This is a genomic window from Psychrobacillus sp. FSL W7-1457, assembly GCF_038593405.1.
Classification (GTDB): Bacteria; Bacillota; Bacilli; order Bacillales_A; family Planococcaceae; genus Psychrobacillus.
The window spans coordinates 1,614,802-1,670,570 of record NZ_CP151993.1; the positions used below are offsets into that span (position 1 = coordinate 1,614,802).

68 protein-coding genes (2 of these 68 only partly in view) are annotated in these 55,769 nt (G+C 36.9%); 55 read left to right on the forward strand and 13 right to left on the reverse strand.

Translation table 11 applies throughout. The features are described from left to right. The 9 genes from NSQ95_RS07615 to dnaN all read left to right on the forward strand — a co-directional run. Positions 1-395, forward strand: partial view of an alpha/beta hydrolase gene (locus tag NSQ95_RS07615; protein ID WP_342560632.1) — the final stretch only. The gene continues 526 nt to the left of window position 1, outside the view; the window shows 395 of its 921 coding nt (coding positions 527-921); the start codon falls outside the window, past its left edge; the stop codon is at positions 393-395. Further along, positions 388-1,308 carry a tRNA (adenosine(37)-N6)-dimethylallyltransferase MiaA gene (gene miaA / locus NSQ95_RS07620; protein WP_342560633.1) on the forward strand — a complete coding sequence of 307 codons (921 nt, stop codon included), beginning with the start codon at positions 388-390 and terminating at the stop codon, positions 1,306-1,308. The genes NSQ95_RS07615 and miaA overlap by 8 nt, the downstream gene beginning before the upstream one ends. A 59-nt stretch (positions 1,309-1,367) precedes the next feature. After that, a complete protein-coding gene (hfq, locus tag NSQ95_RS07625) occupies positions 1,368-1,589 on the forward strand; it encodes an RNA chaperone Hfq (RefSeq protein ID WP_144541813.1) in 222 nt (73 codons plus the stop codon). Between the two features lie 76 nt (positions 1,590-1,665). After that, positions 1,666-1,965 carry a rhodanese-like domain-containing protein gene (locus NSQ95_RS07630; RefSeq protein WP_342560634.1) on the forward strand — a complete coding sequence of 100 codons (300 nt, stop codon included), beginning with the start codon at positions 1,666-1,668 and terminating at the stop codon, positions 1,963-1,965. Positions 1,966-2,095: 130 nt separating this feature from the next. Continuing rightward, positions 2,096-3,346 (forward strand): methionine gamma-lyase family protein, encoded by a 1,251-nt coding sequence (locus NSQ95_RS07635; protein ID WP_298472226.1) that lies wholly within the window; start codon positions 2,096-2,098, stop codon positions 3,344-3,346. Positions 3,347-3,482: 136 nt separating this feature from the next. After that, entirely contained in the window at positions 3,483-3,866 is a 384-nt protein-coding gene (locus NSQ95_RS07640) for a MerR family transcriptional regulator (RefSeq protein ID WP_169361155.1), read from the forward strand. A 43-nt stretch (positions 3,867-3,909) separates the two neighbouring features. Beyond that, positions 3,910-5,244 (forward strand): type I glutamate--ammonia ligase, encoded by a 1,335-nt coding sequence (glnA, locus tag NSQ95_RS07645; protein ID WP_342560635.1) that lies wholly within the window; start codon positions 3,910-3,912, stop codon positions 5,242-5,244. Between the two features lie 130 nt (positions 5,245-5,374). Next, on the forward strand, positions 5,375-5,617 hold the full coding sequence (locus NSQ95_RS07650) for a hypothetical protein (protein WP_342560636.1): 243 nt from the start codon (positions 5,375-5,377) through the stop codon (positions 5,615-5,617). 213 nt (positions 5,618-5,830) lie between these two features. Beyond that, positions 5,831-6,961, forward strand: a complete 1,131-nt coding sequence (dnaN, locus tag NSQ95_RS07655; protein ID WP_342560637.1) for a DNA polymerase III subunit beta — start codon at positions 5,831-5,833, stop codon at positions 6,959-6,961. 132 nt (positions 6,962-7,093) lie between these two features. Here dnaN and NSQ95_RS07660 read toward each other — a convergent pair whose 3' ends face one another. Then, on the reverse strand, positions 7,094-8,008 hold the full coding sequence (locus NSQ95_RS07660) for an iron-hydroxamate ABC transporter substrate-binding protein (RefSeq protein WP_342560638.1): 915 nt from the start codon (positions 8,006-8,008) through the stop codon (positions 7,094-7,096). A 349-nt stretch (positions 8,009-8,357) separates the two neighbouring features. On the opposite strand from NSQ95_RS07660, the gene NSQ95_RS07665 reads away from it, so the two are divergent. Next, positions 8,358-8,585 (forward strand): lactate dehydrogenase, encoded by a 228-nt coding sequence (locus NSQ95_RS07665; protein ID WP_169361148.1) that lies wholly within the window; start codon positions 8,358-8,360, stop codon positions 8,583-8,585. 70 nt (positions 8,586-8,655) lie between these two features. Here the strand turns inward: NSQ95_RS07665 and NSQ95_RS07670 are convergent, their stop codons facing one another. Continuing rightward, positions 8,656-9,072 carry a hypothetical protein gene (locus tag NSQ95_RS07670; protein WP_342560639.1) on the reverse strand — a complete coding sequence of 139 codons (417 nt, stop codon included), beginning with the start codon at positions 9,070-9,072 and terminating at the stop codon, positions 8,656-8,658. 188 nt (positions 9,073-9,260) lie between these two features. Here NSQ95_RS07670 and NSQ95_RS07675 point away from each other — a divergent pair, with 188 nt between their 5' ends. The 5 genes from NSQ95_RS07675 (at position 9,261) to NSQ95_RS07695 (ending at position 11,837) form a co-directional block, all read left to right on the forward strand. Next, positions 9,261-9,716, forward strand: coding sequence for a DUF2262 domain-containing protein (locus NSQ95_RS07675; protein ID WP_342560640.1), 456 nt, complete (start codon positions 9,261-9,263; stop codon positions 9,714-9,716). A gap of 23 nt (positions 9,717-9,739) precedes the next feature. Continuing rightward, a complete protein-coding gene (locus tag NSQ95_RS07680; RefSeq protein ID WP_342560641.1) occupies positions 9,740-9,886 on the forward strand; it encodes a hypothetical protein in 147 nt (48 codons plus the stop codon). 90 nt (positions 9,887-9,976) lie between these two features. Beyond that, positions 9,977-10,510: an HAD family hydrolase gene (locus NSQ95_RS07685; protein WP_342560642.1), complete on the forward strand. Its 534-nt coding sequence runs from the start codon at positions 9,977-9,979 to the stop codon at positions 10,508-10,510. 30 nt (positions 10,511-10,540) lie between these two features. Beyond that, positions 10,541-10,825: a hypothetical protein gene (locus tag NSQ95_RS07690; RefSeq protein ID WP_342560643.1), complete on the forward strand. Its 285-nt coding sequence runs from the start codon at positions 10,541-10,543 to the stop codon at positions 10,823-10,825. A 19-nt stretch (positions 10,826-10,844) separates the two neighbouring features. After that, positions 10,845-11,837: a nucleotidyltransferase family protein gene (locus NSQ95_RS07695; protein WP_342560644.1), complete on the forward strand. Its 993-nt coding sequence runs from the start codon at positions 10,845-10,847 to the stop codon at positions 11,835-11,837. 38 nt (positions 11,838-11,875) lie between these two features. Here NSQ95_RS07695 and NSQ95_RS07700 read toward each other — a convergent pair whose 3' ends face one another. The 3 genes from NSQ95_RS07700 to NSQ95_RS07710 are packed head-to-tail and all read right to left on the reverse strand — an operon-like array spanning position 11,876 to position 13,100. Continuing rightward, a complete protein-coding gene (locus NSQ95_RS07700) occupies positions 11,876-12,265 on the reverse strand; it encodes a hypothetical protein (protein WP_342560645.1) in 390 nt (129 codons plus the stop codon). Positions 12,266-12,299: 34 nt separating this feature from the next. Further along, positions 12,300-12,746, reverse strand: coding sequence for an ImmA/IrrE family metallo-endopeptidase (locus NSQ95_RS07705; RefSeq protein WP_342560646.1), 447 nt, complete (start codon positions 12,744-12,746; stop codon positions 12,300-12,302). Between the two features lie 27 nt (positions 12,747-12,773). Continuing rightward, a complete protein-coding gene (locus tag NSQ95_RS07710) occupies positions 12,774-13,100 on the reverse strand; it encodes a helix-turn-helix transcriptional regulator (RefSeq protein WP_169360789.1) in 327 nt (108 codons plus the stop codon). A gap of 219 nt (positions 13,101-13,319) precedes the next feature. Here NSQ95_RS07710 and NSQ95_RS07715 point away from each other — a divergent pair, with 219 nt between their 5' ends. The 6 genes from NSQ95_RS07715 to NSQ95_RS07740 all read left to right on the forward strand — a co-directional run bounded on the left by NSQ95_RS07715 (position 13,320) and on the right by NSQ95_RS07740 (position 15,988). Then, positions 13,320-13,514 (forward strand): hypothetical protein, encoded by a 195-nt coding sequence (locus NSQ95_RS07715; protein WP_342560647.1) that lies wholly within the window; start codon positions 13,320-13,322, stop codon positions 13,512-13,514. A gap of 96 nt (positions 13,515-13,610) precedes the next feature. After that, positions 13,611-13,775: a DUF3954 domain-containing protein gene (locus tag NSQ95_RS07720; protein WP_342560648.1), complete on the forward strand. Its 165-nt coding sequence runs from the start codon at positions 13,611-13,613 to the stop codon at positions 13,773-13,775. A 130-nt stretch (positions 13,776-13,905) separates the two neighbouring features. Then, positions 13,906-14,382, forward strand: a complete 477-nt coding sequence (locus tag NSQ95_RS07725) for an ArpU family phage packaging/lysis transcriptional regulator (protein WP_342560649.1) — start codon at positions 13,906-13,908, stop codon at positions 14,380-14,382. A gap of 242 nt (positions 14,383-14,624) precedes the next feature. Next, positions 14,625-14,918, forward strand: coding sequence for a hypothetical protein (locus tag NSQ95_RS07730; protein WP_342560650.1), 294 nt, complete (start codon positions 14,625-14,627; stop codon positions 14,916-14,918). Next, positions 14,915-15,184: a phage holin gene (locus NSQ95_RS07735; protein ID WP_342560651.1), complete on the forward strand. Its 270-nt coding sequence runs from the start codon at positions 14,915-14,917 to the stop codon at positions 15,182-15,184. Before NSQ95_RS07730 ends, NSQ95_RS07735 begins: the two co-directional genes overlap by 4 nt. 114 nt (positions 15,185-15,298) lie before the next feature. Further along, entirely contained in the window at positions 15,299-15,988 is a 690-nt protein-coding gene (locus NSQ95_RS07740) for an N-acetylmuramoyl-L-alanine amidase (RefSeq protein WP_342560652.1), read from the forward strand. A 57-nt stretch (positions 15,989-16,045) separates the two neighbouring features. Here NSQ95_RS07740 and NSQ95_RS07745 read toward each other — a convergent pair whose 3' ends face one another. After that, positions 16,046-16,729, reverse strand: coding sequence for a hypothetical protein (locus tag NSQ95_RS07745; RefSeq protein ID WP_342560653.1), 684 nt, complete (start codon positions 16,727-16,729; stop codon positions 16,046-16,048). A gap of 321 nt (positions 16,730-17,050) precedes the next feature. On the opposite strand from NSQ95_RS07745, the gene NSQ95_RS07750 reads away from it, so the two are divergent. Continuing rightward, positions 17,051-17,296, forward strand: coding sequence for a hypothetical protein (locus NSQ95_RS07750; protein WP_342560654.1), 246 nt, complete (start codon positions 17,051-17,053; stop codon positions 17,294-17,296). A 127-nt stretch (positions 17,297-17,423) separates the two neighbouring features. Here NSQ95_RS07750 and NSQ95_RS07755 read toward each other — a convergent pair whose 3' ends face one another. The 3 genes from NSQ95_RS07755 to NSQ95_RS07765 all read right to left on the reverse strand — a co-directional run bounded on the left by NSQ95_RS07755 (position 17,424) and on the right by NSQ95_RS07765 (position 19,679). Continuing rightward, positions 17,424-18,029 (reverse strand): hypothetical protein, encoded by a 606-nt coding sequence (locus NSQ95_RS07755; protein ID WP_342560655.1) that lies wholly within the window; start codon positions 18,027-18,029, stop codon positions 17,424-17,426. Between the two features lie 407 nt (positions 18,030-18,436). Then, the gene (locus NSQ95_RS07760) at positions 18,437-19,015 is read right to left on the reverse strand and encodes a hypothetical protein (RefSeq protein WP_342560656.1); all 579 of its coding nucleotides are present in this window, start codon (positions 19,013-19,015) and stop codon (positions 18,437-18,439) included. 214 nt (positions 19,016-19,229) lie between these two features. Beyond that, positions 19,230-19,679 (reverse strand): DinB family protein, encoded by a 450-nt coding sequence (locus NSQ95_RS07765; protein WP_342560657.1) that lies wholly within the window; start codon positions 19,677-19,679, stop codon positions 19,230-19,232. 255 nt (positions 19,680-19,934) lie between these two features. Here NSQ95_RS07765 and NSQ95_RS07770 point away from each other — a divergent pair, with 255 nt between their 5' ends. After that, the gene (locus NSQ95_RS07770; protein ID WP_342560658.1) at positions 19,935-20,315 is read left to right on the forward strand and encodes a hypothetical protein; all 381 of its coding nucleotides are present in this window, start codon (positions 19,935-19,937) and stop codon (positions 20,313-20,315) included. Between the two features lie 145 nt (positions 20,316-20,460). Here NSQ95_RS07770 and lexA read toward each other — a convergent pair whose 3' ends face one another. Beyond that, a complete protein-coding gene (lexA, locus tag NSQ95_RS07775; RefSeq protein WP_169360801.1) occupies positions 20,461-21,081 on the reverse strand; it encodes a transcriptional repressor LexA in 621 nt (206 codons plus the stop codon). A gap of 174 nt (positions 21,082-21,255) precedes the next feature. On the opposite strand from lexA, the gene NSQ95_RS07780 reads away from it, so the two are divergent. The 5 genes from NSQ95_RS07780 (at position 21,256) to NSQ95_RS07800 (ending at position 24,968) form a co-directional block, all read left to right on the forward strand. Next, on the forward strand, positions 21,256-21,567 hold the full coding sequence (locus NSQ95_RS07780) for a LysM peptidoglycan-binding domain-containing protein (protein WP_342560659.1): 312 nt from the start codon (positions 21,256-21,258) through the stop codon (positions 21,565-21,567). Next, positions 21,564-22,211, forward strand: a complete 648-nt coding sequence (locus NSQ95_RS07785) for a recombinase family protein (protein WP_298472271.1) — start codon at positions 21,564-21,566, stop codon at positions 22,209-22,211. Before NSQ95_RS07780 ends, NSQ95_RS07785 begins: the two co-directional genes overlap by 4 nt. Positions 22,212-22,276: 65 nt before the next feature. Next, a complete protein-coding gene (locus NSQ95_RS07790; RefSeq protein WP_342560660.1) occupies positions 22,277-22,510 on the forward strand; it encodes a DUF896 domain-containing protein in 234 nt (77 codons plus the stop codon). A gap of 86 nt (positions 22,511-22,596) precedes the next feature. Continuing rightward, on the forward strand, positions 22,597-24,597 hold the full coding sequence (tkt, locus tag NSQ95_RS07795; protein WP_342560661.1) for a transketolase: 2,001 nt from the start codon (positions 22,597-22,599) through the stop codon (positions 24,595-24,597). 149 nt (positions 24,598-24,746) lie between these two features. Continuing rightward, the gene (locus NSQ95_RS07800) at positions 24,747-24,968 is read left to right on the forward strand and encodes a YneF family protein (RefSeq protein WP_144537029.1); all 222 of its coding nucleotides are present in this window, start codon (positions 24,747-24,749) and stop codon (positions 24,966-24,968) included. 403 nt (positions 24,969-25,371) lie between these two features. On the opposite strand, the gene NSQ95_RS07805 is transcribed toward NSQ95_RS07800, so the two are convergent. Continuing rightward, the gene (locus NSQ95_RS07805; protein ID WP_342560662.1) at positions 25,372-26,319 is read right to left on the reverse strand and encodes an alpha/beta hydrolase; all 948 of its coding nucleotides are present in this window, start codon (positions 26,317-26,319) and stop codon (positions 25,372-25,374) included. An 11-nt stretch (positions 26,320-26,330) separates the two neighbouring features. Then, the gene (locus tag NSQ95_RS07810; protein WP_342560663.1) at positions 26,331-27,227 is read right to left on the reverse strand and encodes a hydroxymethylglutaryl-CoA lyase; all 897 of its coding nucleotides are present in this window, start codon (positions 27,225-27,227) and stop codon (positions 26,331-26,333) included. Between the two features lie 92 nt (positions 27,228-27,319). Between NSQ95_RS07810 and NSQ95_RS07815 the strand changes: the two genes are divergently transcribed. The 15 genes from NSQ95_RS07815 (at position 27,320) to NSQ95_RS07885 (ending at position 43,848) form a co-directional block, all read left to right on the forward strand. Continuing rightward, positions 27,320-28,522, forward strand: coding sequence for an acetyl-CoA C-acetyltransferase (locus tag NSQ95_RS07815; RefSeq protein WP_342560664.1), 1,203 nt, complete (start codon positions 27,320-27,322; stop codon positions 28,520-28,522). A gap of 15 nt (positions 28,523-28,537) precedes the next feature. Beyond that, positions 28,538-28,801 carry a YqkE family protein gene (locus NSQ95_RS07820; protein WP_342560665.1) on the forward strand — a complete coding sequence of 88 codons (264 nt, stop codon included), beginning with the start codon at positions 28,538-28,540 and terminating at the stop codon, positions 28,799-28,801. A gap of 271 nt (positions 28,802-29,072) precedes the next feature. After that, positions 29,073-29,279, forward strand: coding sequence for a helix-turn-helix transcriptional regulator (locus NSQ95_RS07825; protein WP_093496836.1), 207 nt, complete (start codon positions 29,073-29,075; stop codon positions 29,277-29,279). Then, positions 29,276-29,758 (forward strand): hypothetical protein, encoded by a 483-nt coding sequence (locus NSQ95_RS07830; protein ID WP_340883747.1) that lies wholly within the window; start codon positions 29,276-29,278, stop codon positions 29,756-29,758. Before NSQ95_RS07825 ends, NSQ95_RS07830 begins: the two co-directional genes overlap by 4 nt. A gap of 462 nt (positions 29,759-30,220) precedes the next feature. After that, positions 30,221-31,891: a hypothetical protein gene (locus tag NSQ95_RS07835; protein WP_340883746.1), complete on the forward strand. Its 1,671-nt coding sequence runs from the start codon at positions 30,221-30,223 to the stop codon at positions 31,889-31,891. A gap of 17 nt (positions 31,892-31,908) precedes the next feature. Further along, positions 31,909-33,144 (forward strand): DegT/DnrJ/EryC1/StrS family aminotransferase, encoded by a 1,236-nt coding sequence (locus NSQ95_RS07840; protein ID WP_298472289.1) that lies wholly within the window; start codon positions 31,909-31,911, stop codon positions 33,142-33,144. A 12-nt stretch (positions 33,145-33,156) separates the two neighbouring features. Further along, positions 33,157-34,956 carry a hypothetical protein gene (locus tag NSQ95_RS07845; RefSeq protein ID WP_342560666.1) on the forward strand — a complete coding sequence of 600 codons (1,800 nt, stop codon included), beginning with the start codon at positions 33,157-33,159 and terminating at the stop codon, positions 34,954-34,956. Between the two features lie 12 nt (positions 34,957-34,968). Next, positions 34,969-36,030 carry a dienelactone hydrolase family protein gene (locus NSQ95_RS07850; protein ID WP_340883743.1) on the forward strand — a complete coding sequence of 354 codons (1,062 nt, stop codon included), beginning with the start codon at positions 34,969-34,971 and terminating at the stop codon, positions 36,028-36,030. A gap of 76 nt (positions 36,031-36,106) precedes the next feature. Then, complete coding sequence (locus NSQ95_RS07855; RefSeq protein ID WP_340883742.1) at positions 36,107-37,513, forward strand: extracellular solute-binding protein; 1,407 nt, start codon at positions 36,107-36,109, stop codon at positions 37,511-37,513. 216 nt (positions 37,514-37,729) lie between these two features. After that, positions 37,730-38,371: a YesL family protein gene (locus NSQ95_RS07860; protein WP_340883741.1), complete on the forward strand. Its 642-nt coding sequence runs from the start codon at positions 37,730-37,732 to the stop codon at positions 38,369-38,371. A gap of 205 nt (positions 38,372-38,576) precedes the next feature. Then, the gene (locus tag NSQ95_RS07865) at positions 38,577-39,473 is read left to right on the forward strand and encodes an ABC transporter permease subunit (RefSeq protein ID WP_169360831.1); all 897 of its coding nucleotides are present in this window, start codon (positions 38,577-38,579) and stop codon (positions 39,471-39,473) included. Between the two features lie 64 nt (positions 39,474-39,537). Beyond that, positions 39,538-40,410, forward strand: a complete 873-nt coding sequence (locus tag NSQ95_RS07870) for a carbohydrate ABC transporter permease (RefSeq protein ID WP_298472299.1) — start codon at positions 39,538-39,540, stop codon at positions 40,408-40,410. Positions 40,411-40,475: 65 nt separating this feature from the next. Then, a complete protein-coding gene (locus NSQ95_RS07875; RefSeq protein WP_298472301.1) occupies positions 40,476-42,101 on the forward strand; it encodes an extracellular solute-binding protein in 1,626 nt (541 codons plus the stop codon). A gap of 584 nt (positions 42,102-42,685) precedes the next feature. Further along, a complete protein-coding gene (locus tag NSQ95_RS07880; protein ID WP_340883740.1) occupies positions 42,686-43,243 on the forward strand; it encodes a hypothetical protein in 558 nt (185 codons plus the stop codon). Between the two features lie 53 nt (positions 43,244-43,296). Further along, entirely contained in the window at positions 43,297-43,848 is a 552-nt protein-coding gene (locus NSQ95_RS07885; RefSeq protein WP_298472305.1) for an AAA family ATPase, read from the forward strand. Between the two features lie 157 nt (positions 43,849-44,005). On the opposite strand, the gene NSQ95_RS07890 is transcribed toward NSQ95_RS07885, so the two are convergent. Further along, on the reverse strand, positions 44,006-44,902 hold the full coding sequence (locus NSQ95_RS07890; RefSeq protein ID WP_340883737.1) for an aldo/keto reductase: 897 nt from the start codon (positions 44,900-44,902) through the stop codon (positions 44,006-44,008). A 68-nt stretch (positions 44,903-44,970) separates the two neighbouring features. On the opposite strand from NSQ95_RS07890, the gene NSQ95_RS07895 reads away from it, so the two are divergent. The 12 genes from NSQ95_RS07895 to lysA all read left to right on the forward strand — a co-directional run. After that, positions 44,971-45,513, forward strand: coding sequence for an NUDIX hydrolase (locus tag NSQ95_RS07895; RefSeq protein ID WP_340883735.1), 543 nt, complete (start codon positions 44,971-44,973; stop codon positions 45,511-45,513). 55 nt (positions 45,514-45,568) lie between these two features. Beyond that, positions 45,569-46,036: a hypothetical protein gene (locus NSQ95_RS07900; protein WP_169360825.1), complete on the forward strand. Its 468-nt coding sequence runs from the start codon at positions 45,569-45,571 to the stop codon at positions 46,034-46,036. An 85-nt stretch (positions 46,037-46,121) separates the two neighbouring features. Continuing rightward, entirely contained in the window at positions 46,122-46,562 is a 441-nt protein-coding gene (locus NSQ95_RS07905) for a Fur family transcriptional regulator (protein ID WP_169360826.1), read from the forward strand. Between the two features lie 68 nt (positions 46,563-46,630). Next, positions 46,631-47,530, forward strand: coding sequence for a site-specific tyrosine recombinase XerD (gene xerD, locus NSQ95_RS07910; RefSeq protein ID WP_342560667.1), 900 nt, complete (start codon positions 46,631-46,633; stop codon positions 47,528-47,530). A 72-nt stretch (positions 47,531-47,602) separates the two neighbouring features. After that, positions 47,603-48,781, forward strand: coding sequence for a phosphopentomutase (gene deoB, locus NSQ95_RS07915; RefSeq protein WP_342560668.1), 1,179 nt, complete (start codon positions 47,603-47,605; stop codon positions 48,779-48,781). Between the two features lie 15 nt (positions 48,782-48,796). Next, positions 48,797-50,101 carry a pyrimidine-nucleoside phosphorylase gene (locus NSQ95_RS07920; protein WP_342560669.1) on the forward strand — a complete coding sequence of 435 codons (1,305 nt, stop codon included), beginning with the start codon at positions 48,797-48,799 and terminating at the stop codon, positions 50,099-50,101. A gap of 426 nt (positions 50,102-50,527) precedes the next feature. Further along, the gene (locus NSQ95_RS07925; RefSeq protein ID WP_342560797.1) at positions 50,528-50,905 is read left to right on the forward strand and encodes a VOC family protein; all 378 of its coding nucleotides are present in this window, start codon (positions 50,528-50,530) and stop codon (positions 50,903-50,905) included. 732 nt (positions 50,906-51,637) lie between these two features. Continuing rightward, positions 51,638-51,994, forward strand: a complete 357-nt coding sequence (locus NSQ95_RS07930; RefSeq protein ID WP_169361316.1) for an anti-sigma factor antagonist — start codon at positions 51,638-51,640, stop codon at positions 51,992-51,994. After that, positions 51,984-52,430, forward strand: a complete 447-nt coding sequence (spoIIAB, locus tag NSQ95_RS07935) for an anti-sigma F factor (RefSeq protein WP_169361315.1) — start codon at positions 51,984-51,986, stop codon at positions 52,428-52,430. The genes NSQ95_RS07930 and spoIIAB overlap by 11 nt, the downstream gene beginning before the upstream one ends. Further along, the gene (locus NSQ95_RS07940) at positions 52,430-53,215 is read left to right on the forward strand and encodes a SigF/SigG family RNA polymerase sporulation sigma factor (RefSeq protein ID WP_169361314.1); all 786 of its coding nucleotides are present in this window, start codon (positions 52,430-52,432) and stop codon (positions 53,213-53,215) included. The genes spoIIAB and NSQ95_RS07940 overlap by 1 nt, the downstream gene beginning before the upstream one ends. Before the next feature lie 2 nt (positions 53,216-53,217). Beyond that, positions 53,218-54,663, forward strand: coding sequence for a spore germination protein (locus NSQ95_RS07945; RefSeq protein WP_251556024.1), 1,446 nt, complete (start codon positions 53,218-53,220; stop codon positions 54,661-54,663). Between the two features lie 66 nt (positions 54,664-54,729). Further along, positions 54,730-55,769: the 5' portion of a diaminopimelate decarboxylase gene (gene lysA, locus NSQ95_RS07950; protein WP_342560670.1), read on the forward strand. Its footprint extends 283 nt past the window's final position; 1,040 of the gene's 1,323 nt are visible here — the first part of the coding sequence; the start codon lies at positions 54,730-54,732; its stop codon lies beyond the right edge, outside the window.

Here is a 55,769-nt window from a genome sequence, read left to right on the forward strand (position 1 = left end):
GATTCAACAAGAAAGTGGCTCATCCGGAAACTCCTTTCGATTGGTTAACTAGAGACGGGGAGGAAGTAAGGAAGTATATAGAGGATCCACTATGTGGTTTTATCCCATCTAACCAGCTATATGTCGATATGTTTGGTGGCATGAGAGCTATTCATAAAGAATCAGAGATTATGAAAGTTCGTAAGGATCTACCAGTACTAATAATAAGTGGAGCAAAGGATCCGGTGGGAAAAGACGGCAAGGATGTATTTAAAGTAGCGGAAGGTATGAAAAAAGTAGGTATGAAAAATATAACCGTGCAATTGATAGAAGATGCAAGGCATGAACTTTTAAAGGAATTAGGGAAAGAGCAAACAATGGAATTTTTATATAAGTGGATGATGAAGGATGAATAGTAATCCAGCAGTTATCGCGATTGTAGGACCAACTGCAGTTGGTAAGACAGCATTAAGTATAGAGCTGGCAAAGTTTTGTGACGGGGAGATCATTAATGGGGATTCTATGCAGGTCTACCGAGAACTTAACATTGGAACAGCGAAAATAGCAAAAGAAGAAATGGAAAATGTTCCACACCATCTGTTGGATATCAAAGATCCGACAGAGGGCTTCTCTGTGGCGGAGTATCAAAGGCTCGTACGAGAAAAGATAAAGGATATTGCCTCTAGAGGAAAAGTACCCATTATTGTTGGGGGGACTGGACTTTATGTTCAGTCGGTTTTATACGATTTCCGCTTTTCAGAGCAGCCAAAGCAAGACAGCTCAAGGGTGAAGGAGCTGGAAGGTATGTCCTCTGAGGTCTTGTATTCGATGCTGCAGGATGTAGATCCAGTGGCTGCGAAGGACATTCACCCGAACAACGTGCAAAGAGTCATTCGGGCAATCGAGAGGCATGAGCTAACTGGAAAGCAAAGAGACGAGATTGAGCAAAACCAAGGCAAGGAAAAGGTTTTTCCGCATTATATCATTGGTCTAACAATCGATCGTGAGATATTATATCAGCGCATAAATAAGCGGGTAGATCTGATGATAGAACAAGGGCTGTTACAGGAAGTAAAAGGTCTTTATGATAAAGGCATAAGAGATGTTCAATCCATTCAAGCAATAGGGTATAAGGAAATCTATGCCTATTTGGATGGGAATTCGACTCTTGAGGATGCCGTGGAAACGCTTAAACAAAATTCTAGAAGGTATGCTAAGCGACAGTTAACCTATTTCCGTAACAAAATGGATATTCAATGGTTCGATCCATTTAATGACCGTGAAAGTATTTTAGAAGAAATTAGTAGGTTCTTGCAGGAAAATCAATAATTTAAGCGAATAGTTAAAGTGATACGTTTTTAAGTGAATTTGCAAACGGGGGTATTGGGATGAAACCAATGAATATTCAAGACAACTATTTAAATCAGTTAAGAAAGAACGAAATCTTTGTAACAGTTTTTCTATTAAATGGCTTTCAACTAAAGGGGACAGTGAAATCATATGATAATTTCACTGTATTGTTCGAGTCTGATGGGAAGCAACAGCTCATTTATAAACATGCGATTTCTACATTTGCTCCATCTAAGCCTGTAAAGCTATCAGAAGAGTAAAATCTAATTCATTGACAGTTCCACTTGCTCCAATTATTATTTGATAGAATCTTTAAATGAAGTGGAGAGGTTATTTATGAAAACTATTACGACAGATGAACTTCTAAAAAAAATAGATGCGGGCGAGCAAGTCAACATTATTGATGTGCGCGAACAAGAGGAAGTAGATGCAGGTATTATTCCTGGAGCTAAGCATATTGCTTTAGGTCAGGTGGAAACTAGCTTGGATCAAATCGACCCGTCCGTTCCTCATTACATAATTTGCAAAGCTGGTGGCCGCAGCGCAATGGCTTGCGAAGTCCTTGAAGAGAATGGCTATGATGTAACGAACGTAACAGGTGGAATGATGGCCTGGGACGGGGAAGTGCAATACTAAATATTTAATGCAATAAGGGGCTAATTTCATTTATTGAAATTAGTCTTTTCTCTTTTATCAAAAACGAGTTTATAAGTATAATTCATCAAACAAAATACAAAGTACAATGAATAGAATTAGGAGATGCATCATGGAATTTACAACTACCTTATCAGAAAAAGTATTGGCTCTGGCAACTTCGGCAGAAGCCAAGATTGCAGATTATCACAAAGAAGTAGAACGTATCGCGTTTCACAATCAACAAAAAGTCCTTCATGCCTTCAAAACACATCATGTGAGTGATCATCATTTTAATCCTTCGACTGGCTATGGCTACGACGATGAAGGTCGGGATACGTTAGAACGAGTATATGCAACAACCTTCGGAGCAGAGGCAGCTCTAGTAAGACCGCAAATCATTAGCGGGACTCATGCAATCTCAATCAGTTTATTTGGTGTTCTTAGACCAAATGATGAGCTGTTATACATAACCGGCAAACCGTATGATACTTTACAGTCGATTGTCAGTGGCGGAGAAGAGGATACGGGCTCTTTAGCTGATTTTGGTATCAGTTATCAGCACGTTGACTTGCTAGAGGAAGGAGCGGTGGATTGGGAAGCAGTTAAAAATGCAATACATGACAAAACCAAGGTGGTCGCCATCCAACGTTCAAAGGGCTATGCTGTTCGTCCTTCTTTCACAGTGTCGCAAATCAAGGAAATGGTAGAAAAAATTAGATCGATTAAGCAGGACGTCATTATTTTTGTAGATAATTGCTATGGAGAATTCGTGGAATCCTTAGAGCCAACTAATGTCGGAGTAGATTTAATGGCAGGTTCTCTGATTAAAAATCCTGGTGGTGGGATTGCTAAAACTGGTGGGTACATTGCAGGAAAAAAAGATTTTGTTACAAAATGCGCTTACAGAATGACTTCTCCGGGTATAGGTTCAGAGGCGGGTGCTTCACTGAACACATTATTAGATATGTATCAGGGATTCTTCCTAGCTCCCCATGTTGTCTCACAGGCAGTTAAAGGCGCAATCTTTACTTCCGCAGTATTGGAGGAAGTAGGTATGTCAACGGAGCCACATTACACTCAAAAACGTACGGATTTAATACAATCCGTCTCCTTTCAGACACCTGAGCAAATGATTCAATTCTGCAAGGCAATCCAAATGCATTCACCCATTAATGCCCAATTTGCCCCAGAGCCGGCCTATATGCCTGGCTACGAGGACGATGTTATTATGGCTGCGGGTACATTTGTGCAAGGCTCAAGCATGGAGCTGACTGCAGATGGTCCGATCAGACCTCCATTTACGGCGTTTATACAAGGTGGGTTAACATACGAACATGTCAAATATGCGATTTTAGGAGCAGTTCAGTCCTTGAATAAATAACAAAAAAATACCACTTTCTAAATATAGAGAGTGGTTTAATTTTTTGAAAATTTTATGTAAGTTTTGCTGACATGGTGTTGACATGTTAGCTAACATCACATATACTATGTTTATAACCTACATAGGAGGTGCAGCGATGGAAAAGGAATGGAGACGTTCCATGCCACTGCTATCGATGAATATTGTCATGCAGCTAACTGGTTTAACCGCTAGACAAATTCGCTATTATGAAGAGCAAGAATTAGTTCAGCCTGCACGGACGGAAGGTAAGCAACGCATGTTCTCACTGGATGATATCGATGTCTTGTTAGAGATTAAAGACCTTCTGAAATCGGGTGTGAACATAGCCGGTATTAAACAAATTTTTGAAATGAAGAAAAATCCTGCAACCTCTAAGGATGTTCGACAAGTAATTTCTGATCAAGAGTTACGCGCCATTGTAAAGGAAGAGATGCGACTGGCACAAAGTCAGCAACGTGCTTCTTTAAGACAAGGGGACTTATCCCGCTTTTTTCGTTAAGTAAGCTTCAACAAAAATATCAAATATTTAGGAGAGTGGAAAAATGAGTAAGTATACTAAAGAAGACATCAAAAAGTTCGTTCAAGAGAATGAGGTGAATTTTATTCGTCTTCAATTTACAGACATACTAGGTACGATTAAAAACGTGGAAATTCCAGTGAGTCAGCTCGATAAAGCTCTTGACAATAAAATGATGTTTGACGGATCTTCTATCGAAGGATTTGTTCGTATAGAAGAATCAGATATGTACTTAGTTCCAGATTTAGACACTTGGGTAGTATTCCCTTGGATTACAGGTAAAGGGAAAGTAGCTCGTCTTATCTGTGATGTTAATAAAGCAGACGGAACTCCATTTGCAGGAGACCCGCGCAGTAACTTAAAACGTATTTTAAAAGAAATGAAAGAGTTAGGATTCACTAGCTTTAACTTAGGGCCAGAGCCAGAATTCTTTCTATTTAAATTAGATGCTCAAGGTGAGCCAACACTTGACTTAAATGACCATGGCGGATATTTCGATTTAGCTCCAATGGACCTTGGAGAAAACTGTCGCCGTGATATCGTTCTTGAATTAGAAGAAATGGGCTTTGAAATTGAAGCGTCTCATCATGAGGTTGCTCCTGGACAGCATGAAATCGACTTCAAATATGCAGACGCAGTAACTGCTTGTGATAACATCCAAACGTTCAAGCTTGTAGTTAAAACAATTGCTCGTAAGCATGGCCTACATGCGACATTCATGCCAAAACCATTATTCGGTGTGAACGGCTCCGGAATGCACTTTAACGTTTCATTGTTCAAAGGGAAAGAAAATGCCTTTTTCGATGAGTCTGCAGATATGCAAATGAGTGAAACAGCAATGCAATTTATGGCTGGTGTATTGAAGCATGTTCAAAGCTTCACTGCTATCACTAACCCAACTGTTAACTCATACAAACGTCTTGTGCCAGGCTACGAAGCACCTTGTTATGTAGCATGGTCAGGTCAAAACCGTAGCCCTTTAATTCGAATTCCTTCTTCTAGAGGCTTAAGTACACGAATCGAGGTTCGCTCGGTAGATCCAGCGGCAAACCCATACCTAGCTATGGCAGTTATTCTTCAAGCTGGATTAGATGGTATTAAAAACAAATTAACACCACCACCAGCTGTAGATCGTAACATTTATGTTATGACAGAAGAAGAACGTATTGAAAATGGTATTCATAACCTACCACCATCATTACACGCTGCTGTTCAAGAGTTAGGCAAAAATGAAATCGTTCGTGGAGCACTAGGTGAACACATCTATGCTAACTTCGTAGAAGCAAAAGAAATCGAATGGGATATGTTCCGTACAACTGTACATCCATGGGAACGTGAGCAATATTTGAAGATGTATTAATAGTAAAGCGTTGGGGCTCTTGGGCTCCAACGCTTTTCTTATTATCGTACGAGAAGCTTATTTGTCGGAAGCAAAAATAAAGAGTTTTTTTCTCTAATGCTGTATATTGATTACGAAGGAGTGATGATTCATGATCAATGAAGAAATAAATAAACTTTCGGATATTTTGTTACAAAGTCTGTATGATTATCATTTTGCTAATGATGGCGGGAGCTATGTATTACCTAAAGCTATGGTAAATACGGATCTCAATAGCAAACAAGCGATTGAATACTTAATCAAAATGGAATATGCAGTGGATAGCGGGCAGGGTTCAGATAACCTGGTTTTAGCAATAACTGATAAAGGCATGGAGTATCTTAAAAACAAATAAGTATTCAGCAGAATATCCACATTGTTAAACTCAAACTGAGTATTAAGGTGAAAAAATATTTTTTTAAAACATCGTCCAATAGTTGATTGGAACGGTGTTTTTTTATGTATAGTGGGTAGATATCTAACTCATTTTATAAGAATAAATAGAGGGGAATTGGTAAATGAAGTCGAATTAGTAATACTTAAAGCTTAAATGAGGTGAGCCGTATTTATGGAATTTATAATAGATAGTGCATGTTTTAACAAGGCAATTTCAGAAGTGAATAGAGCAGTATCTTTAAAAACACCGTTCCCTATTCTCTCAGGAATTAAGATAACTGTTGATCACAATCACTTAACTCTTGTTGGAAGCAATTCTGATATTATAATCGAAAAGGTTATTCCAGTATGGAAAGAGGAAGTCGAATTAGTGGAAGTTTGTCAAGCAGGGGAAATTGTAGTTTCAGCTCAACTTCTAAGTGAAATTGTAAAGAAGTTACCTGGAAAAATACATATAAAAGTAAATGAAGAAAAGCAGGTTACCATTCAGTCGCATGACATAATTACGACTCTTTACGGATTCAACAAAGATGAATATCCTAGTCTTCCACAAATAGATGAGACTAATTGCATAAAAATTCCGAGTGGTGAGCTGGTAGAGATTATTAAACAAACGGTGTATGCAGCCTCGAAGAATGAATCTAGACCTGTCTTAACAGGAGTTAATATGTCTTTCCATCAAAATCGACTCACGTGTATTGCAACAAATTCACAGCGTTTGGCTTTAAGGGAGCTTACCATAGATTCGGTTATGAATGGTTCTTTCAATGTTCCAGCCACAAGTTTAAGTGAGCTATCCAATCTAATTAACAAGGAATCTACCGTAATAAACATATTTGTGACAGAAAGGTACATAGTATTTAAGTCAAATACCATCTCCCTCTTTTCTAAACTAATTGATGGAAATTACCCTAACATATCCGGCCTACTATCAAATAATTTCAGGACAACAATTATACTTAATACAGTACAACTGTTAAAGGCTATCGATAGAGCTTGTCTTTTTGCAAGTGAATGGAAAAATAACAATGTACAACTAGAAATTAACAATGGTGCTAAAATCAAAATTTCTTCTAATTCCACAGAAATAGGTAAGATTGAAGAAACACTAAGTATTAAAGCAATCACTGGGGACACTAATCTAACTATTTCACTTGATGCGATTTTTTTGATGGATGCGTTAAAGATAATAAAAGAAGAAGAGATAAAAGTTAGTTTTAACGGTTCAATGAGCCCAATTTTAATTGAGCCTATTGAACAGTCCTCTTATCTTCAACTCATTTCACCGGTCCGTTCTTATTAAATAGTACAATTATGTTTTCTAACTATTCGAGCCTTCTATGAGCAATCTATGTGTGCACGAGGCTTGGATATAACTAGTCTAGAAATTAAAAAACGTGAAATCAGCAACTTGATTTCACGTTTGTACGAGTCCTTATTTATTCAAAAACGAGCTTTCAAAGAAATCTAGAAGATGCTCTAGAGTAATGGGATCGCTGTAGGTAGAAGCCTTTGTATTTATTTCGTATACTTGACCATTCTTAACAGCAGGGATGTTTTTCCAAAGGTCTGTTTCTAGGAAAGAGTTATCTACGTCTGGATTTTTGCTCAAAATTACATAATCACCTGCGTATTCGGGAAGTAATTCAGTTGAAATCGTATAGATACCCGATTCAAGAGCTGAATTCTTTACCTTTTCGGGCATATTCAATCCCATTGCTTGGTACAAAATTTCTGTTCCACGTGCATAATTATTTCCAAAAACATAAAACTCCTTGTTACCACTTTCAATAACAGAGACAGTTGCATCTTCTCCGATTTTTGCTCGAATAGCCTCGCCAATTGATTCAGCTCGAGATTTGAAATCCTCTATCCATTCGTTCGCTTCCTTTTCCTTGTTCAGAAGCTTTCCGATTTCAAGTTGCTGTTGTAAGTAATCTAGTTTCCCCCAAGTAAAAACAACAGTCGGTGCAATTTCATTTAACTTGTCAATATTATTCATATGAGAGCCTGCAATAATTAGGTCTGGCTCTAATTCAATTATTTTTTCCAGGTTCTCCTCTGTTACAACCTCTACTCCTTCCAGTCGTTCTTCAAATAGAGGGTTCATCTTTGTCCAATCATCAATTCCAACTACATTTGCGTCTAAAGCTAAGGCATTTGGGCCATTCGTGAGTGTAATTATTCTTTGTGGATCTGCCGGAACCTCGATAGGGCCAGTTTCCGATTGGTATGTAATCGTATCTGATTTTGTTTCTTCTTTTCCTTGCTCCTTATTTGTTTCCTTGTCTCCACATGCAGCAAGGATAAGTACAAAGAACAGTAAGGATATCATAAATAGCTTTTTCATTATTTAAACTCCTTCTTCATCATTAAAATTTGAAATAAATTGAAGATTAATTAGTAATGATTATCATTTTCAATTAACTCTATTAAATGTTAATTCTATTAGTTTAAAATGTCAATGGAATAATTGTTTTGATGCGTACCATTTATAAATTATATGTTCCCGCAAATCAAGTGAGTCTAAGATAGGTTAAACGATGAGCCAAGGTAACGACTAATTTGATTCATGTATAAAAGCATTTGTTTGATGTGAAAATTACGTAGTATACGAATGAATCAGTAAACGAGCATATTATATATTTTTCTTTTTTTAGGACATGCTATTCATGTGGAATAATGGAGGAGGAATCAAAATGGAAATACTTTTAAATAGGCTGCACGAAGGAATTGAATATCTTACTTCACAAGGTAAGCAAGTTACCTTAATCAGAATGAATCCTGACATTTTTGAGTCTTTGACACAAGACGAGCTTTCGAATGTTGAAACGACTATTAACGCAGCGACTGTATTTGGAGTACCAATGGAAGCAGATGAAAATGTGGAAAAGTATGAGTTCATAATATCAAGACCACTAAATTAATTATAATTGGAATTCAAATAGGGGATCTCAGTCAAGAGAAATGCCCCTATTTTTTTATAAAACCCAAAAATTATAAAGCTAACCTTTCTAAATTATTTATAGTTTGTTTAAGGCCTTCCTCGATGCTATTGTCTATGTCCTTTTCATATACATAAAAGATTAAAACATTTTTCACTTCGTAAACACTATGAGATACAATATTCATACTTTCTGTTTGTTTCTGAAAATCTTTAAGTCCTTTTTTTCGATTTTCTTCAGAATCGAAGATATAGATCAAAAATGATTTGTCCTGTAGCGTATAATTGTTTGGCTTTATACCATTCAGCTTATTATTAAAAATGTTATCGGTAGATTTCCTTGTCTCTTCTACATCAAGATGTTGATTTTCTAGTGAAACAATCACATCATTTAAAGTAATGTTTGCCGCTTGAACTTGGCATGCAGTTAACACCAAAACGAAGATTAAGATTATATAAACTCTCCTCATGTTATAACTCCTTTTAACAAGCTTTTTTAAACGTAATTCTACAGAAATCCTATCTAGCTGAATATGTATTCTACATATATTTCCAAAAGCCTTCTTTTAACAGTTATAATAGAGTATATGAAAAATAGATAGAGAACATCACGTTGCTCCTTTTAGTTCTTTGAAAAAAACGAGAAGGTGATAATGAAATGAATTCATCAATATATAGTGATGCCCTGGGATTGTTCAGTTACGATGAGAGAACAAAAAAATTTAAAAACTGTGAAGGTAATATCTTTTGGAGCTTGAATAGTAATAATATAGTGGATGCCAAGCAATTATTACTTATTGCAGAAAGTCTGTTTACTTCTATAGAAATTTTCCATAAACAAGTTGGAACTTCTGTGGCTGCATATTTACTTGACTATAAAAATGACTTTTGGCCTGAATACGATGAAAATGATCCGACTCTTAGTTGGGATGCAGTAGATGCAGGTGATTACAATATAACTCATGAGAAGTTTGTATCTTCAATCACATTATATGATGTAGTCATAAGTAAAGAGGTAATAAACTGTGAATTCCATGATGGGGATTTATTTGGCGGGCATAGAATTCATGCAACGTTTTCACATGATTTAAAAATACTGGAGGCAAGTATTTAAACTAAATCGAAAAGGGTGAATGTATGGGGAAACCTAATGAGGAAAAGAAGAGTAAAATTGAAACGGATGACGCGTGGAATCGTGCTCTGTATGGCAGTCCTACTATTGGAGGGATTCTAGTAGTAGGAATCATTTTTTTAGTCATTATTATCAATATTTTTAAAAATTAATAAGTTATAGCTAATAATTTTGTCTTATTACCCTGATAATTATTTTCCTTAGGGGCACAATAGTAGGAAAATAATAAAGGTGTGAATAGGATGAAAAAAGCAGTATTCCTAGACCGAGATGGTGTTATAAACGAAGTGTTGTCTAACCGAGTAAAGTTTGTAAATAAGCCAAGAGATTTGTATTTTCTCCCTGGTGTCCCAGAGGCCATAAAAAAATTAAATACTGTATTCGACTATATTTTTGTCGTGACGAATCAAGGCGGCGTTGGCTTAGGTTATATGCAGGAACAACAATTAATACACATCCATGACCATATGGCGAAAGCTTTAAAGAAAATGGGGGCAGTTATTCATGAAGTTGTCTATTGTCCACATAAGCCAAAGGAAGGCTGTTCCTGTAGAAAGCCCAACAGTAAATTAATTGAGGACCTTGCTAGAAAATACGACGTAACATTGGTTGAGTCTTATATGGTGGGAGATACCGATACGGATATAATAGCAGGAAAAAAAGCTGGTACGAAGTGTGTATTTCTTGGAAAAAGGGATCCGCTAGCCGATGCCATCTTTCCTGACTTAGCAACAGCTGCTGGGTGGATTATTAAAGATAGTCTTAAAGGTAAGTGAGATGTATACACCCAGTAAAGGGGGATGGGAATGGAGATACAATGGATAAATGGTCAATACGCGGAGGATAATAGGATATTCGATATGGAGACGGAAGTATATGAGTGGTCCGATTCATTGTATGTAGATTTCCTGGATTGCTTAGTAAGTAAAAAGAATGTTGGATATGCGACTCCCGATGAAAAGGTGACCGCTAGTCTTAGTGAGCTTCTACCAAAATGGGCTGATCACCTAAATGTAAAGGTTGCTGTGCACAGAGATAAAATAAAGGCAAACGATAATATCCTATATAGAGTTTGGACTACGAATGATTAATTCAATGGGAGGGAACCTTTTGTATGAGGATAAATTGATAGAAACACTTAACAAAAGCAAATCTATGAGTAGTATATTGAGAGCTCTTATGCAATTAGATCCACCATTTGAATATTATGTGGGAGCAAGGAGTGTTACAAATACGATATGGAACGAAATATCAGGATATCCAATGGAGTATGGTATTTCAGACATCGACATTATATATTACGATAAATATAATATAGATGCACATAATGAAATAAAGCTAAAGAAAGAATTAGAGAGAATTCTTGGTGATTTTTCTTTTAAGTTAGACGTAAAAAATCAAGCAAGAGTACATTTTTGGTATGAAAGTAAATTTGGATTTCCTATTAAACCATATATGTCGATTGAGACAGCAATTGACAGCTGGCCTACGACCGTGGCTGCTATAGGGGTTAGGTTAGAGCATAATGGACTGTACAGCATATATTCTCCGTATGGTTTAAATGATTTGTTCTCGATGGTTGTTAGACCTAACAAACTATTAGTTACTCAAGAGATTTATGAGAGCAAATCGACGAAATGGAAAAAAGTGGCCATTATTAGAGATTATACCTTGGTAATACATAGGGGAGGAGCATCCATGAACTTTTATATTGCTTCAAGCTTTCAGAATATCCAGCAAGTAAGGGAGCTGGCAAAATTACTAAAACAAAAAGGATGGAACCATACTTACGATTGGACTGAAAATCAAAAAGCGGAGTCATATGAGTGTCTTGCTGAAATCGGTAAAAAAGAAATGAAGGCAGTAAGTGAATCCGAGTTACTGATTGTGATACTTCCAGCTGGAAAAGGTAGCCATATAGAGATGGGGCTAGCCTTAGCATTAGGAAAAAGTATATATTTATTTTCTACATACAAATCCTCATATAACTTCGATCAAACGAGTACCTTTTATCACGTAGATGGAGTAAACCGCTATGTGGGAGATTTAAGCTCCTTTGCTCAATCTATTTTGGCCGAAAATGTGAAGAGTAGTTCAATATAACCCGTTACATAAGGATGGCTGCCAGTAAATAGATAAAATTATGTTACCTTAGGTCGATTGTGAGTAATTAATAGGACAAGGCCAATGATTAGCGGAAATAAAAACATCCAAATTAAATATTCATTTAAATCATTAGTCATAGGACTATTAAAAGTTGTTTTATCTTGAAAATAATAGCCTGTTCTTACGGCTGTTAACAAAGCTAAAATGACTAAGTTTATTTTTAGGGATTTATCAGAAAATAATAAGAATACGACTAGAATAAAGGAGGAAAGTAAAACTAGAAAGAAAAAGTTATCCAATTCATGCATTTTGTAATTAACAGGAATATCTGCTAGCATGATAGCCTTTCTGATAAATAGAAAAGTGAATAAATACACGAGTAAAATGAAGCTTACAGACAATCCAATAATATTTTTCGGTTTCATAGAGTTTACTCCTTCAAAATGGGTTATTATACAATCATTTCTTTATGATATTTAAAGGGTCAAAAAATAATTCATAATTTTTATAGTGTACTGAAATCCCATAACGTTGCTTATAAACCTTTAATGCATCATTTAAAAAGCTTGGAGTAATCTCAAGATGCAAGCAAATTTCTTCTGCAGTCGTATACCCGTGAAGATAACATTCGACTAAATGATCGAGAGAGACTATTTTTTCGTAACCCCATCTTCTTGCAGTTAGCTCATGTTTTTGATTGTTAGTATTATTTAAATCTAAAATGTTCCCAACAGTTGTTTCATAATGACCCAGCTCTTCAGCCAAAATGCAGTGTTTTTCATAGGAGGACTGTGATTTATTAATTTCAATATTATTGTCGTAATAAAGTCCTGAAAGGCCTTTTGGCAAATCCTTTTCTCTTATGCAGATTTGCGGATATTCCATCAAAAGTTTTTCATAACTCATGCAAATACACCCCTATAATAAGAGAATTTATTTTCTTTGAGACTTGATAAACTCAATATATTTTTTAATATCTTCCATTTCTTCCTCAGTGACGTCCTCATCTATATGCGCTGCTATTGTTACGATGTTTTTTTCTTTTTTAGATTCCAATGGCGGGAAAAACTCATTAATGGACACGTTTAAGATTTTGGCAAGCTCATATAGTATTTCTTGATTGGCCTTCCTTTCTCCTTTTTCGTAACGAGAAATAGTTTGTTTAGTAGTATGCAACTTTTCAGCCAATTCTTCTTGGTTCATATTTCTCATGATGCGCCATTTTTTAATCTGTTCTCCTACGTAATTAGTCAGTTCCATATTCTGTTTTTCCTCCTGCATTAGTGATTATTCAATTATATAATAAAGTCACCAAAATGGGAATGAAATTTATGATTAATGCTATTATACCATTTACAAGTAACCGATATGGTGATATATTATTTTCACAAGTCAGGTCCAGCATTTGGGATTGTAGCAGGATAAAAAATTTTAAGTTAAAGTCACCAAAACGGTTACTTTGATGAAAGGGGAAATAATATGAAGCAAGACGCCTATTTGTTAGATGTGTGGTATTTCAATGATGGAACACTGAAGGATCCGCATGAAATGTGGTTTGTCGTTTCAAAAAGTAGGGGGTATGAGGAATATCTTAAAGTAAAGGAACATTCTGGGGAGGCTAAATTTAATCACTACCATAAAAGCCTGCTAGCGAGTATGTTTGGTCGATGGTAATAAGGACATTTGAAATAAGATCATTCTGTTTATCATCCTTTGTTTACTTAAACGGGATAACAGCCTGCCATAGTTAGAGGAAGGGAGAAGATATGTATGAAAAATGAAGAAAAGAATCAAGTGGAACAAGTCGTATGTCTGATTAAGGATGGAAAGATGAAGTTAGTGGAAAGTCCACAATACGGATACGGTAAACAAATTATCACATGGCAAAATGGAAAGCCTACTCATATCGAGATTCAATCAACTAAAAGAATATAATCGTTACTGGAATAACCAGGACACAAACTTGAATCCAAGTTTCGTGTCTTTTTTTATTTACATGTTTTTTTATTTAAAAGACGAGCTTAGGTGAAAAATGCTTTTACTATTTGAATGGAGGGTATTTAATATGAACTCACAAATAGATTCTAAAAAGACCAAAAAGGCAGTAGAGCGTTCTATTGCAGAATTCAGGATGTATATGCTTCAATCTTCTCTCGATAAAATGCCTACTATCACAACTCAATATTCTCTAGTCCCTCCCTCAGGAGGTTTTAATGGTTCATCCACAGAAAAATCTGCTTTGAAAAATGTTGATTATGCAAGAAAAAGAGAAAAAGTGATGGAGAAAACAATAATTGCGGTTAATAAATTGTCCTATAAAGAAAGATCGATCATCACGATGAAATATTTTGGTAAGGAAGAGGTATATGATTATGAAGTTTACACCGAACTACATCTGTCTCATCGTCAGTATTACCGTATCAAAGCATCTGCCTTTCAGAAGCTTGCCATAGCTATGGACATAATTGTATGGAAAGAAAAAAAGGAGAGTTTAAATAATGAGTTGAGTGTATTAAAAGGAGAATTAGAATGGCACTTTTAAGGCACACTATTTTGTTTAAAGTATGATTTAATATAACCTATAGGATGCTTTACAAAAATACTTTGGGGGATGATAGATTTTTATAATCCTCCTTCCCAAAAAGAGGGCACATTGATGGCACTAAATATCGATATTAATATGTTTTAATATAAACTAGGAAGAAATAAAAAAATAATGGAGAAACAAAAAGGACGTTCCAATTGTGGGAACGTTCTTTTTCTTTCCCTAAAAGGAGTGAGGGAATGGAATTATTTATCGGTATGGGATGTACAGTATTAGGTTTTTTTGTAGGATTGCTCACTTATAGCCGCAACAGAGACAAGGATGTGAAGGCGGAGGCTGCTAGAACTGCGGTAATTGAAACAAAGCTCGATACGATCAGCAGGGGAGTGGAGGTAATTCAAAGAGAAATAAAGGCGTTGGAAAAGCAACGGGAGATTTTATCGGAAAGATTAACTCGAATAGAGGAAGGTAATAAACTAGCGAACAGAAGAATGGAAGAATTGTCACTCATACAGGAGGTGGCAAATGTATGAATATTAACTGGAAGGTTCGTTTGCAAAATAAGATTTGGGTCATGGGCTTCCTATCCCAATTGTTTATTTTAACAGAGCTCGTACTTATAGCTTTCAAACATCTAAAGATTACAGAATATACCTTATCCCATGAACTAGAGACGTGGGTGCTAGCGGTTGTAAATGTAGTGTTTGGTCTGTTTTCTATGATTGGGTTGGTACAAGATCCTACTACCCAGCATTTATCGGATAGTAAAAGAGCATTAACTTATAGAAAACCAAATTGAGCTGCCCTTTATGGGTGGCTCTTTCTATGGAAAGGGGTGATTCCATTGGTGTAGTAAAAGGTAAGAAAAAATGTGTTTAATAAAAAACAAAAAAATTAGAAGAGGTGATTGATTATGGTAAAAATTTTTATTGATCCAGGTCATGGAGGAACAGATCCAGGAGCAGTGGGGAATGGCTTACAGGAGAAAAATTTAACGCTCCAAATTGCGACACGTGTAAAAAATATCCTTTTGGCAGAATACAACAATGTAAGTATTTTGATGAGTCGGACGGGAGACTCATTTTTGTCTTTACAGGAGCGCACGAACCAAGCAAATGCTTGGGGAGCTGATTATTTCGTTTCTATTCATATTAATGCTGGAGGTGGGACAGGCTATGAGGATTATATATATCCAGGTAGCGGCTCGCCTACTACTACGTATCAAACGAATATTCACTCTGAAATATTGAAGCTTGTCAATTTTTCGGAGAGAGGAAAGAAAACCGCTAATTTCCATGTCCTACGTGAATCAAATATGCCTTCGATTCTCACAGAAAACGGGTTTATTGATAATGCCAACGATGCAGCTAAGCTCAAGACTTCCTCTTTCATTGAATCTCTTGCTAGAGGGCATGTAAATGGTATCGTAAAGTCCTTTGGGCTTCCTAAAAAGGCTACAGCTGTTTATCACACGGTTGTAAGCGGGGACACTGTCTACGGACTCAGCCAGAGATACGGTAGTACAGTTCTGCAGATAAAAGATTGGAATGGTCTAGATTCCAATTATACGATTTATGTTGGTCAAGTTTTAAGAGTAAAATAAGAATGATTCCTCAAAAAGAAAAAGCGTTGAGTTTATTTACTCGACGCTTTTCTTCTTTTACTTTGTATTAATGGTTACACCTTGCAGCTTCAAATACTGTCCATCTGAAACAGTTAAATAAGTATCGGCTTGTACATTTTCATTTGTTACGATATCTTCCAGCTGATGAGAGCTGCTTTTAGATACTTCGTAGTAACCTAATTCAGAATCTGTACCTAATGTAATCTTATATTCTCCTGCTGGAATATCTTTTCCAATCTTATACATACCGTCTGCATAGACACCATTTTCTGGAATGATAGAAGGTGCTTGCTCAACCGGATACATTTCTCCATCCTGAAATTTAAAATATTCTCCATCTTTAAGCGTCACATAGGAGTTGGCGCCCTTACTTAAATTATCGTTGAAAATAATACTTTCAAGTGCCCCAGAGCTGTCTTTAGAGCTCTCAATATAAGTGTAGCCCTTTGCAAACACTATATATTCTCCCGCTGGAATATCAGTCCCGATCTTGTATGTTCCCGATTTAATCTTCCCGTCATCCTTCTTTTTGGGTTCCTCCTTATCTTCTGTAGGTTTGTCTGCGATATTGGATTTATCCGTTTTGTTTGTAGTTTGATCGGTTGCGGTATTATTTGTAGCATCTTCATCCCCGCCACCGGAAGACAATGCAATAATTATAATAATGACAATTACCCAGAACCACCATTTTTTATAAAACGGCTTTTTTGACTTTTCCATTTATTTCTCCACCTATCATAAGAAAAGATTTGTTTAATCATTAAGAGGTTGCCCAATAATGTTATTTTTTATGAGTAATGATAGAGGTTTAATTACTAAAAAAGGAAAGATAAAGGAATTTATTGTTTGAATGGGGAAAAGTGTATGAAGGCTTGGAATTATGAATAAAATTATTTTGGTGATTTTCTACAAGGGATATATGAAGTGTCTACCTCTATAGATTAGGAAGAAGAAAGAGAGAAGAATAATACATTCCACTTTAAATATTATGCGTAAATGGATATAGCAGGTGATTTAAAAGGTTCATCAGGGATGGTATAAATGAAGAGGTGCAAAAATGTTAAAAAAATAAGAGTAACCTTGTTCGTATGTGCAATTGTATTTGGAGTTTTAGATATACTAACCGAACTGAATTTATTACCTTTTATGGCGTTATTCATAGGTGCAAATTGTTTTCTATTAGGGTTAAACGATTTAAAAAAAGTGAATAAAGCATTTATGGGTTATACATTTATGATGATCTCTTTGATACTAGTTTTAATGGCTATAATCAGTTTATTTAAATAACCTTATTAAACTAAGTTTGTACTATATTAAAAATGAGCTTGGTAGATGTTTACCAGCCCATTTTTCATGTTCTCTTTTTGTTATAGCTATATAAATTAGAGATTATATATAGGCATTGTTGTCTATATTAATCTATTCCATATTCCTTGATTAGTGTCTCCATCTTTCTGCCAAACTCTCGATCCAATTTTCGAACTTCATTTAAAATTTCATTTGCCTTTGTGATTTTATCTGGGTCGTTCGCATCCATGCCTGCAGCAACTTCGCTAAATGCGATGTGTTGCTTGCTAATAGCATCTATTAATAACTCATGGGTAGTGGCTATGTCCTCATTAGGAGGGATGATTGCTTCTATGTTTTCAAGTACATACATATTTTGTGGGAGTATTTCTTCATAAATGGCAGTAGCAAACGTATATCCGTCAATTTCACCGTTAGAGGCACCCATTCTAAGTTCATCCCATTGTACCGCCAAATCAGATACCTGCATATATGCATCTCGTACATCGTCAACGTATAATTGTATCAATTCCTTATCCGCTGATACTTCTTCGACAACTTCTACTTCCTGCTCTTCCTCGACAACCTCTTTTTCTTCTTTAGTTACAGACTGCTCTTCCTTTTTTTCGACTTCTTCCGATTCCTTATCGGTCTTTGACTCCTTTGAAGATGGAGAACAGGCTGTCACACCTAGAATGATTGAAAGTAGTACTAATCCGAACCATTTTCTCATTTTATATAACCCCTTCCTGGTAATAGAAAAGCACTTTGTTCTAAGTACATTAATCCTTAATAGCATTCTTCCAAGCGAACAAGCAAAGGCATACTATCAGAGCACATACTAAGATCTTTCTCACGCTGATTTTATTTCTATTTACCTTGAATACTCCATTTTTTAAATCACCTAATTAATATATTCAGTTAAGGAAATGAAGGCACTGCTATTTTGTTTCTTATCGCTCATAAACGAGCTTTTTGGCTTTGAAAAGGCGTGTTTGAAGGATATAAAAAATTGATTTGCGAGAGAATTACATGCTTAAGAAGGGAGGAGAAGAATAAGGGATGACACGACAAAAAAGACGGCCATGAATAGTAACATGCCATCTAAATGATGTTAAGTAAAAATATGATATTTTAATATTAATCTATATTATATTCAAGTAGTAAGTTCTCCATTTCTCTTCCAAATTCGCGATCTAGCTTTCTTACTTCACTTAAAATTTCGTTTGCCTTCGTCATTTTATTAGAATCGTTTGTTTCCATAGCAGTTGCAACCTCACTAAATGCTATATGCTGCTTATTTATTGCGTCTATCAACAGTTCGTGACTTAGAGCTATCTCCTCATTAGGAGCTACAATTGCTTCAATTAATTCAATAATAGCCATGTTTTTGGGTAAAAAGTCAGATTTAATTATTTCTGCGAATTTTAAAGAGCTTACCTCTCCAGTAGAAGAGCCCATTCTTAATGCATCCCACTCAGCTCCTAAATTAGAAACCTTCGCATAAGCTTCTCTAACTTCGGCGACATATTTTTCGACAGCTTCTCTATCTTTAAAATCCTCAGGAGCTTTAGTTGATATCATTTCTGCTTTAGATGCTTTAAGTTCAATTGGTTGTTCAGTCTTGTTTACTGTTGGAGGTGTAACCTCTTCAGTAGAATTACAGGCAAATAAGTAAATAGTAGAGAATAATACGAGTAACAGTAAGCCTTTTCTCATGTTTTTTTATCTCCTTTTCGTTATGTTTTAACTGAAGTAAAAAGGTGTTTAGCAATTAAGATTTATATTCCATCAGGATTATAAATCTTTACCCCGTAAGTTAAACAAAAAACCATAAAAGGATAAAAATGTATAAAATAAATGAATAAAGTAGACTTGGTCGTTAAGCTGTAATGAATTGTTTGGATTTTAGGGAAAAGAATGAGTGCCCAACTTAGAAGAGGGGCTTTTGAAATCCATTTAAATGAGCAATTACTGCTATTTGACCTATATGGTAAGTCTCGTGCCCATACACATGTTGAAATGCCCAACGGATAGTTGGTATAGAAGGCGGGCTCCACCCATCAGAAAAGATAGGGACCTCTATCAATTGATTTAAATCAATAGTTTCCATACTTTCAAGAATTGCATCTGTATGTAATCTGATCTCTTCATAGGCTTTAATAATTTCTAATGGTTGGGAATATTCATCTACAGTTAATATTAAATTCTTCTTGAAAGCAACTTCATTTATCCAATAATCCTCACTTGTAGCAATATGTGATATTACCCAAGCTAAATTGTTTGGGTAGTCTTTTGTCGTTTTTAACCAATTTTCTTCAGGTAAATTTTTTAAGTAGGGCAATAACGTTTTTCGATAATCGTTCCGATAAGGGAATAGCATCTTTCATCTTCCTTTCGTTGGTAATTAAACTATAACTCTCTTTGGTTTATTAGTTTTTTATTGGGGTAATAATAGAGGATTAGTTAAATGAATAATCCATTTTTTATATAGAAACACAAATAACGAACAATTAAAAGATAGTAGAGATTAATATGCTGTTTTAATTTTAAAGTAGAATTAATTTCCGCTCATATTTTATTTAGTAAAAGCTATTCATGAACGTAAAATAATATAAAACATGGCGGAGGGGTAAGTGTGGAAACTAAAGAGATGATTCATACAATTAACGATTGTATGGAAAAATTAGACTATATTACAGTTAGGAAATATATAATTGATAATATACATCATCTTAACTTATATAAGCATTTGTTAGATGACGCTACTTTAAATGTCTTACAGTATTTAAACACTACCATTGACTCTGAACCTCAGCCTGTATCTCGCCAAGAGGTGGCGATTATCTATTCAATTAATATGTACTCAAAAATGTTTGACGTGAGATCATTAAGAATGAAAATAAAAGAAAACCCGTCCTTACTAATGAGGCAAGATATCAGGCATTATTTTAATGAGGAATCTAAAACATTGTTAGAAGGAATGAGAGTGATTTCTAATCATGCAAACAAGGTATAAGCCATTAAATCAAAAATAAAACCCCTTCACATATAAATGCGAAGGGGTTTTTCGATGATCTAAACAGAAATGTCCACTTTCTAGTTTAGATATGATATCGGCTCTACGTAATCATACTATGATACGGAAATAAGTCAAGAGATTATTAGTGGATATGTCGGTATACTCCAACTACTTTTCCTAAAATCGAAACTTGGTTCACAATAATAGGGTCCATAGTCGAGTTTTCTGGTTGTAATCTAAAATATGTCTTTTCTTTAAAGAACCGTTTCACAGTAGCTTCGTCATCTTCAGTCATTGCAACTACAATATCCCCGTTATTAGCAGATTGTTGTTGTTTAACCACAACATAATCTCCATTCAAGATTCCAGCTTCAATCATACTGTCACCCATAATTTCTAACATGAATAGATGGTCGTCTGATGTACCGAACGTCTCAGGTAAAGGAAAAAATTCTTCAACATTTTCAATAGCTGTTATAGGCATACCTGCAGTAACTTTACCTACCAAAGGAACATGCACAACTCCCTGTCTTTCCACAGAAACTTCCAGACCGTCCAATATTTCAATAGCGCGTGGTTTTGTAGGATCTCTCCGAATTAACCCTTTACTCTCTAATCTTGCTAAGTGACCATGCACTGTAGAGCTTGAGGCAAGTCCAACAGCCTCGCCAATTTCACGTACGGAAGGTGGATAGCCTTTTTTACGAACCTCTTCTTTTATAAAAGCTAAAATATCTTCCTGTCTTTTCGACGCTTTCTTCAATGAGTTCACCTCTTTTAGTAATAAATTACCTACTATATTAATACTTGTTAATAGTATAACAGTGTCCTATACAATATGCAAACATAGGTTCTAAAATATGTTGACAAAAACAAGTGTTCGCATTATTATTAAATTATACATACCGAACAAACATTCTTATTTGGAGGTTTTAACATGAATTGGTTAAAAAACAATTATTTTTTAGCGTTATTTTTAGGACTTAATCTAATTTTCATAACAACTATGGCTATTACACATACAATCTCGGCAGAGAAAAATTACGAAATTCATATAGAACAAGGAGATTCCCTTTGGGGACTTGCTAGTGAATATGGAGTAAAAGATTCTAAAGAAGACTGGATTAGTAAAGTTATTGAAATGAATAATTTATATGATACCTCTATTAAACCAGGAGATGTTATAGTAATTCCAAAGGTAAGTGAGAACTATCACTTAAATTATGGAACAGAGGTAGCAGGAGAATGAAATCAGTTATTTATTGTCGGGTAAGTACAGACAAGTCTACTCAAGAAACTTCACTAGAGAGACAAGAAGAAGAGCTAATAGATTTTGCAACAAAACAGGGTTATGAGGTTTCTCAAGTATTCTTAGACCAGCATAGTGGGTACGATGTGGAGAGAGATGGCCTACTAGAAATGCTTAATTATGTGAAGGAAAACGATATTAAAGCTGTATTTGTCCAAGATGAAACTAGAATCGGCAGAGGAAATGGGAGAATGGCAGTCCTTCATATGCTGCAGAAAACGAATACTACAGTATTTACATTGCAAGATAAAGGAATATTAAACCTGAATGAAATGGATTCTATGCTTTTAGAAATTCTTGCCTTAGTGGAGGAGTATCAGCGCAAAATTCACAACGCCAAAATTAAACGTGGGATGAAACGAGCAATCTCGCAAGGTTATAAGCCAGAAAAGAATTTAAAAACTCGAGGGAATCCTGAAGGAAGAGATCGTATAGATATACCGGTTGATGAAATAGTCCGGTTAAGAAATGCAGGACTAACTTATGAGGAAATTACATCCACTCTCAAAGGGTTAGGATTTCATATAAGTAAAGCTACCGTACATAGAAGATATATTGAATATAAAGAAGCACACGAAGAGTAAAGACTTGCACTTCGTGTGTTTTTTTCATACCTTTATATAAGAGATAGCTGAAAGGATGAAATTAAATGTTAAGTAAAGAAAAATTAGCACGTATTAACGAGCTGTCAAAGAAATCTAAGTCTAGCGGATTATCTATTGAAGAGGCAAAAGAACAAAGTGCACTACGCAAAGAATATTTGGAAACATTTAGAGCGACGATGAGAGATACAATTGAAAATGTAAAAGTTATTGACCCGTCTGGAAATGATGTAACGCCAGAAAAGGTCCAGCAAGCAAAAAAGGGTAAATTTCTGAATTAACTAATCATTTCAGAAACCTTGATAATACAGAGATTGTTGTCTACACTAATAATATAGAAAAAAATTTGTTCGAGAGGATGTCATTCATGTCATTACAATCAGATTTATTAGCAATTACGACTATACGTACTCTTTCTATCGATGCAATCGATAAAGCAAACTCTGGTCACCCTGGTCTTCCAATGGGGGCTGCACCAATGGCTTATACGTTATGGACAAAACATTTACGCCACAATCCGAGCAACCCTAATTGGTTTAACCGCGACCGTTTTGTTTTATCTGCTGGTCATGGCTCTATGTTGTTATACAGTTTGTTGCATCTTGGTGGATATGATCTTCCAATGGAAGAGATTAAAAACTTCAGACAGTGGAACTCTAAAACTCCCGGACATCCAGAATTCCGCCACACTGCTGGAGTAGAAGCAACTACTGGTCCATTAGGACAAGGGATTGGTATGGCAGTAGGTATGGCAATGGCAGAGGCGCATTTGGCTGCCACTTATAATAAAGAAGGACACTCTGTTGTTGATCACTATACGTACGCGTTATGTGGCGATGGGGATTTAATGGAAGGTGTAGCTGCTGAAGCTATTTCTCTAGCAGGCCACTTGAAGTTAGATAAATTGATCGTATTGTATGATAGTAATGATATTTCATTAGATGGAGATTTACATAAATCTTTCTCTGAAAATATAGCTAAGCGTTTTGAATCTTATGGATGGAATCATATATACGTAGAAGATGGAAATGATATTGAAGCTATTTCAGCTGCCATCGACAAAGCTAAGGCACAAAATGGTAAACCAACAATCATCGAAGTGAAAACAGTTATTGGTTTTGGTTCTCCAAACCGATCAGGTAAAGCAGATGCACATGGTATGCCACTTGGAAAAGAAGAATCTCTTTTAGCTAAAGCAGAGTATAAATGGTTATTCGAGGAAGATTTCTATGTTCCAGAGGAAGTATACGAGACTTTCAAGGAAGCTGCAGAACGTCAAGGCGTTCAAGAAGAAGCATCTTGGAAAGATAAATTTGCAGCATATGAAAAAGAATTCCCTGAATTAGCAGCAACTTTAAATCAAGCGATTAAAGGAGAAATGCCTGCAAACTTTGCAGAAGCTCTTAAATCATATGAAGAAGGTTCTTCACAGGCAAGTCGTGCAGCTTCAGGAGAAGCAATTAACGCAATAGCTCAGAATCTACCTTCATTCTTTGGAGGAAGTGCTGACTTAGCTGGTTCTAACAAAACTACTATTAAAAATGCTGGAGATTTCTCTGCTGAAAACTATGCAGGTAAAAATATCTGGTTCGGTGTACGTGAGTTTGCAATGGGTGCAGCGCTTAACGGAATGGCATTGCATGGCGGTCTTCATGTATTTGGCGGTACATTCTTCGTATTTAGTGATTATGTACGACCAGCAATTCGTTTATCGGCATTAATGGGATTACCAGTAACATATGTATTCACGCATGACAGTATTGCAGTAGGGGAAGATGGCCCGACACATGAGCCTGTTGAACATTTAGCATCACTAAGAGCGATGCCTGGCTTATCCGTAATTCGTCCAGCTGATTCTAACGAAACTGCTGAAGCATGGAAGCTAGCTGTTTCTTCTAAAGATCAACCAACTGTATTAGTGCTTTCACGTCAAAATCTACCTACACTAAAAGGTTCTGTGGAACAAGCAAGTGAAGGAGTGGCAAAAGGTGCTTATGTTGTGTCACCAGCAGAAAATGCAGAAGGTATTTTACTTGCAACTGGTTCAGAGGTCGGACTAGCGGTAGAAGCTCAAAAAGCTTTAGCGGCAGAAGGAATCCAAGTTTCTGTAGTTTCTATGCCATCATGGGATAGATTTGAAAAACAAGATGCTGCATATAAAAATGCAGTACTACCTTCTAATTTAACAAAACGTCTTGCAATTGAAATGGGATCTTCTCTTGGATGGCATCGTTATGTTGGATTCGGAGGGGACGTTATTGCAATCGATACATTCGGTGCGAGTGCTCCTGGTGAAATCGTTATGAAAGAATACGGATTTAATGTAGAAAATGTTGTTTCTAAAATGAAAAACTTACTACAAAAATAATATTCTTATGTGCAATTCGAATACTTGGTCTTAAAAGTATTCGAATTGCTATTTTTTAAAAGAAATTATATAGAATGCCTAGCCAATTTATAGTATAATTTCAATTGGTGTCTTGTACACGTAGAGAAGTTGGTAAAGGAGGAAAAACATTGGATACTTGGATATGGGTTGTTATAGTAATTGTCGCTTTAATCGGTGGTGTTGTAATTGGATTTTTTGCAGCACGTCAATATATGATGAAATATTTGAAAGAAAATCCACCAATCAACGAACAAATGCTACGTATGATGATGGCACAGATGGGTCGTAAACCATCCGAAAAACAAGTGAAACAAATGATGAACCAAATGAATAAAATGCAAAACAAATAATAAAGACACTTTGTACCGTGTGTTCTGACTATAGACAACTCTTGTGATTTTGAGTTGCCTATAGTCTTTTTTGTACTATTTGAACAGGTCTACTAATTCAAGTGAAAATTTAATAAGAACACCTAAAAAAGAGAAGAGTTGGCTGGGACTAATTCTCCTCCAAATAAAATGTAGTTGTTTTTCGTTACAGCGAATGCACACTTCCATTTCCTCGTCGCCTTGCTCTTGATTAGGCTTTCAGCTGGCGTTGTTTCCCCAGGAGTCGCTTTCTCTCCAGAAAACGAGACTAGATAAATCTTTTATTAGAATTCAGTTATCTTTAAAAAAGTAAAGACGTGAAATCAGTAGTTGATTTCACGTCTTTTAATTCATTGGCTAGGTCCCTATCCAGATCTTCAAGTAATTAGCTATTCACGGAATTGTCTTCTCCCAGCAAATTATATTGCTTTAAGAAATCTGAGACTATTTCCTCATATTCTTTACTGTTCTCATTGAAGGATTTAGCATGAGCCCCAATATCAAATAGCTTTAACATCTTTGGACCTCTTTTCTTTTCATATAAATCCTCAGTCATTTTCGGTAGTATAAAGTCGTCCTCCAGGCTATGAATAAATAGGACAGGCTTTTCAATTTTGTCTACTACATCAATGGGGGATACCAAATTCAAGGTGTACCCATCTCGTAGCTTTAAGAAAAGATTTGCAAATCGGATTGCTAAGCTTGAACGAAGTGGAGTTGTTTGAGTAAGTATGTGGTAAACTTGTTCTTCAAAGTTGGAAAATGCACAATCAGAGATATAGAAATCTGCATCATCCACAATGGAACCAGCATAGAGAAGGGTGGTGGCTGCGCCCATCGACTCTCCATGTATTCCAATTACGGCATTTTCACCTGCACGTTCTCTTACTGCTTCAACAATAGCCTGTAAATCCATTTTTTCATAATAACCGAAGCTAGTCGTTTTTCCACCAGAATCCCCATGTCTGCGATGGTCATATACGACACTATTAAACCCCAGTCGTTCAAACATTCTAACAAATCTAAGTGAATTGATCTTGTTTTCTGTGACACCATGACAAATAATTACGTAGTTACTCGTTTGTAAAGGTTCGATGAAAATCGCTTTAAGGGAGTATCCATTCTTAGAAGGGATCCATCGCTCTAACTTATTTACTGCTGTAAACCATGCTTCATCAAACCGTTTGGATGTCAGTTCTCGATTATAAATAAAATCATCTTCTTTTTTCTTCATATACATAAGTTTATTTGTAAGAAAAAAGCCAAAAACGGTAGCAACAGCAGAAATAATACTTGTAAAAATACTCGTCCAAACAATTACTCTTTTTCTCATAAGGTCAACACCTACTTGCTTTTAAATAGTTTATACATACCTGTTTCAATTGGTCTGGACACATAAGGAGAAATTATGTCGACAGCGTTTAATAATTCATCTATGTCGATATTGGTGGTAATATCCATTTTATGTAGCATATTCACGACATCCTCAGTTGCTACATTGCCTGTTGCACCCGGTGCAAAAGGACAACCCCCTAAACCACCAGCAGAAGTATCAAATCGAGATACACCTGCTTGTAACGCTGCAAATATATTGGCAATACCCATTTTGCGAGTATCATGAAAATGGGCAGTAATTAATGTATGAGGAAACTCATTTATTAACGTATGGAAAAGTTCGTAGCTTTCTTTTGGATTCGCCATTCCAATAGTATCCGCCACGCTAAGCTCTTGTACACCCCATGACACAAATTCCTTACAGAGTTCGGTTACTTTTTGCGGATCAACTGCACCCTCAAAAGGACAATAAAAAGAAGTGGAAATACATGCACGGACAAAATATCCGTCTTCTAATAATTTTTCTACAAGAGGCTTTAATTCATTCATACTTTCTCTAGTAGTTTTGTTAATATTTTTTTTATTAAAGCTATCTGAAACGCCTACAAAAACAGCGACACTTTTAGCTCCATTTTCCAATGCTAGGTCTATTCCTTTTTTGTTTGGTGTTAGTACAAATTGTCTACCCACTTTTTTCACATTTGTAACAATTTCTTTTGCATCACTCATTTGTGGTACCCATTTAGGTGACACAAAGGAGCTTAGTTCCATTTCCTCTACCCCGGCTTTTTGAAGTTGCTCGATAAATAACAGTTTTACATCAGTTGGTACTACATTTTTTTCATTTTGTAGACCATCTCGTGGACCTACCTCGATAATTGTCACTTTTTTTGGTAAACTATACATATTCATCCCTCCCTCTTTTATTGTAAAGAAAGGTTGGTTGAACAAGCAAATTTTAAATTTTTTGTTTCATAGTTTTATTGAAAATAGGGGATATGAAGGAGGAAATTCACGTGACAAATGAAGTTGTGATCGTAAGTGCAGTTAGAACTGCTATTGGTTCCTTTCAAGGTGCACTAAAGGATGTTCCAGCAACTAAGCTAGGAGCAATTGTAATTGATAAGGCATTAGAAAAAGCTGGAGTTTCAAAGGAATCAGTGGATGAAGTAATCATGGGGAATGTACTTCAAGCTGGTCTTGGACAAAACCCTGCAAGACAGGCTTCTATACAAGCTGGGCTACCACAATCCGTTTCGGCGCTAACTATAAATAAAGTATGTGGTTCAGGTCTTAAAGCAATACATTTGGCAACACAAGCGATTATTGCTGGAGATGCAGAAATTATTGTAGCTGGTGGTATGGAGAATATGAGTCAGGCTCCATATCTATTAAAAAATGCTAGAGAAGGCTTCCGAATGGGTGATCAAAAAGTAGTAGACAGTATGGTTTCTGATGGTCTATGGTGTGCTTTTAACGATTACCATATGGGAATAACAGCAGAAAATCTTTGTGACCGCTATGACATTTCACGTGAGGAGCAGGACAAATTTTCTGCTCGGTCTCAAGCAAGAGCAGCGGAAGCTGTTGAGACTGGCAAGTTTAACGATGAAATAGTTCCTGTTGAGATTCCTCAAAGAAAAGGCGAGCCTGTTATCTTTGATAAGGATGAATATCCGAAAAAAGGGTCAACAGAGGAAAAGCTAGCTGGTTTGCGTCCTGCTTTTAAAAAGGACGGTTCTGTTACGGCTGGAAATGCTTCGGGTATTAACGACGGCGCAGCAGCTGTTGTCGTAATGTCCAAACAAAAGGCTGAAGAACTAGGCTTAAATCCTTTAGCTACAATTCTTGCTAATGCATCTGCTGGAGTAGATCCAAGCGTGATGGGAATTGGACCTGTAGAAGCAGTGAAAAAAGTGCTGAATAAATCAAAACTATCCCTAAGTGATATCGAGCTAATTGAGGCAAATGAAGCTTTTGCTGCTCAATCTATAGCAGTAGATAGAGAGCTTGCCTTCAATCATGATATACTAAATGTAAATGGTGGAGCAATTGCTTTAGGTCATCCAATCGGTGCAAGTGGTGCTCGAATTTTCGTTACTTTACTTCATGAAATGGAGAAAAGAGATGCTAAAACGGGGCTTGCGACACTTTGCATAGGTGGAGGACAAGGGGTAGCCACTATTGTGAAACGCTCATAAAGTAGGTGAATAATATTGGCTAAGAAGAAACAAAAGAGACAGCAACAGCCTAACTTTAAATCTTCAGCTGTAAAAGAAGATGGGAATTCTCTTTCAGATCAGCTTTCTATGGATGTGCTTGCTAAGTTAAAAGAAACAAAGAAGCAATTAGTAACAGCTGAGCAAGAGAAGGAAGAAGAAAGACAGGCACAGCTTGCTTTTGAAAAGAAACAGAAAGAAAAAAATAAAACCTTCGAAGAACTGCTCGATGAGTATGGCTTTGGTGGTTCTAAGTTCTAAAAAATGTGTGGGAAATTTCCTGCGAAAAATGATGGCCCCTAGAATTTTGCGGACAGCAAAATTTTAGGGGCTATTTTTGAATCATAATGAGTGAAAATTTATAACGATACTGACCAGGTAATTTACTTCAGAGGACTAAAGTTATTTAACTTATGAACTAGAAATTGATTATATGAACTTATATTTATCTCCACTTTAATGTAAGAAATACTTTACTTTATGTCTGGTTTACTTTACATTAAAAGTAATTAACAAGCAGCGGAGGTAATAAATGGAGATAAAGAATCGATTAAAAGAACTGAGAGCAAGGTCCAACCTTACGCAAAAGGACTTATCAGAAAAAGTAGGTGTAACACGTCAGACTATTGTCTCGCTGGAGAAAGGAACCTATGTGCCATCGCTGTTACTCGCGATGAATATAGCGGAAGTGTTTCAGGAGCCAATTGAAAAAATCTTTTTCAAGGGGGATGGCAAATGAAGATTGTTCTATTTGAAAGTATCAGCAAAATCATTATTATAGGGGTGCTTGCATTTGCAATGGGGTTTGCTTATGAAAACATCTGGTTGATGGATGAATTTGATAGAGGGTTGTCAAACGGTGAAGTTATAAACGTGGAAGTAAAATTTAGTTGGTGGCCATTTATCCTCAGTATTTTATTAATGATACTTCAATCAATTCTGTCTCTAAGATTGAAGTCAAAAAAAAGGGCAGACATCCTTTTGAAGTTTGGAGAATTTCAAGATGGAGATGAACGGGAGCTGAGCATCACCAATAAAGCATCCAGAGCTTCTCATGTTGCTTTTACATTGAGTGCAATTACTGCAATGTTGATTATGGTTCTTTCTACAAATTACATTTATCTACATCCTGCATTTCCTATCTATTTATTTGCAGGAACAATAGTTGCTTCCAGCATAGCTTATGCTATAGCATGGTGCGTTGAATATTATAAGTGAATGAGGTTGAGAGAAAAATAAATTAAAGAACCGTGAAATCTGTAGCTTGATTTCACGGTTTATTTATTTAAGAAGCCAGCTGATTCTTGAAGACAATCTTTTTGTTCGTAGAGAAGGTTGCGACTCCTAGCGCGTGGGAGAGACTACAGGCTAAGGCCACGTGCCCCCAGGAAAGCGTCCACCGTAGCGGAGAACTACTGGGTTCGAATTTCTTCTCTATTATGAACTTTCAATTAAGCAAAAAATACAGCATTAAAATCTATTAAGCTTGGAGATATATTTCTAAGCTCTTTTTTCTGTTCCTTTTTAAAACCATCTGTAGCTAACGTCATCCTACGACTATAAAAGTTTATAAAATTTTCAAATAACTAATTGATAAAAATACCCAGTTATACTATGATTATCATAACAATATTATAGACAGGTAATATACATGTCTTTTTATAGAGGAGTGACCGTTAAATGAGGATGGCAAAAGTGGGGATTCTTTTAGATAGAGAGGAAACCGAAAAACAGTGGAAGAAAGGGGAAAATGTATTTGACCGCTATTTGGAAGAGATTCTTGATCATGTAAGACTGCCTTATAAAAAAATAGATTCAATCGAGGAGCTTGACTCCTTTGATTTAATGATGGTGGCTTGTTGCCCTAATACAGAAGCTGCTAAAACTAAAATTTTAGATTATGTAGAAAATGGAGGTACAGTAATTTCATATGGCGATCTTCATTGTCTAAAAGAAAGGTTAGGCTTCAGTTCCCATTCTATTCCTGCTATAGGCTATGCAGAGCTTTCTTCTTTTCTTAACCAGTCAACGTCTCTTCGTTATTTACACGCGGATCCATGGGTCTATTTTGGAGATCAGTTAGAGATCCAACAATTTGGAGCGTTACTAGAGGGCAATGGAGATGCCCTTCTTCAAATTAAATATGGAAAAGGGACCATTGAACGCTGGGCCGTCTCTATTCCCCAAACAATTGTAGGCTTACAGCAAGGTACTGCTCCTATAACAGAAGACGGAGTTCCTGCTCCCGACGGAAGTGCAAACTTGGATGAGGAGATATTAAAGGCGGACGACGGCTTTATGCTCGATTGGGACCTAGACCGAACGGTTACTGAAACAGGTATGCCTTATTTTCCCCATCCGTATGCTGATTTATGGAGAGAAGCGTTAATAGAGCATTTGGTAAAGTGTGCTCTCGATAAAAATCTTACGCTTCCTTTCATTGATTATTGGCCAGCAGGAGTAGAACATGTTGCTTTAATCTCTCATGATAGTGACTTGAACGTGGACGAATCAGCACAAATAACGTTAGATACCCTAAAGGAAGAAGGCGTGCAATCGACTTGGTGTATGATTGTGCCTGGATATAATCCTTCTATTTACAATCAAATCAAGGCAGATGGGCATGAGCTAGCTCTACACTATAATGCATTAGAATCAGATAATGGAATTTGGTCAGAAAGTGCCTTTCATGCACAGCTTACTTGGTTGCAGCAGACAGTGGGTATAGAACAAGTGACGTCCAATAAAAATCACTATACGAGGTTTGAAGGCTGGGGAGAATTTTTTACTTGGTGTGAGAAATATGGAATACAGGCTGATCAATCGAGAGGTCCTAGCAAAAGAGGAAACATAGGCTTCTTATTTGGCACGTGTCAGCCTTATTTCCCTATCGCTTGGGCCGATGAAAAAAATCGAATGTATGATGTGCTAGAGATTGGTTTTCTGACCCAAGACTTGAACCATAATACGTTAGCGGATGCGACGGTTATCGAACCATTTTTGGAAGGAGTCAAACGAGTGAATGGAGTTGCTCATTTCCTATTTCATCAAATCCACATCTATCAGCAACCGCCAGTACGCGAAGCGATTATCCAACTAATCCGTATGGCAAGGCAGCAAGGCTTCTCGTTCTGGACTAGTAAGCAAATTAATGATTGGGAAAGAGTAAGACGTCAGGTTAAAATTATAGAAGTATCTGAAGAGAATGGTGTGGTACTTAGTGAAAATTCGGTTGCCGATAAGCTCGTTATTCTAATGCCCGTTCCAAAAGAAGATGCACAAACGGTCAAACGTTTTGGGCTGCATTGTAAGATGGTTTCTGCTACAAATCACCTTTTAAAGGAAGCGTAATGTTGGAGGGTCTAAAAATGAAAAACAACACTTTAGCGATTTTAGGTGGGCAAAAGGTTAAAACGACTCCATTCGGAACTGGGAAACGCTTTGGGATGGAGGAAGCAACGGAGCTACTAGAGGCACTAGAGCAAAATACACTCTTTTATCATTTCGGTAGCAAGGTTAAGAAATTTTTAGCAGATTTTAATGATTTATATCATGTGAAGTATAGTGTGGCTACCTCATCTGGAACTGCTGCGCTGCATGTTGCTCTAGGAGCAGCTGGTATTACAGTCGGTGACGAGGTCATAACTAGCCCAATTACAGACCAGGGTACTGTAATTGGTATCTTATATCAGAACGCTATACCTATATTTGCCGATTTAGAGCCAAATAGCTATAACATGACAGCTGAAGCCATTGAAAAGGTAATCTCACCTAAAACAAAGGCGATTATTGTTGTTCATCTTGCTGGAAACCCATGCGACATGGATTCCATTATGGAACTTGCTAGAAAGTACAATGTAAAAGTGATAGAGGATTGTGCCCAAAGCTATCTCACTACTTACAAAGGGCGCTTAACTGGCACAATTGGTGATTATGGATGCTTTAGTACAAACGACTTTAAGCATATATCTACAGGCGATGGCGGAATTGTTACTGTAAATTCCGGGGAAGAGGAAGATTACTTTACCACTCATGCATTTGCAGATAAAAACTATAAAAGACATGACAAGGAAGTTGTAAAAGATATTCAATATCTGGCACCTAACTATCGTATGACAGAACTTCAAGGTGCTGTTGGTATTGCGCAGATAAAAAAACTGGATTGGATATGTACGCGAAGAAATAAGCTTGGAGAACGATTGAGTAGTGGAATACAGAATACCAAGGGCATACGGCCAATGAAAATAACAACTGGGGGATGGTGCAGCTACTGGTTTTATATGCTAACGCTCGACTTAGATGTGTTAAGCTGCACCCGTGAAGAGTTCTCAGCGGCACTTACAGCAGAGGGTATTCCAAATTCACCAGGGTACATTCCACAAGTGTTATACGCACAAAGCCTATTCCAACAAAAACAGGCTTACTTAAATAGCGAATATCCTTTTAGTCTAGGTGAGTATAGTTATCAAGCCGGTAGCTGTCCAAATGCTGAAGAAATTTTGAAGACAGCGATACGGTTAGATATAAATGAGTTTTTTAGTGATCATGATATAGAGGATATGATTACTGCCTTAAATAAGGTAGCTGCCCATTATTGCGTCTAAAGGAGAGCCTATATGTATAACAAACTTATAGATCATGGAACTCCGGTTGTCGCGGAGGAGGAGCGAACAGCTGCTATATGTACGAAGGAACAAGCGAGTAAATTAGTAATTGCGGCCAAGGGCTTTGTGTTAATAATCGACTTAGAAAAAGGAACAAGCAAGCAAGTTTTCTTTCCACTGGAAAATAAAGAATACCCTTTTGCCTCATTTAATAGTGGAGGCTTATTTTATACGGGGGCAGGTAAGATGCTGCTCGTGTTAGACCCTTTCAAAGAGTGCTTTGTGGATTATCAAGTAATAGAGAATGGTGAGGAAATAGTCGGTTTTAGCTTTGCAGAGGACAGTGAGGGAATGATTTATTTCACTACATACCCTCACTGTCACTTGCTTTCCTATGATAGCAAATCGCAGCATGTTGTAGATTACGGCTCTATGCATGCCGAGGAAAAATATCCAGGAACAGTAGCTCTTGATACGCACGGATGGGCTTATATGGGAATTGGAACTGAGAAAAGAGATATAATAGCCTACCATTTAATAACTGGCCAGAAAAAGAGTTTGCTTTCCTCTCATCAAAGGCAGAAGGGAGCAGGCTATGTATATCTTGGAAACGATGGTACTGTCTATGGACACATAGAGGCATCCGACTTAAAGAATGTGTTAACGGCCTCTCAGTGGCTAAAGTTTTCTCAGGGAGAATGTAATCCAGCAGCGGACGTTGCACCTTCTAGTTTTATAGGAACAGGATTTCAAAAAGTCCACATTCCAAATGAATCAAATTATCAGATCGAGCACTACAGCTTATCTGAAGGGCTTGTTCAAATTAGTCATAAGGATAGTGGGATACAGAAAACGATTCATTTAATATACCATTCGGAGGGAGCGGAACTTTCAAGTCTTTTTCTCGCTCCAAACGGATTTATCTATGGTACGTCCATGCACCCTCTACAATTTTTTCGGTATGATCCAACCAAAAACTCTCTTCAAAATTTTGGAGCACTAGAAAAGGGAGGGGGAGGAAATATTTGTGCCTATGCTTCCCATGAAAATCTGTTAGTGGGAGTGGCATACGCAGGTGGAAAGCTATATGTTTACGATTTAGATCAGCAATCTTCTATTCCTCGTTTAGTTTTAGAAGAGGATCAGATTCATCGACCTCGCTGTGCCCTTGCCTTGAGTGGAACGAAAGAAGTAATATGGGGTGGGTTTCCGGGCTATGGACTAGTTGGTGGTGCCTTGGCAATTTATAATATGGATACAGAAAAGCAGGTCGTAATACGCAATGAAGATATATTACCCTTTCACAGTACTATTTGTCTTAGTGAGCTCAGTAACGGAGATATTATAGGGGGCACAAGTGTAGAGGCACCTGGAGGAGCAGTATCAAAAGAACAGGATGCACGCTTATATGTGCTTGATCGAACAACCATGCAACTAAAATGCAGTTTCGTACCCTTTAATGGAACACGAGAAATTATTGCTATTTATACAGATATGTATAATCGGGTGCATGGTGTTACTGGGCTAGGAATGTACTTTATATGGGATACTGAAATGAATTATATTCTTTCCGGAAAAGATCTATCCAGTTATGGGGAACCTATTCGTTCAGGCTTCGTTTATGACGAGCCTAATCACACGCTTTACTGTCTTATGTCAAACGCACTTATTGCGATTGATGTTAAGCAACCATGCCCCGAACCAATACTTAAGAAAGGGTTAGAAGCTAAAGCGAGCAGTGGTACTGTTCTATTTAATGGAAGAGTTTACTATGGTAGTGGCAGTCATTTATATAGTGTAAGTATAGAATGATGGGGTGAAGAAATGTATGCATTGTCCACTTTACATCAACAGGGTGCGCCTTCTCTTTTGCGATTAATGGAACGTAAAAGAGATTGGGAGAACAAAAGAGATGCAATCGAAAAAATTTGGTTACAATGTATTGGTGGGGTCCCACCTTTAGTACAAACACATTTTGATATAATCTCTTGGAAATCGTATGAAGATTACTATTTAATAAAGATAAGGTACGACACTGTTTTCGACGATATGGTTCCAGCAAACCTGCTAATACCGAAAGGAAGTAACAGCAAAAAGGTTTCTACTAAAGATGACGCCATAGAGGTTTTGAACTCTAGTCACAAACAATATCCCTCCGTTATTGCGCTTCATCCAACGAGCGACAACGGGAAGGATGATGTAAGTACAACAGAGGGACGGCAAAACAGACAATATGGACTTGAGCTTGCTAAGAGAGGCTATGTAGTACTTGCCCCAGATACGATAACAGCTGGAGAACGGGTGCGACAGGACGAAAAGCCTTTTCAGACAGCAAGCTTTGACGCCGCATATCCGAACTGGTCTGCAGTAGCTAAAATGCTTGTGGATCATCAGCAGGGAATAAGTCTATTAGAGAGCTTAAATTGTGTAGACAGCGATAAAATAGGGGTGATCGGACACTCACTTGGAGGCTACAACGGTTACTTTTTAGCTGGCGTAGACCGTAGAATAAAGGCAGTAGTATGTAGTTGTGGATTTTCAACATTTGCAGGAGATCCGGAGTTACATCGTTGGGGAAAACGAGATTGGTTTAGTCATATCCCCCAGTTAAGTAACTACATAAATGATGATAAGGTTCCTTTTGAATTTACTGAAATAGCTGCATTAGTGTCACCTACTCCTTTTTTTCTATGGATGGGGCAAAATGATTCTATTTTCCCCCATTGGAAACCAGCTGCTGAAGGACTTTTTGAACTAAATTCATTGTATAAGTGGATGGATTGTACAGAAAAAATCCAAACATTAATAGGGAACTCGGGTCATGACTTTCCCTATGAAATTAGGCAAGCAGCTTACTTATTTTTAGATAAATGGTTAATGAAATAAAACTACCAACCTTGCACATGTTATGATAGATTCATATCTTTATATAGCGCCAATTTTGGCAGGGGAGTTGTAAGCATTGATAAAACGACAAAGTGACTTTGAAAGTCGTTATAACAAGTTTATCCATGAGGTAAAACAAGAGATTATTACAGGGAAGATTAAACCTGGGGAATTTATATTGCCAGAAAATACATTAAGTAAAGAATATGCGCTTAGTCGAGTTTCCATAAGAAAAGCGTTAGCAGAGCTAGTGGAAGAAGGGCTTATAGAAAAAATAGCAGGAAAGGGAAACCGGGTAACCCTGCCTGATGATACACAAAAGCAAACATTAACGCTTGGTTGGTTTTCAAACTCCTATGAGATTGAGGTTATTAAACAAATCATTCAGAGATTTGAACAGTTGAATCCTTATATTAAGATAAATCTCGAAATCTTACCTAATGATCAGTACGTTTATAACCTTATGCAGTCGTTTAAACATGGTACTGGCCCGGACGTTTTTATGGTTTCAGACTATCATTATAGACAGCTGATGGAGACGGATCACTTAGATCTTATAGACCCCTATTTACCAGCACATATAGATCCGATGAAGGATAGTTATCACCAAGTTTTTCGAATGTTTTCAACGGAAAACAAAATGCATGTTACCCCGTTTGTTTTCTCGCCAGTAATGATCTGCTACAACAAACGCATATTTGAAAAAGCAGGCGTCCTAAACGATTTTCATATAGAAGATTGGAATGATCTGTTAGAGGTGTCCAGAAAAACAACACATGAACTAAATGAGGATAATTTAGTGAATGAGTATGGTTTTTGTTTTTCCTCCTCTACTAACAGATGGCCAGTTTTTCTATTACAAAATAAAGGAAGCTTTAAAGATTCAACCGGAACTAAGCCGGTGATGAACAGTAAGGAAAATATAGAAGCGTTAGAGTTTTGTGTAGATTTAATGTACAAACATCAGGTTTCCCCTATTTTTTCACATGGTAGCAATGACCTCGCTGAGAACCTGTTTATGCGAGAAGGGGCAGCGATGATCTTAACTACCTATTATTTTATGAATGAATTCAGAGACCATAAGATACAATGGGATGTAATTCCACCGCCTAAAAATAAAGATGTAGGCACACTTTTACTTGGAGGGGCACTTGGTGTCCATGTAGATAGTCCAAATAAGCCAGCCGCACATGCACTGATCGATTTTATGGTTAGTGAAGAGGCACAAATATTGATAAAGAAAAATGGATGTACGATTCCAATGCTGCGAAAGGTTGCAGAAGACAATAGAATCCTCCAGCCGGATATTCATCCAGAGCATTACAATGCCTTTATTGAAACGATGCCAGACGCTAAAACGATCAAGGATTTACACCTAACGATTGAAGAATTTGAGTTAATTGAACGAGAAATGCATTTTTTATGGGCAAATATGGAGAAACCAGAGGAAACATGCCAAAGAATTCAACAGCTTTTAGAATAAGATTAAGTAGTTTTAAAGGTAAATAATCATTTATTGGTACAAGAGGTGGAATTGAAATTCTCAAGCCACTAGCCTAAGAATATGAATTCTATTGTATAAAAAGTATGATTCTTTCAATGAATTCATAAAGTAATAAGAAATAAATTGAGATGAATGAAGATTTTAGATTGAGAAGATTTAATCTTTAAAAGGTTAGATAAACAAGAGGTGAATGGTATGGAGCTGACAGGCTGGAGAGGAACGCTATATCGATACATGGACTGGGGAATGCGGCTTGCCTATATAAACATCCTTTGGTTAGGCGGAATCATCTTAGGACTAGGCGTTGTAGGGTTTTTCCCAGCTACAGTTGCTATGCTATCGGTTATACGCAAATGGAGCTATGGTGAAGAGGATATAAAAACCTTTCGTTACTTCAAGGATATATATAGAAAAGAATTGTTGAATTCTAATATCTATGGTTATATTTGGTTTATTATAGGCGTTATTCTTTTTGTAGATTTGCAGTTTTTTCGTAGCCTTCCAAATATACCAGCCTTAATAGCATCATTTTTCTTCTTTATATTAGGTATAATTTATTTGATCGCTTTATTGTATGCTTTTCCACTTTATGTCGGTTATCAGATGAAGCTTTCCCAGTACTTCAAGGATTGTATTTATATCGTTTTGGCTCATCCTTTGTTTGCGGTGTTCATGGTTTTAGGTTTTTATTTCCCCTATTATTTAGTCATGAAAATTCCTGGACTCATACCTTTTTATAGTGGGAGTTTAATAGGCGTTACTTTAATATTTCTATCCAATAAACTGTTTAAAATTATTGAATCAAAACAGCAAGAGCCAATTGAATATAAGAAATAAATAATTTTAGAAAAATATTGAATAAATGTAAAATTTAAACTAAAATTGGTAAAATAAATACAGGTATTATACAGGTAAACAAATTGGTAAATAGCTTTAAGGAAAGGGGAAATAAGTTATTGTTACTCAAAATAAAGACGCTGAGACAGTTGTTCCGACAGTAGCTCACGTCAAGGAAAAACCAAAGCCCCCAAATAAAAATTCTATTAAGCAAAAACTGTGGCGGGATCGGTATCTATTGCTACTTCTTTTGCCAGGTGCCCTTTACTTTTTAATCTATCGATATATTCCTATGATTGGATTATTGTTAGCATTTAAAGATTATAGTCCATTCCAAGGATTTCTTAAGAGCCCTTGGGTTGGATTAAAACACTTTCAATCCATTTTTGAAGACTCGGAGGTTATACAAGTAATTTGGAATACACTTCAGATTTCCATGTTACAAATTATTTTTGCATTTCCTATTTCCATTATTTTAGCACTTATGCTGAATGAGTTAAGAAACCAAATGTATAAACGATTTCTGCAGTCTGTTGTATATATGCCTCACTTTCTTTCTTGGGTTGTGGTAGTTGGAATAACTGTTATCTTTCTACGAAGTGAAGGTTTAATAAATAACTTTCTTGGATCTTTTCTAGATATGAATCCTATCCCTTTTCTAACAGATCCGGCGCTGTTTAAACCGATTGTTGTATTGCAGGTCATCTGGAAGGAGTCTGGATGGGGTACCATATTGTTTCTAGCTGCCTTATCCGGCATCAGCCCTCATCTATATGAGGCAGCTGTCATGGATGGTGCGAGTCGCATGAGACAAATTTGGCATATAACATTGCCTGCATTAAAAAGTACGATTGTTATTTTATTAATCCTTCGTTTAGGAAACGTGATGGACAGTGGTTTTGAACAAATCTTTCTAATGCTAAATCCTTTTAATATGGAATCGGGTAATGTTCTCGATACGTATGTTTATTTTAAAGGAATACAGCAGGCGAATTTTAGTTTTGCAACAGCTGTTGGTCTATTTAAAGGAATAATTGGCTTGATTTTAGTGGTTCTTGCAAATAGGCTTGCTAAACGATTTGGTGAGGAAGGTCTATATTGACCATTTGAAAGATTCAAGTTGACGTGTCTTTATGGAAGACTATCATCTGGAAGGGGGTATGTTCATGTTTAGGTCTTCAGGGGAAAAAGTAATGGATTTTTTCAATGGTACAGTTCTCTTATTAATCGCAGGAGCCATGCTTTTTCCTTTTCTATATATTTTCTCGGTTTCGTTTTCTAGTGTTAGTGATGTATTAAATAGTGATTTCTTGTTATGGCCAAAGGAATGGGTGACTGATGCTTATACGTATATATTAGGCTCTGATCAATTTATTCGTTCGTTGTTCGTAACGGTATATATTACTGTCGTTGGAACATTAGTAAATCTATTTTTTACTACGACGATGGCTTACTCGCTAACTAGAAATATTTTAGGGCAACGAACAATTCTATTTCTAGTATTGTTTACGATGCTATTTTCAGCAGGGATGATCCCTACCTATATTATTGTAAAGGAAACGGGATTATTAAATTCCTTATGGGCTCTTATAATTCCTGTGGCGATTAGTCCATTTAATCTGATCATTATTACACAGTTTTTTAAAGGAATTCCAGAGGAACTGACAGAGGCGGCATTAATAGACGGTGCAAACGATATCCAAATATTTACTCGCATTATTTTACCTTTGTCGAAGCCAGCCTTGGCAGCATTCGGTTTATTTTACGCAGTAGGTCATTGGAACAGTTATTTCTCAGGGGTTCTATATTTAAATGATCCTGCAAAATGGCCGATTCAAGTAATTTTAAGGCAAATTGTAATAGTCAATGAGCCTAATGCGGCACTAGGGGGGCATGCAGCAATGCTGGAAAATCTTCCACCTCCCGAAACCGTTCAGATGGCTGCTATATTGTTAGCTACTTTACCGATTTTAATCGTCTATCCATTCTTACAAAAACACTTTGCTAAAGGAGTGATGCTTGGATCTGTTAAGGGGTGACTTTCTATCGCAATGGACATCGAGAATTTATTTACACCAGACAAAATAGTAATGGAGGGGTTAATGTGAGAAGTAAGCAGTGGTTTTATGGTTTTCTAATTCTTATCATTGGTCTAATTTTAGTAGCTTGTACCGATGAAAATGCCCAAACTGAACCAGCGAAAGAGCCGGAAAAAGAGACAAATAGTGCAGAACCAAACAAAGAGGAAACGGCAGTAGATCCGTTTGATCATACAGAAAAGTACACGATTACGGGAATGACATTTCGTTTCGGTGATCCACCACCACTGAAAAGCCCGGGTCTTGATATGATAAATGAACGCTTTAACGTGGACTATAAGCCGGAAATTATTCCTCAGGGGGACTATATTGAAAAGTCGTCTGCTATAGTTGCTTCTGGATCTATGCCAGACCTAATCGGATTTCCAGGAACAGACACTCGTTTTTATCAATGGGCAGAGCAGGGAGCATTCCTGCCTTTAGATGATTATCTTAAGCATTATGACACACTAGGGAAAATCCCAGAATACGTTTACAACTCTTTTAAAGTGAACGGGAAGATCTATGGTATTCCACGTTACTCTCAACCGTACCCTGTAACACCAGTTATTCGTAAGGATTGGTTAGATAAGCTTGGTTTAGAAGTTCCTACTTCTTATGAAGAACTGGAGAAGGTAGCGATAGCTTTTACGAAGGAAGATCCAGATGGTAATGGAAAAGATGATACTTACGGCGTTGCAATTGGTGAAAATATTAACCCGAACTTTAATATGGGAACTTACTGGGACTTTAACGCTTGGTATCACCAAGATAAAGAAGGAAATTACATCCCAGGAATTATTTCTGACGGTAGAAAAGACTTGATCCAATTTTTTGCTAACCTTTATAAAGAAGGAGCGATGACGAAGGATTTTGCAGTTCTTGATTGGGCTAGCACGAACACGGAGTTTTACTCTGGAAAAGCTGGAATCTTTGTTGGGGGAGTTTCAGGTATGTCTGAAGCCTATTTCGAAGGTCTTTTAGCAGCAAATCCAGATGCACATTTAATAGCAATACCTCCTTTTGAGGCTCCAGATAAGTCCAAGGGCTTCACTATTGGATCTGGTTATTCAGGTATTCTAGCTTTAAATGCTAACATGGCTGGAGACGAAGGTAAGATTTTCCGTGCTTTAGAAATGGTTGACTTTGGTAAAACATATTACCCAAGGGATACAAAAAATCCGGATAACGCCGATTTCGATTTCTATTTAGGTGGAGAAGGAAAAGGGTATAACATGGAAAATGGGCAGGCTGTTCAATTGCCAAATTTCTCATCTGATGGACTTTCACCTTCGACTTACTTCTTAGACAATCGTGAGCAAGTACCAGAAGATGCAAATATCACATATGCAGATGATTACAAAATGCCAGAAATGAAGGAAATGGTTCAATCTCTTCAGGAAATGTTTGAATCTAACAAGCTTTATGTAGATCCTTCATACGGAGTAATGTCTCCTACAAATCAGGAGAAAGGCACTGATTTAACACAATTCATCATGAACGAGCAAGCAAAAATGATTGCTGGCCAAAGACCAATCTCTGAATGGGATAGCTTGGTTGAGGAATACATGAAACGTGGAGGAGAACAAATTATTAAGGAAACAAACGAAGGAATTAAGGCAAAGGGCTACACAGAAAGAGAATGGAAATAATATAAAATAGAAGAGCAGCTCCAAAAGTCATTTAAAGACTTTGGGGCTGCTTTTTTTGAAATAGCTATGTAAAAGGGTATGGTTGATTAATGTTGCAAGGAATCTTTAAATCAGAAAGTAGAATTGATTTTTCGTACCAGCCGGACGCTTTTTCGCGGAGTGAGCGATAAGCCATCACCCATCGCTTACGCGCGTGGTTGTGATGTCTTATCTGTCTCACTTATCCCTGCTTATGTCGCCGTCTGGTGCTCCAATCAATAAATGGGAACGGCTCTTTAATTCATCGATAAAATGCTTATAAATTTACTTGCATAAACAAAATTTATGTTCTTAATAGTCATTTGAATGTCACTTCTGTAATGTTTACAATCACTATAAAAAAATGAAGTTTTAATCAAATTAACCAATAACTTTAACGAAGCTTTAGAAATTAACAAATATTGACTTCGTTTAAGAAATTTAACTTTCTAATGCTGAACTCTAATTTATTTATTGAATATTTTGAAACTAAAATTCTAGATATACGTAAATTAATGACGAGAAAGTTATTATATACTTTCATATAGCAAAGGGGGGAATGATTAATGAAGAAAAAATTACTTTTGGTTTTTATAGTGTTACTGCTACAGACAGGCTGCTCATATACTTTTAGCATAAATAGTACGGAGGACTTTATAGAAAGCGTTCCACATCCAAAATCAACTGAGATATTGGATAAACTGCAAAAGGAAGATTATGAAGTTGTGTTTTATGAAGATGAAACAGGATTCCGTATTGGATATAAAAAGTCGGTTGATGAATATTGGACACATACTGGAAACGGTGAGATAGATCCTGGTGACGGTATGGACTGGGCAATGTTTAATAATCCAAAAGTACCTTTAACATTGGTTGGAGGAATTATCACAAATGATCAAATTACAACCGTGCTTGTGAAGCAAAAAACAATAGAGAAGGGAGCTACAATTGTTGAGATTTCTGAAGGATTAAGATGTTGGTTTGTTACCTTTGATGCTTTAGAAGAAGCAGATGCTGGGGAACCAGACCCATTGAAAATCGAAGCATTTGATAGTAATGGAAATGTTTTATGGAAAGAGGGTGTTTATGAAGGTGGGCATTTTAGTGGGAAAATAACTAATTAAATTTTACTTTCTCATCCAATTACTTATAGAACTAATTAAAGAGCCGTTATACGATGTTATGGGGGACAAAACTAGTGAAAATACATATATTTGGTGCTTCTGGATCTGGGACAACTACCTTAGCGAAAGCATTATCCGATGAACTTTGCTGGACCCATTTGGACACAGATGATTATTTTTGGTTAACAAAATATACGGAGATAAGAGAACTGGAAGAAAGAAAAGACCTCCTGGAAAGAGATTTAAACTCACATGGAAATTCAATCTTATCTGGAGCAATATGTGGTTGGGGAGACGATTTAAAAACTTATTTTGATGTAGTCATTTTTTTATGGATTCCTTCAGAAATTAGATTAGAAAGACTAGAGAAAAGAGAATTTCAAAGATACGGAAATGACATTTTAGCAGGTGGACCCAAGCACGAACAATACAAGGAGTTTATGGAGTGGGCTGGGTTATATGATCATGCGGGATTGGAAGTGAGAAGTAGAGCCTTACACGACGATTGGTTGAAGACATTGACTTGTCCAGTTTTGCGGATAGAAGGAGATTATACTGTCCAAGAACGTGTAGATATGACAAAGAGCTTTTTGCAGAAAAAATAAGGATTACTACAATAATCTACTAGATTACGACAATGACAAAGTAGTTTACTACAATCAGAAGCTATTTTACGACAATCAACCAATTATTTACGATAATCCTCCTTTTCATAAGAAAAGCTCCTTGATTTGAACAAATTCAAGGAGCCTAGTGCTATTTTTATATTCGATGCTCTGAATAAGTAGTTTTTCTCGTTATTTCAGAAGCTTTTGCTAGTAAGTCATCAGGTATCTTAGCTTGATACGCCTCGATTGTTTCCAATAATTGCTCGGGTGAACTCGCTCCAACGATTGCAGCGCCACTTTGCAGGACATAGTGAAGAGCTATGCTAGTTAGTGATGCATTTAAAGACTTTAGTTCCCCTATAGTGTCTAGTAGCTCCTTGTTTGTATAAGAGAGGTAGTCGCCTGCTTTTTTAGCACGAATAAGACCTTCATCTTCGGTCAGCATACCTTTTGCAAGCGAGCCTCTACTAAGCAGGGTAGTCTCGTTTTGTTCCAGTAAGTGTAACCACTCCTCTGGTCTTCTATCTAGCAAGCTATATTGCATCATAACCGATACTGCATTGCTTTTTTGTAGGAAGCGGTTAATAACATTCGGTCTGATAGAAGAGATGCCGTATTCTCTAATTAGGCCTTCCTTTTTTAAAGATTCCATCGTATCGATCACTTCATCCACATTGTCATCCATTGTCCCGCCGTGTAGCTGGTACACATCAATATAATCTGTTTGAAGGCGTTTTAGGGATTCATGTATCGCCGTTTGAATCCATTCTTTTGAGGCATCCCAATGCCAGCCATCACCATTTTCGTTTAGTCGATTACCGACCTTAGAGGCAATAACTATGTCCTGACGATGAGGTTTAAGAAGAGTACCTAGAATCTTTTCGTTTTCTCCACGGTCATACAAATCTGCCGTGTCATAATACGTAATACCATGTTCCATTGCGGTTTGAATAATCTTTTCGGCTTCTGTAATGTTTGTGGGTAGTGACATACAACCAAGTCCGATTTCTGAAATAGAGATTTCACTTTTTCCTAATTGTCTTTTTTCCAAGATTATCACTTCCTTTCCTACATGGTACAATGAGAATTAGATAGATTCAAATGAGAGGAAGAAAATTAATGAAAAAATTTGAAGAAAAAACAGTTACAACTGATTTAAAATATACTGGTCGAATTATTACATTACAGGTAGATGATGTTCTTTTACCGAATGGGAAGCAAGGTAAAAGAGAGATTGTGAAGCACCCGGGAGCAGTTGCAGTAGTAGCTGTAACTGACGATAAAAAAATAATTTTAGTAGAACAGTATAGAAAAGCACTGGAACGCTCTATTATTGAAATACCGGCTGGTAAAATTGAGCCAAATGAGGCCCCAGAGCTTACAGCAATGCGAGAGCTTGAAGAGGAGACAGGCTATACTTGTAGTAATCTGAAGTATATACAATCTTTTGCAACCTCACCTGGATTTGCTGATGAGATTATACACCTTTACTTGGCTGAAAATATTGTAAAAATGGAGAATCCAGCTGATTTAGACGAGGATGAGTTCGTTGAATTATTACATGTCAGTCTTGAAGATATGGAACAAATGGTAATCTCTCAACAGATCTTTGATGCAAAAACAGCTTTCGCCTATATTTGGTTAAAAGATTATTTAAAATAAGCATGTTTGAACCTAGTACAAGCATAAGATGAAAATAGATAGGGGGGATTCCAAGTTGAACCAGTCTTATACTATTTTCGTATCTTTTTGTGTACTAGTTGTTAGTTTTATAGGAGGATTAATACTTTTTGAACGTAGCTCACCAGAACAGCAGCAGTGGATTATCAACCTTTTGGATGCACGAGTCTTATTGGAAGGGCCACCTAGTTTCCTAGAGACGATTTTTCCTCACTTGATGATTGCAGTCGTTTTTTTCTTGTTTTATCAGCATCGCTACTTACAAAGATTCATCTTAGTCATTTGCGCATTCAAAATTACCTTTTATGGATTCTGTTCCAGTTTTTTGCTGCAAACTCAAGAAAGTACTTTTCCGTATGTATTTTGGTGGTTCCCATTTCAACTCGTCTACTGTATCCTATTACTTGCATTGGCAAGAAGAGTAAATCTCTTTACACTTGGCTTCTATATAATTACTATTATAATAGAGTTTATTCTTTTACCATTTATCGTATTTAATAATTAGTATTTATTAATAATTATTATTATGTGAATCTCTTGTAATGAGAAAACACTTCTTGTTATAATAGTGGTAGTTAAGGAGGCGTCATATGGAGAGCCGTATTGATCGTATTAAAAAACAATTATCTGGTGCGGGCTATAAACTGACGCCACAGCGTGAAGCGACAGTTCGAGTATTGCTTGAAAATGAAGAAGATCATTTGAGTGCGGAGGATGTTTTTCTACTAGTTAGAGAAAAATCACCTGATATAGGACTAGCGACTGTTTATCGAACATTAGAGTTATTAAATGAATTGAATGTAGTAGATAAAATTCAATTTGGAGATGGCGTATCACGCTATGACTTAAGACAAGAAGGCGCTGCACATTTTCATCATCATCTTGTATGTATCGAATGCGGAGCTGTGGATGAAATTCAAGAGGACTTGCTAGAGGATGTAGAGGCAATCGTGGAAAAAAGATGGAATTTTATTATAAAAGATCATCGTTTAACGTTCCATGGGATCTGCCATCGTTGCCAAGATAAATAACCAAAAAGGATAGCTAAAATATGCTATCCTTTTTTTAATTGCATAATTATTTAATAGGAGGTTTTTTGATGAAAGAGGGTCTGCTTCATTTAGAAGATTATTTGCATTTCCTCCGCATAGAACGACAGCTAGCAGAGAATACATTAGTTTCCTATAAAAATGATTTAACGGAATATTTAAAGTCTATATTTAACATCCAGCAATTAAGTAGTTTAGCAGACGTTGAACGGCATCATATCATTTTACATTTAAGAGATTTAAAGGAAAAAGGTAAATCAGCCCGAACAGTTTCTCGACATATTTCGTCTATCCGTTCCTTTCATCAGTTTTTGTTGCGGGATAAAGTGACAACAACCGACCCTACTATTCATTTAGAGCTTCCTCAACTAGAGCAGAAGCTACCGAACTTTTTGTCAGTTGAGGAGCTGAACACCCTTTTAGCGAGCATTGATGTGTCCAAGCCGCAGGGAGTGAGAGACCTCGCAATGTTTGAACTTATGTATGCAAGTGGTATGCGTATAAGTGAGTGTCTAAATTTAAATTTAGAGGATTTACATTTATCGATGGGATTTGTCCGTGTGTTTGGTAAGGGAGGGAAGGAACGTATTATTCCACTTGGTGGAGCAGCATTGCGTGCCTGTAGCAATTATATCGAACATGCACGCCCTGCACTACTCAAAAAAGAACGTACAGATGCTATTTTTATCAATCAAAGAGGGAAACGTTTAACAAGACAGGGAATATGGAAATTACTAAACAAGCATGTCCTTGCTGCTGGCATTAAAAAAGAAATTACACCACATATTTTACGGCATTCTTTTGCAACTCACTTGATTGAGAATGGGGCAGATCTAAGAGCCGTTCAGGAAATGTTAGGACATGCTGACATCTCTACGACACAGATTTACACCCACGTAAGTAAAAAGCGATTAAAAGAAGTTTACAAACAATACCATCCTCGTGCATAATGTCAGAGGTCTGACATTTATTTTCGGAGATTTTTTGGTACACTAATAAAGAACAAGTAGGAGGTAGAAATTATGGGAAAATTTAAACGTATACATGTCATTGTGATGGACTCTGTCGGAATCGGTGAAGCACCAGATGCTGCAGCCTTCGGTGACGTTGGCTCACATACACTTGGACATATTGCAGAAAAAATGAATGGATTGAAAATGCCAGAAATGCAAAAGCTAGGGCTAGGAAATATTGAAGCTATTAAAGGTATTGCTCCAGCAGATCAACCAACAGCTTATTACGGGAAGATGCAAGAAGTTTCTGTCGGTAAAGATACGATGACTGGCCACTGGGAGATTATGGGGTTAAATATCGACAAACCATTTAAAGTATATCCAAACGGATTTCCTGAAGAGCTTATCACTGCTTTAGAGGAGAAAACAGGGCGTAAGGTGATTGGCAACAAGCCAGCGAGTGGTACAGAGATTTTAGACGAGCTAGGGGAAGAGCATATGAAAACGGGAGCAATAATCGTTTATACTTCCGCTGATCCAGTTCTTCAAATTGCTGCACACGAAGAAGTGGTTCCATTAGAAGAATTATACCGAATTTGTGAAATCGCAAGAGAACTGACGTTGTCTCCTGAATTTTTAGTTGGTCGTATCATTGCACGTCCATTTATTGGAGAGCCAGGAAGCTTTGTTCGTACTTCAAATCGTCATGACTATGCTCTAAAACCGTTCGCTCGTACAGCAATGAATGAATTGCAAGATGCTGGTTTAGAAGTAATGGCGATTGGTAAAATTAATGACATTTTTAATGGGGAAGGTATTACTTCCACAGTTAGAACAAAAGATAACATGGATGGCATGGACAAATTTATCGAAACGTTGGATAAAGACTTTACAGGTATTAGTTTCTTAAACCTAGTAGACTTCGATGCTTTATATGGTCACCGCAGAGATCCAATTGGCTACGGTAAGGCTCTAGAAGAGTTCGATGCTCGCTTGAAGGAAGCGCTTCCTAAGCTAACAAGTGATGATTTATTAATCATTACAGCTGATCACGGAAACGACCCTACAATGCCAGGAACAGACCACACGCGTGAATTTGTTCCATTAACTGTTTATTCACCTAGATTTACAGAAATTAAAGAATTGCCTTTACGTATGACATTTGCAGATATAGGAGCAACAATTGCAGATAACTTTGATGTAAAGCCAACTGCATTTGGTGAAAGCTTCCTATCTTTATTAAAATAAAGGACGTGTATGAAAATGAGAATGAATGACATTATTGAAAAGAAAAGAGATGGCCATGCTCTAACAAAAGAGGAAATTAGTTTCTTTATTGATGGCTATACAAACGGTTCTATTCCTGATTATCAAGCTAGTGCATTACTAATGGCAATCTACTTCAAAGATATGAATGATGAGGAACGTGCCAACCTAACGATGGCTATGGTTAACTCAGGAGAACAAATTGACCTATCAGCGATCGAGGGTGTAAAAGTTGATAAGCATTCTACTGGTGGGGTAGGCGACACAACTACTTTAGTTTTAGGACCTCTAGTAGCTGCTTGTGGCGTTCCAGTAGCAAAAATGAGTGGACGCGGTTTAGGTCACACTGGTGGAACAATAGACAAGCTAGAAGCAATTGAAGGCTTCCATGTAGAATTATCTTCTGAGCAATTTGTAAAACAAGTAAATGAAATAAAAGTGGCTGTAATCGGTCAAAGCGGTAACTTGACTCCAGCAGATAAAAAACTGTATGCACTTAGAGATGTAACGTCAACAGTTAATAGCATTCCGCTTATTGCAAGCTCTATAATGAGTAAAAAAATTGCAGCAGGTGCTGGTGCAATTGTGCTTGACGTTAAAACTGGTGATGGAGCATTCATGAAAACGGCTGAAGATGCTCGCAAGCTAGCAAAAGCTATGGTGCAAATCGGTAATAGTGTTGGACGTCAAACAATGGCAATTATTTCTGACATGAGTCAACCACTAGGCCGAGCAATCGGAAACGCTCTAGAGGTACAGGAAGCGATAGATACGCTTAAAGGAAATGGCCCAGAGGATTTAACGGAACTGTGCTTAACTTTAGGTAGTCAAATGGTTGTCGTTGGAGAAAAAGCAGAGACGTTAGAAGAAGCTCGAGCAATGCTGAAAAAGGTAATCGACGATGGATCTGCTTTAGAAATCTTCAAGCAATTCATCAAATGGCAAGGCGGAAATGAAAATGTAGTCGATAACACTAATTTGCTACCTAAAGCTGCTTTTGTTACAGAATTAACTGCTAAGGAAGCAGGCTACGTAACTTATATGGAAGCGGACGAAATTGGTACTGCAGCTATGTTACTAGGAGCTGGAAGAGCAACGAAAGAGTCAGAAATCGATTTAGCAGTAGGAATTATCCTTAACAAAAAGGTAGGAGATCGTGTAGAAAAAGGCGAATCACTAGCCACCATCCATGCTAACTCTGAAGATATCCAAGATGTTATCAATAAATTACACAAAAACATCCAAATTGAAGCTGCACAAAAAGATGCACCGCCTTTAATTTATGAAGTAATAACAGAATAACACTAAAATCTTTCTCGAAATTGATAAGACCCTGATAACTTTACTAACGTAAGGTTTTCAGGGTCTTATTTGTCTTTACCGCTCTCCTTCTTGATGGATTCATCGGTTGAACTACAGGGGAGTGAAACTTTGATGCGCCTAGATTCTGTCGCTGTTATGAAAGAAGTTGACGCTGATTGTAGAGTTGAAGAATTATATAATAGAATGCTTAACGTTATTGATATTAGGCGGTATTTCGAGGTGAGTTTGAAAAGGTTTTAATGGAAAATAGATACTCCCCTTATTTCATTTAGTCTGGATTTCGGTCTTCCAAGAAGGGATTAATACCCCTTTTGTTGAACCTATTTACTAAATGGACAGCTTAGTGGAAAAGGAACGATAATAGAACGGGGGGTAATTATAGCAAAGCGATGGGGATTTACATATATATTTTGTAACGACTTGGAGAAAATGAAGTGGTTTTACTCAGACATACTTCAGTTAATACTCATATGGGATGATAAAGGTTCCATAGCTTTTAAAATTGGTGAACACCAATTAAGTATTGATTACAATGAAGAATTTAACCCACCATCAAGCAAGTTTTCCATTCAACCAGGATGGAAAGGTGGAACAGAACCAAGGATAGGTTGGTCGTTAGAATGTGATAAAGATAATTATAAAAAAATTGTAAATTCTGTATTAAAAAATGATATAACAAAATATTACAATAAGCCCATATGGAAGGGATATTGGAGTTTTCCTATTTTAGACCCTATGAATAATACAATAGAAATTACATGTACTGAAAAGATTATCCACTAAAAATTACGACATGAATTATTTAACATAGCCATTTTCTTCTAGATGATAATTTATGTATTTACCTTGAATGGTCAAAAGTTAATTGTAAGTCAATCACCTTGAGCTCATTTAACCCCTGCAGCTTATTTTGAGAAGAAGATAATTTTTTCATTCATTCATTTATATTTTTTAGAATAACTTTCATAAATTAGTGATTTACCAATCCCATACAAGCATATTTCCCTGTTGATTGAAGCGGAAGGCGGCGATTCCTGTGGGATGAGTGAGCTAGATAAGACATCACAACCACGCGCGCAAGCGATGGGTGATGGCTTATCACTCACCCCACGGAAAGCGTCCGGCTGGTGCGGAAATCAATTCTACTTTCCTCTTTAAAAAGCAGATGATTTACATTTTTCTTTTTATTATTTCTGTTTTTCATCGCTCACCCCGCCGAAAACGAAAATCAATTCTACTGTATAGATTAAATAGCATAACATGCCCTTATTCTGGCCTAATTTTTCTTTAAAAATAGCAAAATAAAATTGAATCATATAAGCAGCAATCTAAGATTTAAAAATATCTTAAATTGCTGTCTTTTTATTGTTTAAAAAATGTTTAATTTACCCATACTTGATGTGTATAGACCTTTTGTCGAAAATCTTCTAAATTGCGATGATTTCTTCTACTTTTGTCATTTGCAAAGGATTATAGAATTCTATGTGGAATTGCGTTTTATGAGGAGGCGATTTTATGAAACACGATGTTGAAAAAGTAGGAGACGAAATTGTTATTATTCGATTGAAAGGTGAGCTAGACCATCATAGCACGACAGAAATAAGAAATGAGATAGTACCAATGATTAAGAATGGCTCTATTAAGGTTCTTGTTTGGAATTTAAAAGATTTAAATTTCATGGATAGCTCAGGTATTGGACTCATTCTAGGTAGAATGCGAGAGTTAGCTCCAATTGATGGTCAAACCATCATCGTTAATCCATCACCAACTATGCGCAAAATTTTTCAGTTTGCAGGTTTAAGCCCATACATTTACAGCGAATCAGAAATTGAAATAATTTCAAAGTTAGGGGGAATAGTTTATGGACAATGAAATTACATTATCTTTTATTGCCAAAAGTGAGAATGAAGCATTAGCAAGAATGGTGATGTCCAGTTTTATATCTGCGATCGACCCAACAATTGAGGAGCTGTCAGAGTTTAAGACAGTTATCTCGGAAGCAGTAACTAATGCTATTGTGCACGGTTATGAAGAGGATGGCGTAGGAAAAATCGAAATACATGCGCAACGTAGTGGAAGAGAGATAGTCGTTTCTATTGTAGATTATGGTCGTGGCATAAAAGATGTCACCCAGGCAAGAGAACCTTTATATACAACCAAGCCTGAGCAGGAACGTTCTGGTATGGGCTTTACTATAATGGAAAGCTTCAGTGATGATGTGGATATATACTCCATTCCTGATAGGGGGACAACCGTAACCATCACAAAGAAATTTGTACCAATTCAAGAATCAGTTAGGACCGTCTAATGATGAACAATAAGCCAACAATTTTACTGACCCAGGAGAAGATGAGAGAGCTAATAGCCCTGTCACAAGAGGGTGACAAGTTCGCCAGACAACAAATGATAGAAGGAAATACAAGATTGGTTTGGTCTATTGTTCAGCGTTTTGCTTCTAGGGGGGCGGACCTAGAGGACTTATTTCAAATTGGATGTATTGGTCTTATGAAATCGGTCGATAAATTTGACTTGTCCTATGAAGTGAAGTTTTCAACGTATGCTGTTCCTATGATTATTGGAGAAATTCAGAGATTTCTTCGAGATGATGGAATGGTCAAAATTAGTCGTTCCATTAGGGAGTTGAACTTTAAAATTCGTCACGCAACGGATGACTTTCTTAAAACGCATGAGCGGCAGCCAACCATTTTGGAGCTAGCAAGTATTTTAGAAGTTTCTAGAGAGGATATAGTCATGGCGACCGACGCTCTTAGAGATCCAGCTTCCTTGCAGGAGCAACTCTATGAAAATGACAGTGGAGATGCTTTGACTTTGATGGACCAAATGAAAGATGAACGTTCAGAAAAGTCATTCGATCATATCCCTCTAAGAGAACTAGTAGAAAAATTAGAAAAACGAGAACAGATGATTATTTATCTGCGTTATTACCTAGACTGTACTCAAAGTGATATTGCCGAAAGGTTAGGGATATCCCAAGTTCAAGTGTCGAGACTAGAAAAGAAAATTTTGACACAGTTAAAGAGCTGGTTGGTACCTGTAGGTAGTACTGCTAATACAAAAGCTAGAGATAGGTGATTATTACGAAGACACTATTTAAGGATATGACCGAGGCAGAAGCGTATTTAAAAGAAAAGTTTGGGGAGAACGAGTCCTATGATTTTGGACTCCTTCATACCCACTTGTTTAAATTCCCGGTATTACTTGTTTACATTAATGGTCTCATTGATGGACCGACATTAACAGATTTAATGACGGGGACTATGAAGAATCCTCCAGAAGAGGATGTTTCTCAAAATGAAATCATGAATCACTACTTTCCTTACTACTCGATCACGCAATATGACTCAAAAGAAAAGTGGATTTCGGCACTACTAAGTGGCCAAGTGACGTTCATTTTGGAAAATGGATCAGTTTATACGGTAGATGTACGAAGTTACCCCGGTAGAACACCCGAGGAGCCAGACAATGAAAAAGTGGTACGAGGATCTCGGGATGGTTTTACGGAGAACATTGTTTTAAACACCGCACTTATTCGTAGACGAATAAGAGATACCAACCTCCGTTTCGAACTACATCAAATTTCCTCGATGAGTAAAATGGATATCGCGATTTCCTATATTAAAGGAGTGGCGAATGAAGAAAATCTAGAACTCATTCGGAAGCGTTTAAAAAAAATCAAGCATGATGGATTTACGATGAGTGATAAAGCACTAGAGGAATGGTTATTCGTGCAGGGCTTTCATCCAGTGCCTTTTGTTCGGTTTACCGAAAGGCCGGATATAGCAGCCGCTCATTTACTTGAAGGTCATATTTTGCTTGTTGTAGATACCTCTCCATCTGTTATTATTGTCCCTACAACCCTATTCCATCACTTACAACATGCTGAGGAATATAGACAAGCTCCAGCAATCGGAACCTTAGTAAGATCTATTCGTTTTTTTGGAGTTTTCTTCAGTTTATTCTTATTACCATTTTGGTATTTAATGGCTAAAAATACCGATTATCTACCGAAAGCCTTAGATTTCTTAGGACCTAATGAAACAAGTGAGATACCACTTATACTCCAATTGATATTTGCCGATATCGGAATAGAGTTTTTAAGGCTAGCCGCCATTCACACCCCTACTCCGTTATCCACAGCAATGGGAATTATAGCGGCTTTAGTCATCGGACAGATGGCTGTTGATGTAGGGCTATTCGTAGCAGAAGTTATTTTATATACAGCTATAACAGCCATATTTACGTTTGCTATTCCATCCTATGAACTAAGTATTGCTACTAAAATATTTAGGATGTTCCTATTGCTTAGCGCAGCTGCTTTTGGGGCAAATGGACTGTTTATAGCAACAGTGTGTTTAGTATGGTATATATGTAGCTTAAAGCCATTAAATGTACCTTATCTGTGGCCATTAATACCTTTTTATCCGAGAGCGTTTGCTCGTATCATTATCCGTTTTCCAATGCCAACTAATGCGAAGAGACCTTTCATCACGCGATCACCTGTTCGAGATCGTTCCAAATAGCATTGCAATCCTCATATTCAATATGGTAAAGTTCATATAGAAAATGTGGAAAAGAGGCGAGGATACATGGTAATGGTATCAGAGCATAATGTGAACGAAAAGGGCCACCTGTTGATAGGCGGTATTGACTCATTAGAACTTACTAAAACATATGGAACTCCGCTATTTGTATATGATTTGTCTCTTATCAGATCAAGAGCAAGAGCCTTTTTAGCTACATTCCAGGAAGAAAATATAGGTGCTCAGGTAGCTTATGCAAGTAAAGCTTTCTCTTGCATTGCAATGTATCAAGTAATGGAGCAAGAAGGCTTGTCTTTGGATGTTGTATCAGCAGGAGAACTATATACAGCAATACAAGCGGGATATCCTCCAGAACGAATACATTTTCATGGTAATAACAAAAGTGTAGATGAATTAATGTTGGCAATGGAGCATAAGATTGGCTGTATAGTCGTAGACAATTTTTACGAGATTGAATTGCTAAAAAGTTTAACTGCAAAGCTAAACCAAAAAGTAAAAATACTACTAAGAGTTACTCCAGGAGTAGAGGCTCATACCCATGATTATATTACAACTGGTCAGCAGGACTCTAAATTTGGTTTTGACTTAATGAATGGACAAGCTGATCAAGCATTTCAACAAGTTTATAAAGAAGAATTTATAGAATTGTTAGGATTACATTGCCACATCGGATCTCAAATTTTTGAAACAGTTGGTTTTAAGCTAGCAGCAGAAAAGCTTATCACTAAAATGATTGAATGGGATAACATGTTTGGCTATGCTTGCAAAGTATTAAATCTTGGTGGTGGCTTCGGCATTAAGTATACCGAGCAAGACACTCCACTGGAACCTTCTACTTATGTGAAGGAAATGATTAGTGCTGTCAAACAATTAGTAGCAAATGCTAACTTAGAGATGCCAGAAATTTGGATTGAGCCAGGTCGTTCACTAGTTGGTGATTCGGGTACCTCCCTTTATACCATTGGCTCTGAAAAAGAAGTACCGGAAATTCGAAACTACTTAGCAGTCGATGGGGGCATGTCGGATAATATTCGCCCAGCATTATATGGAGCAGAGTATGATGCGGCGATTGCCAACAAAATGGG

Excerpts from the sequence above, each read along its gene's own strand:
- NSQ95_RS07825 (WP_093496836.1), top strand. The coding sequence starts at position 29,073 with ATGGAGATAAAGAATCGATTAAAAGAACTGAGAGCAAGGTCCAACCTT.
- NSQ95_RS07635 (WP_298472226.1), top strand. The coding sequence starts at position 2,096 with ATGGAATTTACAACTACCTTATCAGAAAAAGTATTGGCTCTGGCAACT.
- NSQ95_RS07885 (WP_298472305.1), top strand. The coding sequence starts at position 43,297 with ATGTTATGGGGGACAAAACTAGTGAAAATACATATATTTGGTGCTTCT.
- NSQ95_RS07760 (WP_342560656.1), bottom strand. The coding sequence starts at position 19,015 with ATGAGAAAAGGCTTACTGTTACTCGTATTATTCTCTACTATTTACTTA.
- NSQ95_RS07745 (WP_342560653.1), bottom strand. The coding sequence starts at position 16,729 with ATGGAAAAGTCAAAAAAGCCGTTTTATAAAAAATGGTGGTTCTGGGTA.
- NSQ95_RS07725 (WP_342560649.1), top strand. The coding sequence starts at position 13,906 with ATGAACTCACAAATAGATTCTAAAAAGACCAAAAAGGCAGTAGAGCGT.
- NSQ95_RS07805 (WP_342560662.1), bottom strand. The coding sequence starts at position 26,319 with ATGAGAAAAAGAGTAATTGTTTGGACGAGTATTTTTACAAGTATTATT.
- NSQ95_RS07670 (WP_342560639.1), bottom strand. The coding sequence starts at position 9,072 with ATGAGGAGAGTTTATATAATCTTAATCTTCGTTTTGGTGTTAACTGCA.
- NSQ95_RS07930 (WP_169361316.1), top strand. The coding sequence starts at position 51,638 with ATGAAACACGATGTTGAAAAAGTAGGAGACGAAATTGTTATTATTCGA.
- NSQ95_RS07845 (WP_342560666.1), top strand. The coding sequence starts at position 33,157 with ATGTATAACAAACTTATAGATCATGGAACTCCGGTTGTCGCGGAGGAG.
- NSQ95_RS07710 (WP_169360789.1), bottom strand. The coding sequence starts at position 13,100 with ATGGAACTGACTAATTACGTAGGAGAACAGATTAAAAAATGGCGCATC.
- glnA (WP_342560635.1), top strand. The coding sequence starts at position 3,910 with ATGAGTAAGTATACTAAAGAAGACATCAAAAAGTTCGTTCAAGAGAAT.
- NSQ95_RS07630 (WP_342560634.1), top strand. The coding sequence starts at position 1,666 with ATGAAAACTATTACGACAGATGAACTTCTAAAAAAAATAGATGCGGGC.
- NSQ95_RS07785 (WP_298472271.1), top strand. The coding sequence starts at position 21,564 with ATGAAATCAGTTATTTATTGTCGGGTAAGTACAGACAAGTCTACTCAA.
- NSQ95_RS07660 (WP_342560638.1), bottom strand. The coding sequence starts at position 8,008 with ATGAAAAAGCTATTTATGATATCCTTACTGTTCTTTGTACTTATCCTT.
- deoB (WP_342560668.1), top strand. The coding sequence starts at position 47,603 with ATGGGAAAATTTAAACGTATACATGTCATTGTGATGGACTCTGTCGGA.
- NSQ95_RS07870 (WP_298472299.1), top strand. The coding sequence starts at position 39,538 with ATGTTTAGGTCTTCAGGGGAAAAAGTAATGGATTTTTTCAATGGTACA.
- hfq (WP_144541813.1), top strand. The coding sequence starts at position 1,368 with ATGAAACCAATGAATATTCAAGACAACTATTTAAATCAGTTAAGAAAG.
- NSQ95_RS07830 (WP_340883747.1), top strand. The coding sequence starts at position 29,276 with ATGAAGATTGTTCTATTTGAAAGTATCAGCAAAATCATTATTATAGGG.
- NSQ95_RS07665 (WP_169361148.1), top strand. The coding sequence starts at position 8,358 with ATGGAAATACTTTTAAATAGGCTGCACGAAGGAATTGAATATCTTACT.
- NSQ95_RS07860 (WP_340883741.1), top strand. The coding sequence starts at position 37,730 with ATGGAGCTGACAGGCTGGAGAGGAACGCTATATCGATACATGGACTGG.
- NSQ95_RS07740 (WP_342560652.1), top strand. The coding sequence starts at position 15,299 with ATGGTAAAAATTTTTATTGATCCAGGTCATGGAGGAACAGATCCAGGA.
- NSQ95_RS07720 (WP_342560648.1), top strand. The coding sequence starts at position 13,611 with ATGAAAAATGAAGAAAAGAATCAAGTGGAACAAGTCGTATGTCTGATT.
- NSQ95_RS07680 (WP_342560641.1), top strand. The coding sequence starts at position 9,740 with ATGGGGAAACCTAATGAGGAAAAGAAGAGTAAAATTGAAACGGATGAC.
- NSQ95_RS07780 (WP_342560659.1), top strand. The coding sequence starts at position 21,256 with ATGAATTGGTTAAAAAACAATTATTTTTTAGCGTTATTTTTAGGACTT.
- NSQ95_RS07905 (WP_169360826.1), top strand. The coding sequence starts at position 46,122 with ATGGAGAGCCGTATTGATCGTATTAAAAAACAATTATCTGGTGCGGGC.
- NSQ95_RS07730 (WP_342560650.1), top strand. The coding sequence starts at position 14,625 with ATGGAATTATTTATCGGTATGGGATGTACAGTATTAGGTTTTTTTGTA.
- tkt (WP_342560661.1), top strand. The coding sequence starts at position 22,597 with ATGTCATTACAATCAGATTTATTAGCAATTACGACTATACGTACTCTT.
- NSQ95_RS07850 (WP_340883743.1), top strand. The coding sequence starts at position 34,969 with ATGTATGCATTGTCCACTTTACATCAACAGGGTGCGCCTTCTCTTTTG.
- NSQ95_RS07835 (WP_340883746.1), top strand. The coding sequence starts at position 30,221 with ATGAGGATGGCAAAAGTGGGGATTCTTTTAGATAGAGAGGAAACCGAA.
- xerD (WP_342560667.1), top strand. The coding sequence starts at position 46,631 with ATGAAAGAGGGTCTGCTTCATTTAGAAGATTATTTGCATTTCCTCCGC.
- NSQ95_RS07690 (WP_342560643.1), top strand. The coding sequence starts at position 10,541 with ATGGAGATACAATGGATAAATGGTCAATACGCGGAGGATAATAGGATA.
- NSQ95_RS07880 (WP_340883740.1), top strand. The coding sequence starts at position 42,686 with ATGAAGAAAAAATTACTTTTGGTTTTTATAGTGTTACTGCTACAGACA.
- miaA (WP_342560633.1), top strand. The coding sequence starts at position 388 with ATGAATAGTAATCCAGCAGTTATCGCGATTGTAGGACCAACTGCAGTT.
- NSQ95_RS07920 (WP_342560669.1), top strand. The coding sequence starts at position 48,797 with ATGAGAATGAATGACATTATTGAAAAGAAAAGAGATGGCCATGCTCTA.
- spoIIAB (WP_169361315.1), top strand. The coding sequence starts at position 51,984 with ATGGACAATGAAATTACATTATCTTTTATTGCCAAAAGTGAGAATGAA.
- NSQ95_RS07895 (WP_340883735.1), top strand. The coding sequence starts at position 44,971 with ATGAAAAAATTTGAAGAAAAAACAGTTACAACTGATTTAAAATATACT.
- NSQ95_RS07650 (WP_342560636.1), top strand. The coding sequence starts at position 5,375 with ATGATCAATGAAGAAATAAATAAACTTTCGGATATTTTGTTACAAAGT.
- NSQ95_RS07765 (WP_342560657.1), bottom strand. The coding sequence starts at position 19,679 with ATGCTATTCCCTTATCGGAACGATTATCGAAAAACGTTATTGCCCTAC.
- NSQ95_RS07700 (WP_342560645.1), bottom strand. The coding sequence starts at position 12,265 with ATGAAACCGAAAAATATTATTGGATTGTCTGTAAGCTTCATTTTACTC.
- NSQ95_RS07810 (WP_342560663.1), bottom strand. The coding sequence starts at position 27,227 with ATGTATAGTTTACCAAAAAAAGTGACAATTATCGAGGTAGGTCCACGA.
- dnaN (WP_342560637.1), top strand. The coding sequence starts at position 5,831 with ATGGAATTTATAATAGATAGTGCATGTTTTAACAAGGCAATTTCAGAA.
- NSQ95_RS07685 (WP_342560642.1), top strand. The coding sequence starts at position 9,977 with ATGAAAAAAGCAGTATTCCTAGACCGAGATGGTGTTATAAACGAAGTG.
- NSQ95_RS07940 (WP_169361314.1), top strand. The coding sequence starts at position 52,430 with ATGATGAACAATAAGCCAACAATTTTACTGACCCAGGAGAAGATGAGA.
- NSQ95_RS07705 (WP_342560646.1), bottom strand. The coding sequence starts at position 12,746 with ATGAGTTATGAAAAACTTTTGATGGAATATCCGCAAATCTGCATAAGA.
- NSQ95_RS07790 (WP_342560660.1), top strand. The coding sequence starts at position 22,277 with ATGTTAAGTAAAGAAAAATTAGCACGTATTAACGAGCTGTCAAAGAAA.
- NSQ95_RS07815 (WP_342560664.1), top strand. The coding sequence starts at position 27,320 with ATGAAGGAGGAAATTCACGTGACAAATGAAGTTGTGATCGTAAGTGCA.
- NSQ95_RS07640 (WP_169361155.1), top strand. The coding sequence starts at position 3,483 with ATGGAAAAGGAATGGAGACGTTCCATGCCACTGCTATCGATGAATATT.
- NSQ95_RS07840 (WP_298472289.1), top strand. The coding sequence starts at position 31,909 with ATGAAAAACAACACTTTAGCGATTTTAGGTGGGCAAAAGGTTAAAACG.
- NSQ95_RS07675 (WP_342560640.1), top strand. The coding sequence starts at position 9,261 with ATGAATTCATCAATATATAGTGATGCCCTGGGATTGTTCAGTTACGAT.
- NSQ95_RS07750 (WP_342560654.1), top strand. The coding sequence starts at position 17,051 with ATGAAGAGGTGCAAAAATGTTAAAAAAATAAGAGTAACCTTGTTCGTA.
- NSQ95_RS07735 (WP_342560651.1), top strand. The coding sequence starts at position 14,915 with ATGAATATTAACTGGAAGGTTCGTTTGCAAAATAAGATTTGGGTCATG.
- NSQ95_RS07715 (WP_342560647.1), top strand. The coding sequence starts at position 13,320 with ATGAAGCAAGACGCCTATTTGTTAGATGTGTGGTATTTCAATGATGGA.
- NSQ95_RS07755 (WP_342560655.1), bottom strand. The coding sequence starts at position 18,029 with ATGAGAAAATGGTTCGGATTAGTACTACTTTCAATCATTCTAGGTGTG.